The 57,671-nt window shown below is 55.2% G+C and carries 49 protein-coding genes, 2 pseudogenes and 1 CRISPR repeat array (1 of these 52 running past the window's edge); of the genes and pseudogenes, 11 read left to right on the plus strand and 40 right to left on the minus strand.

Going from position 1 to position 57,671, the window contains the following annotated elements; all coding sequences use genetic code 11:
* Positions 1 to 160: 160 nt before the first annotated feature.
* The 3 genes from pcrB to G3578_RS17695 all read right to left on the minus strand — a co-directional run bounded on the left by pcrB (position 161) and on the right by G3578_RS17695 (position 2,316).
* Positions 161 to 856, minus strand: coding sequence for a heptaprenylglyceryl phosphate synthase (pcrB, locus tag G3578_RS17685; protein ID WP_165214387.1), 696 nt, complete (start codon positions 854 to 856; stop codon positions 161 to 163).
* Positions 857 to 871: 15 nt separating this feature from the next.
* Positions 872 to 1,162: a YerC/YecD family TrpR-related protein gene (locus G3578_RS17690; protein WP_165214389.1), complete on the minus strand. Its 291-nt coding sequence runs from the start codon at positions 1,160 to 1,162 to the stop codon at positions 872 to 874.
* A 101-nt stretch (positions 1,163 to 1,263) separates the two neighbouring features.
* Entirely contained in the window at positions 1,264 to 2,316 is a 1,053-nt protein-coding gene (locus G3578_RS17695; RefSeq protein ID WP_165214391.1) for a DUF3048 domain-containing protein, read from the minus strand.
* Between the two features lie 174 nt (positions 2,317 to 2,490).
* Between G3578_RS17695 and G3578_RS17700 the strand changes: the two genes are divergently transcribed.
* The 3 genes from G3578_RS17700 to G3578_RS17710 all read left to right on the plus strand — a co-directional run bounded on the left by G3578_RS17700 (position 2,491) and on the right by G3578_RS17710 (position 6,500).
* On the plus strand, positions 2,491 to 3,207 hold the full coding sequence (locus G3578_RS17700; protein ID WP_165214393.1) for a response regulator transcription factor: 717 nt from the start codon (positions 2,491 to 2,493) through the stop codon (positions 3,205 to 3,207).
* Positions 3,204 to 4,610: a sensor histidine kinase gene (locus tag G3578_RS17705; RefSeq protein ID WP_165214395.1), complete on the plus strand. Its 1,407-nt coding sequence runs from the start codon at positions 3,204 to 3,206 to the stop codon at positions 4,608 to 4,610. Before G3578_RS17700 ends, G3578_RS17705 begins: the two co-directional genes overlap by 4 nt.
* Positions 4,611 to 5,366: 756 nt before the next feature.
* Positions 5,367 to 6,500, plus strand: coding sequence for a copper amine oxidase N-terminal domain-containing protein (locus G3578_RS17710; RefSeq protein ID WP_165214396.1), 1,134 nt, complete (start codon positions 5,367 to 5,369; stop codon positions 6,498 to 6,500).
* Positions 6,501 to 7,048: 548 nt separating this feature from the next.
* Positions 7,049 to 8,248: a CRISPR direct-repeat array (repeat unit 36 nt; unit sequence GTGCTAACCATCTACATTTCCACTAACGAAACGGAC).
* A 365-nt stretch (positions 8,249 to 8,613) separates the two neighbouring features.
* Here G3578_RS17710 and cas2 read toward each other — a convergent pair.
* The 5 genes and pseudogenes from cas2 to G3578_RS20990 form a co-directional block, all read right to left on the minus strand.
* Complete coding sequence (cas2, locus tag G3578_RS17715) at positions 8,614 to 8,907, minus strand: CRISPR-associated endonuclease Cas2 (protein ID WP_165214397.1); 294 nt, start codon at positions 8,905 to 8,907, stop codon at positions 8,614 to 8,616.
* 14 nt (positions 8,908 to 8,921) lie between these two features.
* Positions 8,922 to 10,586: a CRISPR-associated endonuclease Cas4g/Cas1g gene (cas4g/cas1g, locus tag G3578_RS17720; protein WP_165214398.1), complete on the minus strand. Its 1,665-nt coding sequence runs from the start codon at positions 10,584 to 10,586 to the stop codon at positions 8,922 to 8,924.
* Positions 10,587 to 10,623: 37 nt separating this feature from the next.
* Positions 10,624 to 13,896, minus strand: a complete 3,273-nt coding sequence (gene cas12b, locus G3578_RS17725; protein ID WP_165214399.1) for a type V CRISPR-associated protein Cas12b — start codon at positions 13,894 to 13,896, stop codon at positions 10,624 to 10,626.
* 580 nt (positions 13,897 to 14,476) lie between these two features.
* Positions 14,477 to 14,881, minus strand: a complete 405-nt coding sequence (locus tag G3578_RS20985) for an SRPBCC family protein (RefSeq protein ID WP_241254701.1) — start codon at positions 14,879 to 14,881, stop codon at positions 14,477 to 14,479.
* Positions 14,882 to 15,208, minus strand: a pseudogene (locus G3578_RS20990) (ArsR/SmtB family transcription factor); the annotation flags it as partial. It abuts the gene before it with no gap.
* Between the two features lie 312 nt (positions 15,209 to 15,520).
* On the opposite strand from G3578_RS20990, the gene G3578_RS17735 reads away from it, so the two are divergent.
* Positions 15,521 to 16,729, plus strand: coding sequence for a branched-chain amino acid ABC transporter substrate-binding protein (locus G3578_RS17735; RefSeq protein WP_165214401.1), 1,209 nt, complete (start codon positions 15,521 to 15,523; stop codon positions 16,727 to 16,729).
* A gap of 79 nt (positions 16,730 to 16,808) precedes the next feature.
* On the opposite strand, the gene G3578_RS17740 is transcribed toward G3578_RS17735, so the two are convergent.
* A complete protein-coding gene (locus G3578_RS17740; RefSeq protein WP_346774033.1) occupies positions 16,809 to 17,123 on the minus strand; it encodes an AzlD domain-containing protein in 315 nt (104 codons plus the stop codon).
* Complete coding sequence (locus G3578_RS17745; protein WP_165214402.1) at positions 17,113 to 17,790, minus strand: AzlC family ABC transporter permease; 678 nt, start codon at positions 17,788 to 17,790, stop codon at positions 17,113 to 17,115. The genes G3578_RS17740 and G3578_RS17745 overlap by 11 nt, the downstream gene beginning before the upstream one ends.
* A gap of 250 nt (positions 17,791 to 18,040) precedes the next feature.
* On the opposite strand from G3578_RS17745, the gene G3578_RS17750 reads away from it, so the two are divergent.
* Entirely contained in the window at positions 18,041 to 18,796 is a 756-nt protein-coding gene (locus G3578_RS17750) for an SH3 domain-containing protein (RefSeq protein ID WP_165214404.1), read from the plus strand.
* A gap of 162 nt (positions 18,797 to 18,958) precedes the next feature.
* On the opposite strand, the gene pdxR is transcribed toward G3578_RS17750, so the two are convergent.
* Positions 18,959 to 20,392, minus strand: a complete 1,434-nt coding sequence (gene pdxR, locus G3578_RS17755; RefSeq protein ID WP_165214406.1) for a MocR-like pyridoxine biosynthesis transcription factor PdxR — start codon at positions 20,390 to 20,392, stop codon at positions 18,959 to 18,961.
* 158 nt (positions 20,393 to 20,550) lie between these two features.
* Between pdxR and G3578_RS17760 the strand changes: the two genes are divergently transcribed.
* Positions 20,551 to 21,822, plus strand: coding sequence for an APC family permease (locus G3578_RS17760; protein WP_165214408.1), 1,272 nt, complete (start codon positions 20,551 to 20,553; stop codon positions 21,820 to 21,822).
* Between the two features lie 20 nt (positions 21,823 to 21,842).
* Here the strand turns inward: G3578_RS17760 and G3578_RS17765 are convergent, their stop codons facing one another.
* The 6 genes from G3578_RS17765 to G3578_RS17790 form a co-directional block, all read right to left on the minus strand.
* Positions 21,843 to 22,550, minus strand: coding sequence for an ABC transporter ATP-binding protein (locus tag G3578_RS17765; RefSeq protein ID WP_165214410.1), 708 nt, complete (start codon positions 22,548 to 22,550; stop codon positions 21,843 to 21,845).
* A 16-nt stretch (positions 22,551 to 22,566) separates the two neighbouring features.
* On the minus strand, positions 22,567 to 23,343 hold the full coding sequence (locus tag G3578_RS17770; RefSeq protein ID WP_165214412.1) for an ABC transporter ATP-binding protein: 777 nt from the start codon (positions 23,341 to 23,343) through the stop codon (positions 22,567 to 22,569).
* Between the two features lie 26 nt (positions 23,344 to 23,369).
* The gene (locus tag G3578_RS17775; RefSeq protein ID WP_165214414.1) at positions 23,370 to 24,635 is read right to left on the minus strand and encodes an ABC transporter permease subunit; all 1,266 of its coding nucleotides are present in this window, start codon (positions 24,633 to 24,635) and stop codon (positions 23,370 to 23,372) included.
* Between the two features lie 10 nt (positions 24,636 to 24,645).
* Positions 24,646 to 25,542, minus strand: a complete 897-nt coding sequence (locus G3578_RS17780) for an ABC transporter permease subunit (protein WP_241254704.1) — start codon at positions 25,540 to 25,542, stop codon at positions 24,646 to 24,648.
* 190 nt (positions 25,543 to 25,732) lie between these two features.
* On the minus strand, positions 25,733 to 26,977 hold the full coding sequence (locus tag G3578_RS17785) for a branched-chain amino acid ABC transporter substrate-binding protein (RefSeq protein ID WP_165214416.1): 1,245 nt from the start codon (positions 26,975 to 26,977) through the stop codon (positions 25,733 to 25,735).
* Between the two features lie 364 nt (positions 26,978 to 27,341).
* Positions 27,342 to 29,102 (minus strand): adenine deaminase C-terminal domain-containing protein, encoded by a 1,761-nt coding sequence (locus G3578_RS17790; protein WP_165214417.1) that lies wholly within the window; start codon positions 29,100 to 29,102, stop codon positions 27,342 to 27,344.
* 195 nt (positions 29,103 to 29,297) lie between these two features.
* Between G3578_RS17790 and G3578_RS17795 the strand changes: the two genes are divergently transcribed.
* Together G3578_RS17795 and G3578_RS21200 are read left to right on the plus strand one after the other, a co-directional pair.
* Positions 29,298 to 29,753 (plus strand): YgaP family membrane protein, encoded by a 456-nt coding sequence (locus G3578_RS17795; RefSeq protein ID WP_165214418.1) that lies wholly within the window; start codon positions 29,298 to 29,300, stop codon positions 29,751 to 29,753.
* A 14-nt stretch (positions 29,754 to 29,767) separates the two neighbouring features.
* On the plus strand, positions 29,768 to 29,902 hold the full coding sequence (locus G3578_RS21200) for an EYxxD motif small membrane protein (RefSeq protein WP_277603165.1): 135 nt from the start codon (positions 29,768 to 29,770) through the stop codon (positions 29,900 to 29,902).
* A gap of 88 nt (positions 29,903 to 29,990) precedes the next feature.
* Here G3578_RS21200 and purD read toward each other — a convergent pair whose 3' ends face one another.
* The 10 genes from purD to purC all read right to left on the minus strand — a co-directional run bounded on the left by purD (position 29,991) and on the right by purC (position 40,747).
* On the minus strand, positions 29,991 to 31,259 hold the full coding sequence (purD, locus tag G3578_RS17800; protein WP_165214420.1) for a phosphoribosylamine--glycine ligase: 1,269 nt from the start codon (positions 31,257 to 31,259) through the stop codon (positions 29,991 to 29,993).
* 403 nt (positions 31,260 to 31,662) lie between these two features.
* Positions 31,663 to 33,213 carry a bifunctional phosphoribosylaminoimidazolecarboxamide formyltransferase/IMP cyclohydrolase gene (gene purH, locus G3578_RS17805; protein WP_165214422.1) on the minus strand — a complete coding sequence of 517 codons (1,551 nt, stop codon included), beginning with the start codon at positions 33,211 to 33,213 and terminating at the stop codon, positions 31,663 to 31,665.
* Between the two features lie 156 nt (positions 33,214 to 33,369).
* The gene (locus tag G3578_RS17810; RefSeq protein ID WP_165214424.1) at positions 33,370 to 33,690 is read right to left on the minus strand and encodes a hypothetical protein; all 321 of its coding nucleotides are present in this window, start codon (positions 33,688 to 33,690) and stop codon (positions 33,370 to 33,372) included.
* Positions 33,691 to 33,794: 104 nt separating this feature from the next.
* Positions 33,795 to 34,406 carry a phosphoribosylglycinamide formyltransferase gene (gene purN / locus G3578_RS17815; RefSeq protein ID WP_165214427.1) on the minus strand — a complete coding sequence of 204 codons (612 nt, stop codon included), beginning with the start codon at positions 34,404 to 34,406 and terminating at the stop codon, positions 33,795 to 33,797.
* Positions 34,403 to 35,443: a phosphoribosylformylglycinamidine cyclo-ligase gene (gene purM, locus G3578_RS17820; RefSeq protein WP_165214430.1), complete on the minus strand. Its 1,041-nt coding sequence runs from the start codon at positions 35,441 to 35,443 to the stop codon at positions 34,403 to 34,405. Before purM ends, purN begins: the two co-directional genes overlap by 4 nt.
* A gap of 13 nt (positions 35,444 to 35,456) precedes the next feature.
* Entirely contained in the window at positions 35,457 to 36,881 is a 1,425-nt protein-coding gene (gene purF, locus G3578_RS17825) for an amidophosphoribosyltransferase (RefSeq protein WP_165214433.1), read from the minus strand.
* Positions 36,866 to 39,109, minus strand: a complete 2,244-nt coding sequence (gene purL / locus G3578_RS17830) for a phosphoribosylformylglycinamidine synthase subunit PurL (protein WP_165214436.1) — start codon at positions 39,107 to 39,109, stop codon at positions 36,866 to 36,868. The genes purF and purL overlap by 16 nt, the downstream gene beginning before the upstream one ends.
* Positions 39,090 to 39,782, minus strand: coding sequence for a phosphoribosylformylglycinamidine synthase subunit PurQ (purQ, locus tag G3578_RS17835; RefSeq protein WP_165214439.1), 693 nt, complete (start codon positions 39,780 to 39,782; stop codon positions 39,090 to 39,092). Before purQ ends, purL begins: the two co-directional genes overlap by 20 nt.
* A gap of 4 nt (positions 39,783 to 39,786) precedes the next feature.
* Positions 39,787 to 40,035 carry a phosphoribosylformylglycinamidine synthase subunit PurS gene (gene purS, locus G3578_RS17840; RefSeq protein WP_165214442.1) on the minus strand — a complete coding sequence of 83 codons (249 nt, stop codon included), beginning with the start codon at positions 40,033 to 40,035 and terminating at the stop codon, positions 39,787 to 39,789.
* Positions 40,028 to 40,747, minus strand: a complete 720-nt coding sequence (gene purC, locus G3578_RS17845) for a phosphoribosylaminoimidazolesuccinocarboxamide synthase (RefSeq protein ID WP_165214445.1) — start codon at positions 40,745 to 40,747, stop codon at positions 40,028 to 40,030. The genes purS and purC overlap by 8 nt, the downstream gene beginning before the upstream one ends.
* Before the next feature lie 248 nt (positions 40,748 to 40,995).
* On the opposite strand from purC, the gene G3578_RS17850 reads away from it, so the two are divergent.
* Complete coding sequence (locus tag G3578_RS17850; protein ID WP_165214448.1) at positions 40,996 to 42,255, plus strand: WG repeat-containing protein; 1,260 nt, start codon at positions 40,996 to 40,998, stop codon at positions 42,253 to 42,255.
* A gap of 136 nt (positions 42,256 to 42,391) precedes the next feature.
* Here the strand turns inward: G3578_RS17850 and G3578_RS17855 are convergent, their stop codons facing one another.
* Positions 42,392 to 43,267 (minus strand): DMT family transporter, encoded by an 876-nt coding sequence (locus tag G3578_RS17855; RefSeq protein WP_165214451.1) that lies wholly within the window; start codon positions 43,265 to 43,267, stop codon positions 42,392 to 42,394.
* 373 nt (positions 43,268 to 43,640) lie between these two features.
* Here G3578_RS17855 and G3578_RS17860 point away from each other — a divergent pair, with 373 nt between their 5' ends.
* The gene (locus tag G3578_RS17860; protein ID WP_165214454.1) at positions 43,641 to 44,840 is read left to right on the plus strand and encodes an iron-containing alcohol dehydrogenase; all 1,200 of its coding nucleotides are present in this window, start codon (positions 43,641 to 43,643) and stop codon (positions 44,838 to 44,840) included.
* Between the two features lie 58 nt (positions 44,841 to 44,898).
* Positions 44,899 to 46,014: an aminopeptidase gene (locus tag G3578_RS17865; RefSeq protein ID WP_165214457.1), complete on the plus strand. Its 1,116-nt coding sequence runs from the start codon at positions 44,899 to 44,901 to the stop codon at positions 46,012 to 46,014.
* A gap of 138 nt (positions 46,015 to 46,152) precedes the next feature.
* Here G3578_RS17865 and G3578_RS17870 read toward each other — a convergent pair.
* The 12 genes and pseudogenes from G3578_RS17870 to G3578_RS17925 form a co-directional block, all read right to left on the minus strand.
* Positions 46,153 to 46,621 (minus strand): annotated as a pseudogene (locus tag G3578_RS17870) (flavin reductase family protein).
* 136 nt (positions 46,622 to 46,757) lie between these two features.
* Entirely contained in the window at positions 46,758 to 48,068 is a 1,311-nt protein-coding gene (locus G3578_RS17875; protein ID WP_165214459.1) for a VWA domain-containing protein, read from the minus strand.
* Positions 48,069 to 48,115: 47 nt separating this feature from the next.
* Positions 48,116 to 48,784 (minus strand): TadE/TadG family type IV pilus assembly protein, encoded by a 669-nt coding sequence (locus G3578_RS17880; RefSeq protein WP_165214461.1) that lies wholly within the window; start codon positions 48,782 to 48,784, stop codon positions 48,116 to 48,118.
* Positions 48,785 to 49,192, minus strand: a complete 408-nt coding sequence (locus tag G3578_RS17885) for a TadE/TadG family type IV pilus assembly protein (RefSeq protein WP_165214464.1) — start codon at positions 49,190 to 49,192, stop codon at positions 48,785 to 48,787.
* Between the two features lie 58 nt (positions 49,193 to 49,250).
* Positions 49,251 to 50,105, minus strand: coding sequence for a hypothetical protein (locus G3578_RS17890; protein WP_165214466.1), 855 nt, complete (start codon positions 50,103 to 50,105; stop codon positions 49,251 to 49,253).
* 33 nt (positions 50,106 to 50,138) lie between these two features.
* Positions 50,139 to 51,389, minus strand: coding sequence for a hypothetical protein (locus tag G3578_RS17895; RefSeq protein ID WP_165214469.1), 1,251 nt, complete (start codon positions 51,387 to 51,389; stop codon positions 50,139 to 50,141).
* Positions 51,390 to 51,520: 131 nt separating this feature from the next.
* Positions 51,521 to 52,234, minus strand: a complete 714-nt coding sequence (locus G3578_RS17900) for a hypothetical protein (RefSeq protein WP_165214471.1) — start codon at positions 52,232 to 52,234, stop codon at positions 51,521 to 51,523.
* A 25-nt stretch (positions 52,235 to 52,259) separates the two neighbouring features.
* Positions 52,260 to 53,030, minus strand: coding sequence for a hypothetical protein (locus G3578_RS17905; RefSeq protein WP_165214474.1), 771 nt, complete (start codon positions 53,028 to 53,030; stop codon positions 52,260 to 52,262).
* Between the two features lie 72 nt (positions 53,031 to 53,102).
* Complete coding sequence (locus tag G3578_RS17910; protein ID WP_165214476.1) at positions 53,103 to 53,957, minus strand: hypothetical protein; 855 nt, start codon at positions 53,955 to 53,957, stop codon at positions 53,103 to 53,105.
* A 15-nt stretch (positions 53,958 to 53,972) separates the two neighbouring features.
* Positions 53,973 to 55,169 (minus strand): hypothetical protein, encoded by a 1,197-nt coding sequence (locus G3578_RS17915; protein ID WP_165214479.1) that lies wholly within the window; start codon positions 55,167 to 55,169, stop codon positions 53,973 to 53,975.
* A 30-nt stretch (positions 55,170 to 55,199) separates the two neighbouring features.
* Positions 55,200 to 56,615 (minus strand): vWA domain-containing protein, encoded by a 1,416-nt coding sequence (locus G3578_RS17920; RefSeq protein WP_165214481.1) that lies wholly within the window; start codon positions 56,613 to 56,615, stop codon positions 55,200 to 55,202.
* A 60-nt stretch (positions 56,616 to 56,675) separates the two neighbouring features.
* A protein-coding gene (locus G3578_RS17925) for a vWA domain-containing protein (RefSeq protein WP_165214484.1) crosses the window boundary here: on the minus strand, positions 56,676 to 57,671 show its 3' portion. 420 nt of this gene lie beyond the right edge of the window; only the last 996 of its 1,416 coding nucleotides appear in the window; its start codon lies beyond the right edge, outside the window; its stop codon occupies positions 56,676 to 56,678.

Consider the following 57,671-nt stretch of genomic DNA (forward strand, 5'->3'; position numbering starts at 1 on the left):
CTCCTGTGATAAGTTTGAGCGGTTGGCAGACCGGCTCCCATCTTATCACCGGGTTCAAAGGATGGCTACTCATAGCTGTAAGCTTTCCCGAACCCCCAGTCTAACTGGGGGTTTTCGTATACAAAAACGCAGCCGGCCTGTATGCCGCTGCGCGCTTTTGCTATCCTTGCAGCCGTCTTACCGCTTCCACCGTAGCAAGGGCTGCTGACAAATCCTCGTAAATCACGTTGCCGACCACGATGGTATCGGCAATGCTTGCCATCTCCTGCGCCTGCTCGGCGCTGCGGATGCCGCCGCCGTAAAAAAGACGGGCTTCCCCCGCTCCGGCTCTGCATGCCCGGACCATGTCCGGATCGCCGTACCTGCCGCTGTATTCCACATAGACGATCGGCAATCGGCAGACATGGGCGGCGACGTTCGCGTAAGCCTTGGCCTCTTCCCTGCTCGCGACCGGCCGTGCCTTGGTCACTTTGGCCGCTGCCGAATCCTCATTCAGGATGATATACCCTTCCGCAAATATCTCTTCCCAGCGAATATACGCACCATAAGCGGAGAGACCGGCTACATGCGGCGCAAAGATCCAGTCGGGATCGCCCGCATTCAGCACCAGCGGCAGGAAATAGGCATCAAAGCCGGGAACAACCGCCTGCAGATTGGAGACCTCCAGGACGGCGGGCACGGCATATCGGCGAAGGCGGGCCATCAACTCCAGTGTGTTGTCATAGGTAATGCCCTGTGTGCCGCCAACGATGACCGCATCGGTTCCCGATTCGCAGATGGCTTCCAGCTCGTCGTCCGTCAGATGTTTGTCGGGGTCCAGTTTGAATACATGGCGCCAGCCACCAATCTCAATCACGTAAGCTCCTCCACTCTACTTGCCGATCCGCTCCAACGCCATCGAATAGCCGTCGTTGCCGTAGTTCAGGCAGCGTTTCACCCGGGAAATGGTTGCCGTGCTCGCCCCGGTTTCCGCCTCGATCTGGTTGTAGGTATACCCTTTGCGCAGCATGCGGGCCACTTCCAGACGCTGCGCAAGCGACTGCATTTCATTGACCGTGCAGAGGTCGTCAAAGAACCGATAGCATTCCTCGATCGACTCCAGCGACAGGATCGCTTCGAACAGCTGTTCAATACCCTTGCCCTTCAGCTTCTCCAACTGCATAACATCACCCCACAGGCATGATGAGCTTTTTTCTCTTTAAAATTTTTCCGCATTAAAGCCCCACAACTATCTTATTGGATCTAAAACGGATTCACAAGGGGTTATTGGAATTTTACGGCGCTGGCAAGGCCCGGCGTGTCGGGAATGATGTTGATCCAGGTGTTCCCCGGCAGGAGCGGCAGTTCCTGGGTCAGGCCGGCGTCCGCATAGGCGCGGATCACGCCGTCGCTGCGTTTCCACTTGATTTTCCGCGCTTTTCCCTGCTGAAAGAGATAGCCGTCCCCAGGTCCCACCACATCCACATCTCTCCGCCCCTCCTTGTCCAGCACCCGGTGGCGGGCGGCGATGACAAGCAGGTTGGTCACGGACAGCTGTTTGTTGGTGGTCAGATCCATGTGCGGGTTGCCCTCGGTGAAGCGCAGGTAACGTTTCGTCTGGTCGTCGTACCGGTAGGAAACCTGATACAGCCGGTGGTAGGTCACATCGATGGTGCGGGCCGTCTCGCCCTGGCTGATCACCGCGTCGGCCGGCAGAAACGGCAGATGAGGATGCGTGGTGGTGACCCGCATCTTCTTATCCCGGATCGCCTGGGTGATTCGGGTCAGATCGGTATACAGATTATGCGGCATCTTGCGGAATTGGACGCGCCAAAAATAGGCGCCGTTGGCGATTTCGTTGATATTGCCGTAATCGCCGCGCGCCAGCGTCTCCAGCGCTTCGGGACTGCCGCCGGCATGAACAAGCACGGCGTCGAATCCCGCCCCGATCTTGATAAAATAGGGACGGATGCTTCGCACCGGACCGATCACTTCCGGCTGTTGGCTGTGGAAAATCGCCAGAAAACGGGTGATCTCCCCCTCGGCCAGCACTTCATATACGATGTCCGCCTTGTCCAGTCCGGATTGGGGTCTGGCGGACGGGTGGTTGTTGATCATCACCATGATCGGCCGGCCGTCCAGGCGCTCGTTTGTTCCCATGCCGGTGAAGGGAGCCGTATAGGCATAGACCGGCTCCGGCGCCGGCTGGGATTGTACCGGCTGATTGACCGGAATCTTGGGTTGGGCAGGCTTCGGCGGCTCGGCCTCCTGGCTGCAGGCAGTCAGGATCGCGCACAGCGCGCTGGCAAAAAGCGCCGGTTTCCAACGTGGGGCCATCGAACCGCTCCTTTCCGGATTCTCTCGGGTTTCTCACATGTTCGGCATCCGTCCGGGCGAATCCTGCTTACACAAGATTCCCACATTCCTGCTATGCCACTGCCACACATCGCGTTCGTTCCTGTGCTACAATGAAGGCACCGATACCTTCAGGAAGAAACGAGGGATGGGTGTATGAACCGACCTTATCTGATCTATCTGGTAGACGATGAAACCAATCTGCTGGAACTGCTGCAATCCTACCTGCAAAATGCAGGTTTTCATGTAAAAGCGTTTCAGAGCGGCGCAGAGGTGCTGCCGATGCTGGCGGAGGACAAGCCGCAGCCCCACCTCTGGGTGCTGGATATCATGCTGCCGGACATTGACGGCTACGAACTGCTGCGCCTGATCCGCAGCAAGTCCGACGTGCCGATCATCTTCATCTCCGCCCGCGATCAGGACATGGACAAAATCATCGGGTTGGAGCTGGGCAGCGACGACTACCTGGCCAAGCCGTTTCTGCCGCGCGAGCTGGTGATTCGCGCCCAGAAGCTCCTGCAGCGCACCTATGAAAAGAGCGTACCGGCGGCTGCCGCCTCCCAGCCCCATCCCCAGCAGTTTCAGGACTGGGTGGGCGTCGGCCCTTACCTGATTTCGGAAGCAGGGCGGATGGTGAAAGAGGGAGAGAGCCCCATCGAACTGACCACCAAGGAGTTTGACCTGATCCTGTTTCTCCTGCGCAATCAAGGGCGGGCCCTGCACCGGGAGCAGATCTTGTCCGCCATCTGGGGAGAGGATTATATCGGCTCCGACCGGGCCGTCGATGATCTGGTCAAACGGATCCGCAAAAAACTGCCGAAGTTCCCCCTGGAGACGGTATACGGCTTCGGCTACCGGATGACCGCGTCATGAACGGCTGGAAGCTGAAAAACCTGCCGCTCTCCCGGCAGATCCTGATCCTGTTCATGCTCCTTACCACCGTCCTGGGGGTAAGCGTCGGCATCCTTTATCCGCTGGCGGTGAAGCAGTCGCTCGTCAGCAGCACGTATACCTTGCTGGAAGAGGAGTTCAATACGCTGTCCGGCCACATTTCCTTTACGGAAAACCATGTGCTCCTTCCTTTTCCTTCCTCTGCCCCGTATTTTTTGCAGCTTCTCCTTTCCAATTACGCGTTCTCGTTTGATGTCCTCGTGTTTGACGCGGATGGAAACCTGCTGGGCAGACGGTTGACGGAGCCGCTTCCGAACCAGGCCTATGCCGAGCTTTTCCGCCTGTCAGCGGAATACCCCCGGAATCGCCTGCAGCACGGCTCGCTGGATTTCGGCAGGGAAACCTATCTGTTCGTGAGCAAGCGAATGGATTACCAGGGTTTCCCGTACTACCTGGTATTGTTTTCCAAAGAACGGGAAATCAATCAGATCAACTCGCTGTTAACCCGGCAGTTCATCCTGGTGTTTGTGGTGATTCTGGCCGTCAGTTGGCTGTTGGCGGTCTGGTTCAGCCGCTACCTCACCAATCCGCTGCGCAGGCTGGAAGAGTCGTGCCAGCGCATCGCCCGCCGTCAGTTCGATATTCCGCTCACCGTGGACAGGGAGGATGAAATCGGGCAGCTGGCCCGCTCGTTTGCCGCCATGAAAAACCAGCTGCAGGAATATGACGAATCCCAGCGGCACTTCGTCCAGAACATCTCCCACGAGCTGAAAACGCCGATCATGGCCATCCAGGGGTACGCCCATGGGCTGATGGAAGGGGTGTTCCAAGGGCCCCAGGCGGAAAAAGGGCTGCGCATCATCATGGAAGAAAGCAAACGGCTGGAAAAAGTGGTGGAGCAGCTCCTGTATCTGACCAAGATCGAATCCGTCTCGCAAATGCTGCAGCTCGGCCGCGTCGACCTGAGCGAACTGTTCCATTTCATTCAACAGCGCCTGTCCGTTTTGAACCCGGAGATTCAGTGGGACGTCACGCTCCCGCCCGTCCTGCCGATTACGGCCGATGGCGAACAGCTGAGCGTCGCCTTCCTCAATATTTTGGAAAACCAGCTGCGCTATGCCAAAAGCCGTTTGATCATCACGAGCAGCCAGACCGACAAGCAGGTGGAGATCCGCCTCTCCAACGATGGTCCCCCCATCGAGGAAGCGCTCCTGCCTTATCTCTTCCAGCGCTTCCGCAAAGGCAAATCAGGCAAGCACGGACTCGGCCTGGCCATCGCCCGCGCGGTATTCGAAGCGCACGGCGGCACGATTCAGGTTCGCAACGAGGCGATCGGCCCCATGTTTATCGTTACGCTGCCGATCAACCCGGAGAGCGAGTTGTAAAGGGAGAGCACGTCAAAAGCGCTCTCCCTTTTTGAATAACCTGTTTTCATATTCACGATCTGATTGTTTAATTGATCGTTGCCGTCTACTGAGACCGCTTGTTTGTCTTGCTCTTTTCGAACACATTTCATAATAAAAGTTGGTAAGATAAAAGCAAATATGAATTATACTCATATTTTTTGGTTCATCGAGTATCATATTTTCTATCCTTTTGCGTACAATAGATAAAGAGATCAGGGTGTTGCAGCACCCCGATCTCTAGTAACATAGACGTTCCCTTCAGGGGACGGCTCAATTGCAAACATTCAAGGACAGACTAACCGCCTAGTGCTTGCCCAAGCTCAGAGGCGGTTAGTTCTTTTTTTGGGTCAAGGCAGCAACACTGGTCCATTTTCTGGATGTAAAGCTGCATGATTATGTTGCCAATTCCTCCTGTTGGATCTCGGACATGGCGTAGGTCGGCGACACGCACCAGTACTCCAAGCGCGGTTTTGGCTTCTTCATGACCTTGAGGTTTCGCGGCGGCTTATAGGGCAGCCCCTTTCCCTTCTCAATGTCTGCCAGCATGTTGTCAAAAACTTCCGGGCGCCCAGTGGCCCCTTATCTCTATTTTTGAGTTTAGTAGAATCACACCTAAGTCATAAATAAGATAGGGAAACTTGCCTAATTCATTAAAGGATTTTTGTAAAATGGTGTTGAAATTTTTTTACAGATCTGCGTTTTACAGCCTACATATAGTCAGGAGTGATTAATATCATGAAAGCAATACGGTTAACGACAATATTCCTCATGATGATTTTTTTTATTTCGTTATTTTCATCCTCTGGGTATGCGGTCGGCCCAACCGATACAAAAGATCCGATAAAAGCAGGAATTAGTAATATCGTGTTCCATTTCGATGCATATGGCTCTCCTATAGCCCATGGGCTGGTGTACTTACAGAACACATCAAAATATGAAGTCCACAATATCCACGCAACCATTGACCTTTATAATAAAAAGGGACAGAAAATCAGTATCTCTCCAGTAAAATTTGAAGATGATGATTTGTTACCGGGTGCTAGTTTGACACCTGGTGACACCTCGAGTGGAGTGGGTATGAGTTTTGCCCTAGTACCCAGCATATCCAATCAAGTTGATCTAGAAGGTGCTTATGTAAAGCCCACCTATACGTTTGTAATCGGGAAAAAGGCAGCACCAGTCGCTAAGGTTAAGCCCCAAATTATCGCAGCATATTATAAAGGATCAACTTTTCATTTGGATACGATCATTGTAAATTACGGAGAAGCCACCGCTACTAATTTTCATTGGAAAGACTGGACCGGTTACGTTGTTTGGCCAGATGAAAGCCATCTGTTAGATCTTCCCCAAAAAAAGCATCCCAATATCAATCAATCGTTAGTACTTGGTCCCGGGCAGTATGTACGTGCATCCTTTGAAATCTCCAATGTTGATCCAAGTATCCCGATTCCGGACCCAAATGATCTTGGTATAGAACTGCCTCTTCAGTATGATAGCGTTGCACCGTTTCAGGATTCCCAATTTCTATTAATGGTTAATAATCAAAGAGTAAGTACACAGGCGCTGATTGAAAATGGAATAACTTATGTGCCCATACGAGCCCTATCTGAAGCACTAGGCGCCGAAATCTCCTGGGACGAACCATCACAAAGTGTAACGGTCACGAAGGACAAGTCTACATTGCGGTTATTTGTCGATAGTAATCGCTATTATCTAAATGACCAAATAATGACATCTCCCGGTAAAGCTAGACTTCAAAACAACACTACGTTCATGGTTCCACTTCGCATCGTAGCCGAAGCTTTTCATTGCATGGTACATTACGAACAAAATTGGGAAAAAGAGTTGATCATTATCATTTCAAAGTAATTAACAATCTTTTTACAACATCCATGTGTACAAAACGGCTGCCAAAGATCTTGGCAGCTTTTTTGTACAAACAATTTAACTAGAGATAATCTTCATTGTAAATTTGATGATTTGAAGCGGTGCATGTTTACATTTGTTGAACAACACTAGTGCAGCTTCAGAATGATATTCATGCACATCTGCTGATTATACGAGTATTGAGGAAAACAGGGTTTTACCTATTACACAATTGTGTTAAATCACATCATAGATGGTCATCTGTATGACTTGACCGTCAGCTTCCCGAACAAACCCTTTTTCTACCCAAGAGATTGGGACACACTCCCTGTACATCTCCCAAACGGGGGTCCCTGCTTTCCGATTAGGGTGAAGGCTCTCGGTCAGCTCTGTCCAAACCCAGTAGGTCTTCGCCATTTTCCACATTGCGTATCCCCCCTACTGCCTGTATGGACAATCTTTTTTTGTTTCTTGTGCCGGCGGTGTCCATGCATCTTTCAGCGCCAAGTGCAGCCTGTTGTTTTGCCAGTCCTTTCTCTCGCAACCGGTACAAGCTAACCATCTGCATTTCCACTAACGAAACGGACGAATCAAGAAACGAAAAAATCTTTCCTTGCGAATCCGTGCTAACCATCTACATTTCCATTAACGAAACGGACGACAAAGTGCTCGCCACGGTCGAATACCACGCCGAGTGCTAACCATCTACATTTCCACTAACGAAACGGACGGTATTTCGACAGTACGGCCATTTATGTGTTCGGAAGGTGCTAACCATCTACATTTCCACTAACGAAACGGACGCACATCGACGCCGCCAACTCCCTGCTACGCGTCTTCGTGCTAACCATCTACATTTCCACTAACGAAACGGACGCTGGAGGCCTGGGAACGAAAGGAGACCTTCAGATGGTGCTAACCATCTACATTTCCACTAACGAAACGGACCCTGCTCTTCCGTCATCACATACCCTTCCTTTTCCGAGGTGCTAACCATCTACATTTCCACTAACGAAACGGACTCAGCCAGCAGACGAGGGCTGCGGCCAAGAAGATCAAGTGCTAACCATCTACATTTCCACTAACGAAACGGACGATGGATGCCCGCGTGTTGGATGTCTCGAACGATCCGTGCTAACCATCTACATTTCCACTAACGAAACGGACGGGGGAGGGAACCGACATGAGCAAGCGGCGTATACGGTGCTAACCATCTACATTTCCACTAACGAAACGGACACACGCAGAAGCCTAGAGCCGCAACGGTTTAACACGTGCTAACCATCTACATTTCCACTAACGAAACGGACACCGGGAACATTCCGGATCGTCACCGTCAAAAAAAGCCACCGTGCTAACCATCTACATTTCCACTAACGAAACGGACGGGATCAGAGCAACACCGATCAAGATGCCCAAGATAGGTGCTAACCATCTACATTTCCACTAACGAAACGGACACGCCATGAACAAGTCGGACAAAACCTCCCCCTACAAGTGCTAACCATCTACATTTCCACTAACGAAACGGACACTTTCGGTTTCCGATAAATGGATGGGAATTTAGTAGTGCTAACCATCTACATTTCCACTAACGAAACGGACGTAGCTACTTCTCCAGTGAGAGATACCAACCGGTCTGTGCTAACCATCTACATTTCCACTAACGAAACGGACCCCTTTGTCTGCCGACGCTGGATTCGCGACAAGATATTGTGCTAACCATCTACATTTCCACTAACGAAACGGACCGCTGCTCGCTCAATCCCGTGAGGCTGTTGAATTTTGAAGCCCTTTTTCGAGAAAGGACAACATCGTATTGTTTATTATGCCTTTTTGCATCGGGATCGCCTCCATCATGATCGAATCCTGCTTAGAGCCACAAAGGGTTCGAGCACCTCCCAGGCTTTTTGACCGGAGGAGGTGCTCGACAGCCGCCGGGAGGTCCGCAACTCCCTGACTTTGCAGGTTAGTGGAAATATAGATAGCCGTTGTGACTGAGTGACGTGTTAGGTCACCGTAGCACATGACACAACTGCACTGGTCAGCCTGTAGCTAACCACCTTCATTATATCTAGTTTTTCCAACCACTTTCAACTTTATCTTGAAATATTTGTTAATAGATCAGCTTGGTGAGATCTCTCGGCAGATATTCTCTTCCCACCGTTGAAATCCGTTTGGCCAATTGATCGCGGGTAACGGGTCCAATATGTACAAACATGACTTGATCCTCGAGATGGTGAATGATCTCGTCCAGCTTTACCTTCAACTCGGCTTCCTGCAGATCCGTCAGTTGGCAGATGAAAACGGAATATTGAACATGCTCCCCGTAGCCTTTCATCACCTTGTAGACCTTGCGCCATCGCTTGGGTTGGGTTATATCGTAACTCACCAGCACGTATTGTCTCATCCCCCTCCTCCTTTCTACCGGGTGGTGAGGGGACGATACTCGGGCAGTTCCCCTTCGAGATGACGGGCGAGCAGTCGCGCCTCCAGGTCCAGCGTTCGGCGATAGCTGATCTTGTAATCAAAGCTGGGGTGAGTCAACTCGTCATGCAGCCGACGTTCATACGCAGCAAAAAATGTATGCCGCCCCTGCTTCTTTAACTGGCAGCTGTCCTGTCCCCAATAGAAATCGTCAATCTCAATCTCTCCCGTATTCAGTACCCGCAAGACCACGCTGTCCGCGATGAGGGGACGAAACGGCTCCATCAGATCCAGGGCCAGAGATGGTCTGCCGGGCTCGATGCGGTGAAAAAAGCCAAACAATGGGTCCAACCCCACTCGCACGCACGCGGCGATCATATCCCGGACGAGCAAGGTATACCCCAGGGAAAGAAGAGCATTCACCGGGTCTTTGGGCGGTCTGCGGTTCCGCCCTTGCATGACAAGCTGTCCATCAAATTGGGGTTGTTTTAACATGGCAGGAAAGGATTCCATGTACAGCCTGCCCGCTCTTCCCTCGTATCCCCGTAAACTCTCCAGACTATCTGCTTCCAGGGCGCGGTCTCGCAGGTCTTTTAACTCTTTCAGCACCTGGCGGGAGACGGAGCCGTTACGCCGCAGCAGGGTTCGTTGGTTGGCAATCTTGGCGTGGATAACCCAACGGGCGAGACGAAGAGCTACGTCCGGATGCTGGAAGCGAATGAATTGCTTTTGCCGCAAGTGAATGTTTTTCGTGGTGAGCGGGGTCGTGACGCCGATCAATGTGCCATGCGTGCTGAGATAACTGATGGAGACCCCGCACGCCATCAAGGTATGGATAAGCTGGGTGGAGCATTGTACATGGCCCATCAGCGAGATATGTACGATGTCCTTGATCGGTACCTGATCGTATCGGTCGTCCTTGTAGGAAATCGTCAGGCTTTCCCCCTCCTTGCCAAGCCTGGCCCCAGGCTCTGCCACATAGAGGACTCCTCCATCCGCCCGACTGGGTACAATTTTTCGGATGTTTGTGCTGACACCGAGCAAATAATTGGTCTCGTCCGGGAGACAGACATAATTCATGGAGCAGCGAAAGCACTTGTTGGAATCTTTCAGAGGTCTGGGCATCTCCCCCTGCTCGATTTCCCGGGCCCGGTGAATGCAAGCTTTGGTCGCTTCGATCAGGGAATCGGTGAAGTCCACTTTGACCCGTTTGCGATTGCCCCGATAATAGAGATAGCCGTAATCGGATGCATACCCGTTCGCCCGCAGCAGCAATCCCTGCGCACACAGCTGGATCTGGTCGTTCGGCCATGCGGTCCCGATTAGTTCATACGCTCCCACATGAAAGGATGGCGAGCCTTCAGGAGCAGAGGCGTGCTTTCCTTCCACGGGAGCCCACATCCCGTTTTCCAGGGTAACGGTGTCCAGTTTGCCGACCAGTTGGAGGGTATCATCCCCCAGATACAGACTGAGCGGAGCCGCTCCCCACATCTCCTCGGGAGCCATGTCTCCCTTGCGGCGGCGTTCCTCTGCCCGTCGATGCTGGGCGGCCCCTTCGATCGTATCCGGATTCTCTTCAAATAACCCCTGGACATGCATGATATGAAACAGGCGCTCACAATACTGAACTTCATTCAACATGCGAACCGGAATCGGCGGCATAGATGGCGAGAACCTCCCTTGTTCCCACCTGCCGACGTTACTGAAGTTGCTCTCGCAGCTTTTTCTCAATGCGTCTCTTTACCCAGAACCAGAATTCTTTCTGGGGAAGCCATCGGTCGGACGACCAGAAAAAACCGCTCGGGTCCCGAAACAAGGTTTTGTACCCTTCCTGGCTGTCTTCCAACTCTTCCATCTCGTCGGTCAACGATTCGTCGAATACCCCTTCTTCGGCCGGGTCAGCAGGTGTGGTTTTACCTTTCATTTTGGCAGAATGTTCCCACACATATACCTCACTCGTATCTGTCTGATTGATTTTTGCAAAATACCCTTTGCCAAACAGCTTCTTCATCTTGTCATAAGCGGGGATCAGGCCGCTTGTCGTCACCTTGCAAGGAACGCGAAAGATTTCCGTGTTCTGCTGCCAGAAGCGTTTCTGCAGATTTTGCGCAGCGTTTATGTCGGCATGTATCACGGCCAGCCTGGAACCGGATCGATCCGCCAACGTAACGAACAGCTCGCCGCCTGACCACGGCACAATCTGTCCGGGTTTCAGACTGCCTGTCTGATCTTCCCGAATAAAGCCATCCTTGATAAGCTGCTTGACCACGTAGGAATTCGGCTGCAGGTCCTCTTCCTTCAGCGCGTGACAGCGGATGCCCGGAGCCCCCGTCTTGGCGTGAAAGCGGGACGTATAGGCGGAGTACACGTCTCCAACCTGGATCCCGAACAGCTCCCCCTGGAGATAAACCAGCCGGGGGATGCTCCGATGGGCCCATTTCATCAACCGGTTGTTTTCCCGTCGGGGTCGATCGAGCGCGAAGCGGTAGCGACTCAGATCTTCGAACAGGATCATCTGGCAGGCCGGATACGCTTCCTTCCATTGTTTTTCAGCCTCATCGTACTTATACCCCAGAGCGGTCATGACGAGCAGATTGGCCATCTGCTTGAGACGATCATCCTTCACGTTCTGGATATGCTGCAGCTGCTGCGGAGCAAACGTTTCCTCCTTATCCAACCGGTTGGGTTCGCCGGGTACCCGGCTGTGCTTGCTCCAGGCGATCAGCAGTTTTCGCGTCTCTTCCAACTCCTCGATATTCCACATGGACATGCCGGCGAGCCCTTTCCGATCGATTCTTAGCGATTTTCGCCAATGGCGCACGGCTTGTCCAATGACCGGCTCCAGCGTTCGGTGAGCGGCAACCAAAGCCTGCTGCCACCTCTCCGCAGGCTCGTGGATATAGTCAAACAGTTTTTCCAACTCTGTCTGCCACAGCTTCTGGTCCAGTTCTTGTTTCGTCTGCAAGGTTGCCAGCAGTTCATCCAGCTTGGCTCTCCTTTGCTCAGCCGTTCCCCGGGTGTGCAGACGCAGCACATCAGCCAACAGGCGTATCTGATAACGGACGAGAGAGCGGGCATGAGCCCGTATTTTCCGCTGTTGTTCTATCTCGTCGGAAATCTTCTCACCCGGTAGTCTTAGCAGCAGACTGCGGCGATGGACAGCGTACAAGCCGGTTACCGCAATCGGGTAGAACAGCTTTGTTTCCTGCTCGGCCGGTTTTTGCCGCATCACTTCAAAAATGCTGACAGCCGCCGCAGAGCGCTGCCCCAAATCAACGCTCATCACCCGCATTCCCGCTTCGATCGTGTTCACTCCCGTCCCGACTGCCAGCGGGCTGTTTTGTATCCATGAAATCAGCTCGGCCGGCTTGTAGCCGGTGACCTTGGGCCAGTCCTTCGTGTTTACTTGCAAAACTTGCCCGATAGGCGTCTGCAGCCGGCCGTTTCTCATTGCCAAAAACGGCTCTATGTCGACCACCACGTTGAGATAGACCGGCCCTGTTTCTCCGTCTGCCAGTCGATTGGAGGCTTTGCGCAAATGTCTCCGGTCAAACTGAATCTTCGCCCCTCCCAACACCCCGGTGAGTTCGATGCCGGAGCTGTAATCGCGATACCTGACCTTTTGTTTTTTGTCAGCATATCCGTCCAGCCTGATTTGTCTCTTTAACTGTTGGGAGGCCCCGATCGCGACGGTGACATTCTCCCGCTCTACCCACGTTTCATTTTCCGGCCAGAGAAGACGGCTGAAGGTGACCTGGTACTGTTTTCCGTTCTGGCTGATTTCGTAGTCGTGAATATTGCCTCCCCGGGCGTCAAAACGAATCCACAGCGGATGCTCGACAGGATCGGGCAGGGTAAAGGTGGCGTCATGTCTAGCTCGCTGCAGCTTTTTCCTGACCCCATTATAGTCCGAATAGTGAAACAACCGATTGGGGTACCCTCTCCAAATATGGTGATGTTCCGGTTGGGACAAAAATTGGTACACCTTGGGATCGCCAAAGGCGCCGGGCAGCGATGTCTGCACATCCGCGACCACCTGCCAGAACTGTTCCTGTGCCGCGTGTTCCGGCAGCTGGCTCCATTTCTCATACACCTGCTTCCATCCTCTGATCTGCCTGCGCGTAATCAGGTATTCGCTCTTGGCAGCAAACGATTCTTCCGCCAGTTCCACCTCCCGCTGTTTCTCGAACGACTGCAGAGCTTCCAGCCACGCTCCGCCATCGGCGAGATATTTGGCGTACAGCTCGTCTCTCTGCGCTTGCAGCTTCTGGTATTCTTCCGCCACCCGCCGGTTCCATGACTCCCAGGAAAGCATGCGCTCCAGCGCTTGTTGGAACATGTCCCTGTCGAAGGTACGGACAAATTGCCGCTTTTGCTTGGGCAGCCACTGAATCCCCTTCTGCTCGTCGGTAAACAACGGGAACAACGGTCGCAATCCAAACGCTTCCAGATCATTCAGAATGGACGCAGTGGGATCTGCCGCCTTTTTGGCCCGATCCTTTTCTCTCTCCGCCTCCCAATCGGGGTGCCCTTCTTCTCTCATCTTCATCCAGCGCGGTTTTCTGCCTGATTTGGCCGTTCCTTTTCCTCCCTCGCTGTTGGGATCGACCAGCGGACTTAGAAACTTGCGGCTTAACATCTGGGCATCCCCTTTTTCACCGATCGCGGAGGGAACCAGCAGTTCATACAGCCGTCGGGACAGGTTCAGAATCTCATCATCGGTACCAGCATCCCCGGTCCAGTTGTTTCGTTTTTGCTGTGCACGCAGGGAATGAAGTAGTTCAAGACGCACGACCTCCCTGCTTTTCCCTGCGTATGGTTCCTGGCGCATCAGCGCGAGCTTGTTCATGTAATAGGCGATTCCCTGGTTGACGATTTCGTGCGTCTTCCAGAGCCCCCGTCGCAGTTGGAGCATATGTTCCGCGTCACCGCTGCGGGTAACCAGTTTTACTTTGAAGCTTCTTACAGGCATAGGGTTGTCCTCCAAATCCTTATTTTTTGAACTATGCGTGGTGGAATTTGTGGAATATTTATAAGAAACAGTACATAGATTGGAAATTGAAAAGATTTCTTCGGGCGGGGGATGAAGTGTCCATGAGTGACCTCATCATAATTTTGATCTTGATTATCGTTTTAATTATCGTCCTGAAAATTCCTACAGCTTGACTACAGGTCAGGCCTTTTCGCATGTGAGTGCCATGTATCGACTAATACTCGATGCGGCCATGCGGGTGATGATCATCACCGGCACTTTGAACATCATGCGTGGTGGGCAGTTACCCAAATTTTAACATGTCCAGCATGTAAAAACATCACAGACAGGAAACCCCTTACATCAGTTCCCTTACTTTTTTAAAGTCTCAGAGCGGTTAAAACGCTCTTTTTTTTGTACACAAAGTCCGTCCTGTCATGCGCGATGGTTCCCGCTCGCTTTCTAAGTAGCCCTTTACGAAGGGCTTCTTAATTTTTTCACTAAAAACACAGACCCCCAACAAGATTAGCCTTGTCGGGGATCTATGACATCATCCTTGGTTTAACGTATAAAATTCGTGTTACAGTTCTACCAACACTTTTTCGAGCTGGTTAAGCATTTTCTCCCAACCATATCTCGCTCCGTTGATCGCTTGACCTTCCTCTTTGAATCCGGTTTGTTCGAGATGCAGATGGGTGGTTCCGTCCGGAGCTTTTTTCAAAGTCCATGTAACCGTAGTGCTTTCCGAACCGCTTACCCAAGTATAAGATAACTTATGAGGTTCATCCACTTCGAGTACTTCGCAATCTACAATTCCATTCCACCATTGTGTCGGCTCGGTCCGAAACTGAAATTTATGTCCAACGACCGGTTTAAAATCATTATCCATGATCCATTTCGCAAGAGTAGTCGAATCTGTTAAGGCAAACCACACCTGCTCGATTGAACTCGTAAAATAAAAATCTAGTGAAACGACCGGCTTCATTTTTTGTTCCTCCTGTAATAAATGATTTAAAAGGAGCATTTTATCTTTCCAGAATTTCTCGTAAAAAGATACCCAATCTTGAATTTCTCTCAACGGAGCGGCATTCAGCCGATACCGCGTTTCCCTGCCGACTCTTCGGCTCGTTACGAGACCGGCATCTTTAAGGATCGCCAAATGCTTGGAAACCGCTGTACGGCCCATTTGAAACTGAACCGTTAACTCATGGAGAGGCAATTCTTCCACATCTGCCAACAGACGAAGCAGTTTGCGCCGAGTTGGATCGGCAACGGCGTCATAAACATCCCGCATTTGACTTTTCTCGTTCAAAATCCCTCCCCCCTAATCATCATCGCCTAAAATGTTACCGATTAATCTCCATCGCTAAAACGACACCAACTGGTGTCCAAATCATCATAGGACACCAGTTGGTGTCCTGTCAAGTTTTCCTTGTCACTTTACTCCAGCCCAGCGCAAAGCTGCGGGCCTTTTCTTTATATGTCAATCAATTCGCAACATTAATAATTCGCCAAATTGTATATATATTCCACATTGGATATACTTTCTGTTGACGAAACCGCTTACAATTGCTATGTTTATGAGAAGAAAGAAAAATCAACATACATCGGGGGTTGCATAAATATGCAAAAAACTGGCAAGTTTATTAGTTTGCTGATCTCCGCAATCATGATGGGCTCCGTAGTGGCTGGATGCGGCGGCGGTACTGGCAGCAGTGCCGACAGCAGTTCATCCGGCAATGCAGGCGGCGGCTCCAATGTCATCAAGATTGCCACCCAAAGCCCTCTCTCCGGCCCGCAGTCGCTGGAAGGGGAAGGCATCAAGCTGGGAGCCGAACTGGCGGTCAAAGATCGCGCAGAAGATTTCAAAAAGCTTGGCTTTGACCTGCAGCTCTACCCGCAAGACGATCAGGCCGATCCGAAAATCGGCGTAGCCAACGCGGAAATGCTTATCTCTGATCCCGATGTACTGGCGGTGATCGGCCATTACAATACCGGCGTCGCCATTCCGTCCTCCGTCAAATACGAAGAAGCGCAGCTTGCCATGGTATCGCCTGCCAATACCGGCGTCCAGCTGACGGAAGAAGGAAAGAAAACAGTTAACCGCCTGGTAGCGCGCAACGACCAAATCGCTCCGGCTGCTGCCAAATATGCGAAAGATCAGCTGGGGATCAAGTCGGTCTTCATCATCCATGACAAGACCTCCTATGGACAAGGTCTGGCGGATGAGGTGCGCAAAGCGTTCAAGGATCTCGGCGTGCAAGAGCTGGGATACGAGGGCGTAACTGCAGGCGAGAAGGATTACAGCTCGATTGTAAACGTCGTGGTTGCGAAAAAACCGGATCTGATCTTCTTCGGCGGCATGTACGCGGAAGCCGGGATCATCGCAAAACAAGCAAAAGAAAAAGGCTTCACCGGCAAACTGATGGGCGGTGAGGGCCTCGAATCGACCGATATGTATAAAATTGCAGGCGACGCGGCTGAAGGCATCATCTATGCGACCGTCGTCGGCGACATCCGTTCCCAGGAAGAAGGGAAGAAGTGGGTGGAGCGTTATAAATCCACGTTCGGCAAAGACCCGGGCGCCTTCTCCGCATTCGCTTACGATGCGGCCCTCGTGGCGCTGAACGGCATCGAAAAAGCCATCAAGGAAAACGGCAACAAGAAGCCGTCCCGTGAGCAGGCGGCGGCTGCCATCCGCGGCACCACCGATTTCAAAGGGGAGTTTACGCAAGTCTCCTTCGACGAGAAAGGCGACAACAAGTACTCGCAAGTATATATCTATCGTTACGGAAAAGAGAAAGCCGAACTGGTCGGCGAGGCTGGCAAGTAACGAGCAGAGCTAGAAGCACCTATCCGCGTGATAGGTGCTTCTTTCGTTGGACAGGTTGGACGCGCAAAGATCGCATGCCCTATCCGACACTCCGGTAGAGCACAACCGCCGCAACTCCCGCCAGCAGGGAAAGCACGATCTGCCGCTTCCAGAGTCCGACGGCAAGGGAGACTACCCCCGCCACCAGATATTCGGCATTCCAGCTCCCCTCCCGCATGTGAAAGAGCAGCGGCGGCAGGGTCAGGGAACTGAACACTCCCACCGGCACCATCCGAAGGCCCCGCCGCAGCCAGTCCGGCATGGTCATGCGGGAGCTGATCAACAGCATCGGAAAGCGCGTCAAATAGGTAATCACCGCCATCAGCCCGATGATCACCAGCACATTACCGTTCACGAGCCACCACCCCCATCGCGACAGCCGTAAAGGTTCCCACAATCACCGCAGCAGCCGTGCCGTGCAGCCAATAGCCCAGGCAGGCGGCAGCCCCGGAGCAGGCCGCCGCCAGGACGTGAAACCGGGAAAGCAGATTAACCGCCAGAAAGCCGAGAAACGTCCCCACAAACGCAAAATCAAGCCCGTACTGCTCCGGATGAGTGATCAGCGACCCAAATACGGCCCCGCTGAATGTACTGATATTCCAGATCGCATAATCCACCAACCCGGCCCCGAAGAAATACGACAGACTGGCACCTCTCCCGCCAGCCAGATAGGTGGCTTTCAAGGCGTAGGTCTCATCATTGAGCAGGCCCGCCATGACGGCCAGCTTCCAGGGCGATACGCCGCGAAACGATGGTCCCAGCGACATGCCGTACAGCATCTGCCGGGCATTCAGCAGGGCGGTAGAAACAAGGATCGGCCACCCGACCACCCCCTGGGCGATAAACCCCACCGCCGCAAATTGGGAAGAACCGGCATTTACCAGCAGCGACAGCAGCATCGCTTCCGCCACGCCAAGACCCGCCTGACGGGCCAGGATGCCGAACACCATGCCGTCAATGATGCCCGCCGCCGCCACCGGTACGATCTGCCGCATTCCCTGGCGAAACAATCCCCACTGCACCGATTCCTTCCCTCCCCGAATGGCATGTCCATTACTCTACCCATCCAGATTCCACCTGTCAATGGTTTTTGCGCTGCCAGGGCCAGCCCCGCTGAAACGCCATCTGGCTTCGCCGCGTCTTATCGGCAGGGAAAAGTCGATTCTCCAACAGTACGACCGCTTACCGATTGCGCGGCATCGCCATCCATCGGCCGGATGATACTGACCCGCGAACATCCCTTGGGGAGACAGAGAAGGGGAGGAATGAAGCATGACCATCAAATGGGGAGCTCCGCTGCTGCTTGCCCTGGCTTTATACGGATGCGGCACCGGGGCTGCCGGCACCGCCCAACCGGCCGGACAGCCCGAAACAAGCAGCCAGCAGACAAAGATCGGCAAAAGCTACCCGCTGAAAGGCAGCGTCAGCGTTGTCAGCAGGCCGGAAGCGTATTCCGCCGAAGAACCCGTCTTTACGGCGGATGCGGGAGGCTCCTATACCGTTACCGCCGTCCAGGCGCCTTTTGTGCAGATCTCTGACGCCGGTCGAACCGGATGGATTCCTGCCTGGTACCTGGCGCACAACGAAGAAAAGGTTACAGCGCTTCCACCTGAAAAGATGCTTGTGAAAGAACCTGCAGCCTTTTTTCGGTTCCCCGCCCACGATGCCCCAGCGGGATACGTGCTGGAGCCGGGTACGGTCGTGAGGGTGACCGGCGCATTCGGGGACTGGGTTCAAGCAGACATTACCATGTATGCCGAGCCCATGGTCGGAGAGAAATGGATCGCAAAAGAGCACTTGACCGCCTACGATCCCGCCTTGGCCAGGGAAGGGCGGCTGCGCCGGGACGCTGTCCGGTATGATGAGAACGGCGCTCCCGTTAACGAGAGCCATCGCGATTTTCCCGTCCGGATCATTGGCGAAAGAGCGGAGATGTACCAGATTATCGCGCCGGGCGGCATTTCCGGCTATATCAAGAAAAGCGATTTTGTTCCCGATCCGTTCGAAGAACCTCCTAACGAAAACTAAACATACGGCAGCCGCCTGCAGTTCTCCGGCCACTGGAAAAGGGGGATCGTCATCGCCGACAGCGGCCACATCCAATCAATCGCGCAGACGATCCGCTTTGCCAACAGATAACCGGATCGCATGGGGCAGGCGGAAAGGATCGTCCCGGGAAAAACCGGCGGGTCATTCTCGTCGGTTTTCCCGCAAATAAGGCTTCCAGCACGCATGCAGCCGCTCGATTCCCCGCCAGATCTCTTCGACGGACAGGCCGCCAAACCCCAACTGAAAAGAAGGTACAAGCCCCTGCGGCCTGTTCATCCACTTTCGGGTCGTGCTGTATACTTTGATCCCCGCTTCCTCCGCGATCTTCTCCAGTTCTTCCGCGCTCTTTTCGCTTTGCACCTCCAGCATGACCGAGAGCCCCGCATCCTGCCCCATCACGCGAACGTTGTCCTGAAAGATCGCTTTGACCGCCTGCAGCAGGGCGGCATGCTTTTTTTGATAAATCACCCGCATCTTGCGGATGTGCCGCTCCCATTCGCCGCTTTGCATGAACAGCTCTAGCGTTTTCTGGTGCAGCCGCGACACCGTTTGATCGAAGTGGCAGCACTGCTCCCGGTACCGCTCCAGCAGCGCCTGCGGCAGGACCAGATAGCTGACGCGAATCGCAGGCAGCAGCGCCTTCGAGAATGTCCCCAGATAGATCACGCTGCCTCTTGCATCCAATCCTTGCAGGGACGGAATCGGTTTGCCGCGATAGCGAAATTCGCTGTCATAGTCGTCTTCCAAAATCACCCCCCCGACTTCATCCGCCCACTGCAGCAGCTTCATGCGCTTGGCTACCGGCATGACGGTGCCGGAGGGGTCCTGATGGGATGGCGTGATGTAGACCACCCTGGCCCCGCTTTCCCGCAGGGCTTGTATATTTAGGCCGTCTTCCTCCAGCGGAATGGGTTTCATCGTGAAGCCAAGCTTCGCAAAAACAGCCCGGACGTCCTGATATCCCGGCTCCTCCATGGCCACCGCCCTGCCGTCCATCCCGAGCAGTTGGCAGATCAGCAGGATGGCGATCTGGGTTCCGGCGGCAATCACCACTTGTTCCGGCGTACAGCGTACCCCCCGGGACTGCCGGAGGTAATGGGCGATCTGGGTGCGCAGGCCATACTCGCCCTGCCGATCCCCATAATGAAGCAGTTCCTTGGCTTCCGGGCGGATGCACTGATTGGACAACCGGCGCCAGACCGCGAACGGAAAGTGTTCCGCATCGATCCGGGCCATATGGAAATCGTAGCTGACAGGTTTCTCGGCGCCAGGAAGCCTTGATACCGCCGCGGCTGGCGGCACGGCCTGGTCGCCCGACAAGCCCCCCTCGATCTCCACGACATAAAAACCGCTTCTGTCCCTGCTCTCGACATACCCCTCGGCAAGCAGTTGGTGGTAGGCCATCTCCACCGTCGTCTTGCTGATCTGCAGGTGGGCGGACAAGCGGCGGACGGACGGGAGCTTTGTGCCGGCCGCGATCCGGTTCGCCTGGATCTCTTCCCGAAAATGATGATACAGCTGCATGTAAAGAGGCACAGCGCTCTCTCCGTGCAGGCGCGGCAAAATATCCAGCATGCTCCTCCCTCCTGACCCGATCGAAAAATCGAATACTGACCCTTTTGAAAAGGTCAGTGTTTTTGTAATCTTCATAATAGCAGAGCAAGAAACGGAAAGAAAGACAACAGCCATCTTGATAGATTGGTAAACAAACAGAGCGAACAGGAGAATGTGTCATGGAGATGAAATCGATCAATCTGCCGCAGGCCTGTGCCTTGTATATTGCCGCCATTCTTGGTTCCGGCGTCCTCTTCATGTCGGGGACAACCGCCCATGTTGCGGGCCCGGCCTCCTTGCTTGCATGGGCCGTCATCATCCTGCTGAGTTTTCCGCTGGCCTATGCGTTCGCGGCGATGTCACGCCTCCATCCCGATGCCGGCGGTGCGGCCACCTTCGTCAAAATGGCCTTCGGGCCGCATGCCGGCGCGCTGGTGGGCTGGTTCTATTATTTCGCGGCAGCCGTCGGACAAATGATCGTCTCCCTGACAGGCGCCTACTATGTAAGCACGGCCTTCCATCTGTCCAAAGCGGGCACGCTCAGCGTGGCGCTGTTTATCATCGCGGCTGGCGGCGCCGCCAATGCTTACGGCCTGCGGTTGAGCGGAAAGATTTCGCTTGTGTTGAGCAGTCTGCTTATCAGCCTGCTGCTCACCGTCATTCTGCTGTCGCTTCCCCGCATCGCATGGAGCCACTTTAGCCCGTTCTTTCCGCATGGCATGTATCCCATCGGCACCGCCATGGCGATGATCTTATGGTCGTTCTTTGGATGGGAAGCCATCTGCAGTCTCGCGGACCGTTTCAAACGGCCGGAAACCGATCTGGTGAGAAGCTCGATGATCAGCGCTGTCATCATTGGCTTGATCTTTTTGCTGCTCAGCTTCGTTACCATCGGGACGAAGACATACGGCAGCACCGACAGCAATCTTTCCCCTGTCGGCATGATGATGTATCAGGCATGGGGCATCGGCGCCCAGGCGGCGACCGCCTGCCTGGCCTTTCTGATCTGCCTGAGCACGGTGAATGCCTATGTGGCGAGCACCGGACAGTTGGGCTTTGCCTTGAGCAGAGACGGCGCTCTCCCCCATTGGCTGTCACAGCTTCATCCGGTCAGGCAGACACCCGTCCGGTCCATCGGCCTGTTCGTGACCGCCTCGACATTGGGAATCGTCGCGAGCGTAGCGTATGACATCCCGTTTGACACCCTGCTTTTCATTCCCAATTCCCTGGGGTTGACCGTTTATCTGCTGTCCATGGCAGCCGGGTTGAAATTGTTCCAGCGCCGTTCCCTACCCTGGTGGGCTTCCCTGGTGTCGCTTTGCCTCTGTCTGGTCAGCCTCCCGTTTTTCGGGCTGTATGTGTTCGTTCCCGTGTTGATAAGCGCCGCTTACTTTCTCTATCGATTCCGCCAGAAACAGTGGGCCCTCCAAAAGAAAACCGATGGACCGTAACGTCCATCGGTTTGTCTTCCTTATGCCAGATAGGCTTCCCGCACCTGCGGGTTGGCCAGCAGGTTTTCCGCCTTGTCCTGCAGGATGATCTCCCCGGTCTGGATCACATAGCCGCGGCTGGCTACGGTGAGCGCCTGGTTGGCGTTCTGCTCGACCAGGAGAATGGTCATGCCTTCCCGGTTCAATTCGGTAATGATCTCAAAGATCTGTTCCACCAGAATCGGGGCCAGCCCCATGGAGGGCTCGTCCAGCATGAGAATCTTCGGCTTCATCATCAGTCCGCGTGCAATCGCCAGCATCTGCTGCTCACCGCCGGACATGGTACCGCCTTTTTGATTGATCCGTTCCTTCAAGCGGGGGAAATAGTGGAATGCCCGCTCGATGCCTTCCTCAATCTGTTTCTTGTCAGTGACCGAAAAGGCACCCATCTCCAGGTTTTCCCGCACCGTCAGCTTGGGGAAGATGCGGCGTCCTTCCGGCACATGCGCAATTCCCAGCTGGGCGATCTCATGGGTGCGCATATTGGTAATATCGGTGCCGTTGAAAAAGACTTTCCCTTCGCGCGCCCGCGTCTGTCCGCAGATCGTCTTGAGGGTGGTCGATTTCCCGGCCCCGTTTGACCCGATCAGGGTAACGACTTCTCCCTGCTCGACTTCGATGGACAGCCCCTTCAGCGCATGAATCCCGCCGTAATAGGTGTGAATGTTTTGCAGTTCTAACAGCGCCATAGTACTCTCCTCCCTCTTACGACGCTTCCGTCGCGCTTTTGCCGAGGTACGCCTCGATCACCGTCGGATTGTTGCGGATCTCTTCCGGCGTTCCCTCCGCGATCTTGCGTCCGTAATCGAGCACGTGGATATATTCGCTCAAGCCCATGACCAGCTTCATATCGTGTTCAATCAAGATGATGGTCAAATCCAGCTCACGTTTCAAGCGGCGGATAAAGTCCGTCATTTCAACCGTTTCGCGCGGGTTCATCCCGGCGGCCGGTTCATCCAGCAGGATGATCTGCGGATTGGTCGCCAGCGCACGCGCGATCTCCAATCGGCGCTGCAGCCCGTACGGCAGGCTGCCGGCCGCTTCATTGGCAATCTCCTCAATGCCCACATACTGCAGCAGCTTGTAGGCTTCCACACGCGCCCGCTCTTCTTCTTCACGCACTTTTTTCGAATTGAACAGGATGCCCAGCAGACCGGCGGACAAGCGGCTGTGCAGGCCGACCATGACGTTTTCCAGCGCAGTCATCTCTTTGAACAGCCGGATGTTCTGGAATGTCCGGGTAATGCCGCGTTCCGCGATCTGATCGGGACGCAAGCCCTTGATGCTTTGGCCGTTCAGCAGGATATCGCCTTCATCCGGTTCGTAAAAGCCGGTGATCATGTTGAAGAAGGTTGTTTTTCCCGCACCGTTCGGGCCGATTACCGCGGTAATGGTGCCTTTCTCGATTTTTACCGTCACGTCCTGATTGGCGACCAGACCGCCAAAGCGCTTCGTCAAGCCGTTAGCTTCCAACAATGCCATTTCTTCGTTCCCTCCTTCTTGCAGGTCTATTTGCCCGTCAGTCTGGCTAGAATACCCAGCTTTTCATTCGCATGGGGACTGTTTTTGATCGCGTCGATGTCGTTCTTCTTCCGCTTGGCCGGAATAAGCCCGTTCGGACGATAAAGGGCAACCAGAATCAGCAGAATCCCGAAGACGAAGCGTTGGAATTTGGAAGGATCCAACTGGTTCGGCAGGTTGATGATACCGGCCGACTGCAGGGAATGCAGGAAGTTGGAGAATTCCTTCAGCAGTTGTACCTGCAGAACCGTGATAAATGCGGCCCCCAGCACCACGCCCGGGATGCTGCCGCTGCCGCCGAGAATTACCATGACGAGAATACCGATGGATTCCATCAGGGTAAACGAGGTGGGGTCAACGAAGGTCTGCTTGGCGGCAAAGATAACCCCGACCACCCCCGCAAAGGAGGCGCCGATAGCGAAGGCCGTCAGCTTGGTTTTCAGCAGCGAGATCCCCATCGATTGGGCAGCCAGCTCGTCCTCTCTGATGGCGATCCAGGCTCGACCCAGGCGGGAATGTTCAAACCGGATGTTGGCCAGCACGATGAACGCAATGACCAAAAGGACGATGAAATAGAAGTAAAACGGCGTATTCATCTTGATGCCGAACAGTTCCGGAGAGGCGATGGGGGTCAACCCCTGCGGTCCGTTCGTAATGTTGATCGGCTTGTCCAGGTTGTTGAAAATGATGCGGATAATCTCCCCGAAGCCGAGCGTTACGATAGCCAGATAGTCCCCTTTCACCCGCAGCACGGGCAAACCGAGCAGAATCCCGAAGATCGCCGCCACAACCAGACCGACGATCAAAAACGGCCAGAACCATTCGCCGGAGAGCGGAAACAGGTTGCCGGGAATGAATTCATTCGCCTGGGACGTCGCAAAAATCGCATAGGCATACGCCCCCGCCGCGAAGAACGCCACATATCCAAGGTCAAGCAGACCCGCGAAGCCCACGACGATGTTCAGACCGAGCGCCATGGCTACGTAAATGCCTACCTGGGACGCAACCTCCATGTAATAGCGGTTGTCCCCGGCGATCCCGGGTATGATCACCAGCAGCACCAAGGCTCCCAGGATCAGCTTGATCGTTTTGGAGGTGTTCGTATAGTAGATCCCGATAATCGAGAAGAGCACACCGATAAACGCCAGGACGGATTTCTCCAGAAAGAACAGCGCCGCCGAAAAGCCGGCAATCCACACAATGGTTAAGAGAAGCGGAATCCCTTTGAATGACGCCAACCGTTTATTTGCCACTTGCTCTCACCTACACTTTCTCTTTTACTGCTTCGCCAAACAGTCCTTCCGGTTTGAACAGAAGCACAAGAATCAAGATACTGAAGGCAAACACGTCCTTGTACTCGGCACCAAACGCACCGCCGGTCAGCGGTCCCATGTAGGCGCCCGCCAGCGATTCCAGCAGGCCGAGAATGATGCCGCCCACCATCGCGCCGCGCAGATTGCCGATCCCGCCCAGAACGGCGGCTGTAAAGGCTTTCAGCCCGAGGATGAAGCCGATATACGGATCGATCGTTCCGTAGTTTTGCGCAAACAATACGCCCGTGGCTCCCCCGAGGCTGGAGCCGATCAGGAAGGTCAGCATGATTACTTTGTCAACGTTTATAGTCATCAGCGACGCGGTGGTCTGATCCTGTGCCACCGCACGCATGGCGATTCCCCATTTGGTTTTGTTCACGAAAAGCGTCAAGGCTACCATCATGATGATGGCGATCACGATCACGATGAGGGCTTTTTGCGGAATAGAGGCAAATCCCAAATTAATCGAATTGTTAAAGAGAATCGGACTGTTCAGGTAAAACTCATTACGCGCAACCGCTTCCGTAAAACGGACAAGGTCTTGCAGCAGGAAGGAGACACCGATCGCCGAAATCAGCGGCACCAGACGCGGGGCGTTGCGCAGCGGGCGGTACGCAATCCGCTCGATCCCCACGCCAAGCGCACCGGTGACAAGCATGCCAATCACCAGCATCAATACAAGCGCGATGTAGGGATTCATCCCTTTCAAGGATCCCATCGCATCCGCAATCAGCAGAACTTCCGTTCCGACGAATGCGCCGACCATGAAGATTTCACCGTGGGCAAAGTTGATAAATTCCAGAATACCGTATACCATCGTGTAACCCAAAGCCACGACCGCATACATAAAGCCAAGCGTGAGTCCGTCTACCAGTACTTGTGGTAAAATACTCAGCAGCACGTTTCAGATCCCTCTTTTCTGTTTTTTTTCTTAGTGGCGATTCTGTTTTACCCAAAAGCAAGGGGCGCACACCTGCGTGCCGCCCCTGCGCTGTCGGTTGGGCTGTGATGATTGACTCATGGTGTAATAGTGTGACTTATTCTGCTTTGCCGACAAAAGTAGATCTGTCTTTGCCTTTTTCGTACTTGTAGATGAATACGTCCGCGCTGATGTTGTCACCTTTGTCGTCAAAGGTAACCTTGGTGAATTGACCTTGGAAATCCTTGGTCTTGTGCACGGCTTCCAGCACCTGCTCACGGGTCGGCTTTTTGCCGCCGTTTGCCTTGATGGCTTCGAGCACCCCGTTCAGGATTACGTTCATCGAATCATAGCCGTAGACGGAATAGGTTTCAAGCGGCTTGTTGGTCGCTTTCTTGTATTCTTCCGCCCACTTCTTGCCCTCTTCGGTTTGGGTGACGTCACCGGCAACGGAGGTAAAGACCACCCCGTCAACAGCATCGCCTGCAATTTTAATCATATCAGAAGAGTCCAGCCCGTCGCCACCCATAAAATATCCCTTATATCCTTTTTCACGGGCCTGCTTGACCAGGATGCCGCCCTCCGGATACAAACCGCCGAAGAAAATGATGTCGGGGCTCTTCGCAACCGCCTGGTTCAGCACGGCGCTGTAATCTTTTTCTCCCTGCGTGATTCCTTCATAGCCGAGCACCTGTACGCCATCCTTTTCGAACTGCGCTTTCACCTGGTCGGCCAGCCCTTGACCATACGCTGTTTTATCATGAATCAGAAACGCTGTTTTCACGCCGAGCGAGTTCTTCGCATAGATGGCAGCTTTCGGACCTTGGGCGTCGTCGCGCGCGCAGATGCGGTGAACGGTTTTCTTGCCTTCTTCGGTCAGCTTGACCGCCGTGTTGGCCGGTGACACCATGACCAGCTTCCCTTCTTCGTACTTCACTGAAGACGGGATGGCCACACCGGAGTTGAGGTGGCCGACTACGCCGAGGACATCAGGATTGGAGATGAGCATTTCCGCATTGGCAACCCCGATTTTCGGGTCAGCCTGGTCATCCTGCGGGAACAGCTGGAGATCGAAGCCCAGTTTCTTGAACTCTTCCTTACGCAGGTTCAGCGCGTATTCCGCACCGGTCTTGATCGCATCGCCCAAGGAGGATTGGTTCCCGGAAAGCGGGGTCTGCGTCGCGATGAGGATCTTGCCGCCGTCGGTCGCTCCGCCGGAAGCGCTGCCTTGCTGGGTGTTGCCGCTTGGCTGGCTGCTGCCGCCTGCTGCGCCGCCGGAATCCTTGGTTCCGGCGCAACCTGCAAGGGAAACGCTCGCTACCAATGCAACGGACAGTAAGCTGAGTGGAGTTCTCTTTTTCATCCTGAATTGAATCCCCCTTTTGATTCTTTTGATTCTGTGTACCGACCAATCAATCCGCCTCTTTGGTCCGTTACATTGCGCGTGAGGGTTTCTTACATGAGTTCAGCAAAGGCAGATGCGGCCTGGTTCTTTTTTATTGTAGAATAAATAAGAAAATTTACAAGAGAAAAAAATATTTTTATCGATATTTTCGAATGGAACAATCAATGCTTTTGATAAAAGTAGAATTGAAATCAATCAAGTATATCAATCGTTTTCTTCGCTAAAGCATTTTGTTTATCCATTATATTTTCAGGATGGGCAAAGAGAATCTCCACCAGCGAAAAAACTTGCACAAAATTCCACAATCTGGTTTATCAACCACTTATTCCAGCCGCGTGGAAGGAACGAGTATGCGCCCCTGCTTCACGTCATACAACCCCGCTGTTGTCAGTCTCACAAACGGCAGATGGGTCGCCGTAAAAAAGAGGAGCGAGTAGATCGGATCGATATGGGAATACCCATGGCTGCGCATCAACCTGTCGAAGGCTTCGGCCTTGTCGATCAGTTCCGCCATCGGGAGATCCGTCATCCTGCCGCCTAGGGGCAGCGCGCATTCATACACAATGTTCCCCTGCCGGATCATCACCACGCCGCCGCCGATCTCTCCCACGCGCCTGAGCGCTTCCGCCATGGTCTTCGGGTCGCGGCCGATCACCAGACAGCCGGCGGACGCGGTGTAGGTGCTGGCCAGCGCTTCTATTCCGCTGCCGAATCCGCGGACGAGGGCACGGGTGAGCGTGTTGCTCGCCGGATCGAGCAGCGCGATCACCGCCAGTTCCGGATCATCCGCGAGAGAGACCGCTCCCCGCTCGTCTTTTGGAAGCGCTTCCCACGACAGCCGCGTGATCACGGCATTGACCATCTGCAGCACGGGAGCCGCTTCTTCCTGGATGCGCATCTCAAACCATTCCGTGTTGATGTCATCTCCCCATCGCTTCACGGCAGGGAAGCGGTAGCGCTCCCAGGGAAACGCAGGAGAAGGGGAGAGCAGCCTGCCTTCCTCCGCGACGCGCCGTCCGTTTGCAATGACAAGCTGCGGGGTCGGATCAGCCGGATCGGCAAGGAGCAGCATATCCGCGATTCGGCCGGGCGCTATGCCGCCGATCTCCCCGTCCAGCCCATAATAGACGGCCGGATTCAATGTGGCCAGCACATACGCGTCGATCGCCGGCATTCCCGCTTCGATGGCAACCCGCAGCGTGTAATCCATGAAACCGTGCCGCATCATCGGGGGCGTGGAGCCGTCCGAGGTCAGCATGAGCCGGGACTGCCAGGGAATGCCCAGCCGCTTCAACCCCGCCACAAGCTCCGGCAGATCGGGCCGGATGGAAGAGTGGCGCAGCGTCGCGTACAGCCCCAGACGGAGGCGGTGGAGGACATCTTCGGCGGTGATGCTTTCGTGGCAGGCGGTGATCCCGGCTGCCGCCGCGATGTTCAGGGTGTCAACCGAAGCCCCCGGATGATGGCCTTCCATCCGTTTCCCGATGTCACCCGTCCGCTTCAGTCCGTCCAGGATGATCTCGTCTTCTGTGAGGACTCCGCCCCAATCGGTCAGTTCGCCCCCCTGAATAACCAGCGGATGGGCGAGCAATCGCTCGATGCCTTCCTTTCTGAACGCTTCCTGGTCCCGTTTGCGGCTCTGGGAGTCCAGGCGGGCCCAGAAAAACTGTTTGACCGGATGGGATGACAGCGCTTCCATGAGCTCTTCCATTTCGGCAAGCGGCAGCAGAGAGGCGAGCACCAGCGTATCGGAGACAAGGGTTGTCGTGCCTGTCTGCAGGGCGAAATCGCTTAAAGCGGACGGGGTGTACCATTGGAAGGGATGCGCATGCGGCTCGATGTAACCGGGGACAAGCCAGCGGCCGGATGCGTCGATCACCTGGGTGTCATCGTCGACAAGCGGCTCGCTTTCGCCGACATAGGCAATGCGCTCGCCGGCTGTCACGACATGCACCTGCTGCCATTCCCTGGTGTACACGTTCAGCACATGCCCCCCTTTCAGCCACATGGTGGCGGGGGCCTGTCTTCTGGCGGTCCGAATCAATTGCAGATGAGCTTCTTTGGACAAAGGGCGTACGCGCAAGGGAATGCCACTCCTTTCCGTTCTCTTCCTTCTGAGCAACCGCTCAGTTTCAGTGTGATACCTTCACTATACGCCGGAATCCCGCTCTTGAAAAGCGGTCGATGCGCTTTGCAGGATTTTCCTCGTCTTATTTCTCTCCTGCCGCGCACACTAGAACCAGCGATATGCAGGTACAACCAAAGGAGGAGACAGGACATGCGCAAAAACGTCGGCACAATCGATGCCACCGTCCGGATTACGCTGGGATTTCTGGGCCTCGCCTACGGCATTGGCCGGATGAGCCGCCGTCCATACCGCGCCCCGTGGCTCTTGATGGCGCTGTCCGCCATGAAGATCGCCGAAGGGATGACCCGTTTTTGCCCGATGTTGTATGCCATGAGAGCCAACACCCTCAAGGGAAACGGAATGAAAGGCGTCTGGGGACAGATCAGGGAAGCGGGCAAATTCGTCGCCGGAGCCACCGGCACCAGACGGACGGCGGGTCACGAAAGCAACAGCGCGGCTCAGCCAACATCCCCGTCCGACCTGCAGCTTGAGCATGCCATCAAGGATTATGTGACGGAACAAACGGGCAGTACCCCGCCGGGAGCCGGCCAGCCCTCCGCTGAAACATCCAGCATGGATGAACGAAGCTATTCCCACTCTTCTTAGGAGGTGGTTGCGCCATGACCGTGGGACCTCCGCTTTACGAATGGATACAGCACAACCTGTTTGTATTCGTTTTCATTATCGGCGCCATTGCAGCCGTCGGTTACTTTCTGTATCAAGCGGGCAGCAAAAAAGGAAGATACCGCCAGTAGCGGATCTTCCTCTTCGCATGCAGACAAAGTCCGTCCTATCATGGAGGAATGGTTCCCGCTCGCTCTACCTCTACGTTTGATCAATTTTTTACTTCCGCTGCAGCGCTTTGCCTGCGATATCCGTCCGGTAATGGGCCCCTTCGAACCGGATGGCGGCCACGCCTTCATAAGCGGCGTCCCGCGCTTCCGTCAGCGTCCGCCCCAGGCCGGTGACCCCCAGCACGCGGCCTCCGTTGGTGACGATGCCCGCCTCCGTCCGTTTCGTGCCGGCGTGAAAGACCACCCGATTCTGCTGCGTTTGGTCAAGCCCTTCGATCAGGGCCCCTTTGGGATAATCCCCCGGGTAGCCCGGCGCTGCCATCACGACGCAGACGGCGCTGCCTGTTTTCCATGTGACATCGATGGCGGAGAGCTCCCCGTTGATGGTGGCGAGGATAATCTCCAGCAGATCCGTCTCCAGCAGCGGCAGGATCACCTGGGTTTCCGGATCGCCGAAACGGGCGTTAAACTCCACCACCTTCGGCCCTTCCGCCGTCAGCATCAGGCCGGTGTAGAGCACCCCTTTGAAGGGAATGCCTTCCTGCACCATCCCCTTGGCCATCGGCTTGACAATCGTTTCCACGATGCTCTCCACCAGCTCCGGCGATACCTGCGGAACCGGGGCATAGGTGCCCATCCCGCCGGTGTTGGGCCCTTTATCGCCATCGAAAACCTGCTTGTGATCCTGGGAGGTGATCATCGGCTTCACGGTTTCACCGTCAACGAACGAGAGCAGCGTCAGCTCTTCCCCGCTCATGAACTCTTCGATCACGACCCGGGAGCCCGCCTGTCCGAAAGCGCCTTCCTGCATGATCTGGAACAGCGCCTCTTCCGCCTCCGCCAGGGTATGCGCCACCACGACGCCTTTTCCTGCCGCCAGACCGTCGGCTTTGACGACGATGGGCGCTCCCTGTTCCCGCACGTAGGCCAGGGCCGATTGGTAATCAAGAAACGATTCGTAACGGGCTGTTGGAATCCCGTATTTGGTCATCAATTTTTTGGCAAACGATTTGCTGCCTTCGATTTTGGCCGCTTCGGACGTCGGGCCAAAGATGGGAAGGCTGCGCTGCTCAAAAAATTCCACGATCCCGCCGAAAAGCGGATCTTCCGGCCCGACGATCGTCAGGTCAATCCCCTCATCCTTGACAAACTGGGCAAGCGCGGCAAAATCGTTGACAGAGATCGGGACATTGCGGGCGAATTCTGCCGTGCCGCCATTGCCGGGCGCACAGTATATCTTGTTCACTTTCGGGCTTTGCGCAAGCTTCCAGGCGATGGCATGCTCCCGGCCGCCGCCGCCGACCACCAACACGTTCATATGGGTACCCTCCTTGAAAAGTCCCGCCACTTCAGCCGATAGGGTCTCCTGCTGCTCGCACGCGGAGACCGGCTTCTTTCTGGCAAGCATGCCAACAATCGGGAATGGGGGATTCCCCCTTCCAGCATGTAGACAAAATCCAGCCGTCAAGGATGATGGTTCCCGCTCGCTCTCTTGACGCCCAGCGAAGAAGTTGGCCGTGTCCGCTCCGAAACGCGACGCGGGCAGGGGGCTCAACATCTGGGCGTCTCAGGGATGTGAGACTCACGCCCCCTGTGACCCCGCGTCTTCGTTTCTCCGCTGAGGCGGTCGTCAAAGGAGCTCGCTTGGCCCCATCACTCCATGACACTTACAGAAGTTAGTCATCAATCTGAAAGGGGATTCCCCTCTTCCCCCGCTGCGCTTAGTGCTTAAAATGGCGCACGCCAGTAAATACCATGGCAATGCCATGACGGTTGCACGCATCGATGGACTCTTGATCGCGAATCGAGCCGCCCGGCTGGATGATGGTCGCAATTCCCGCTTGGGCCGCGGCTTCCACCGTATCCGGCATGGGGAAGAACGCATCGGAAGCAAGAACGGCTCCCCGCGCCTTGTCTCCCGCCTGCTCGATGGCGATGCGGGCGGCCCCCACGCGGTTCATTTGACCGGCACCGACGCCGATCGTCATGTTATCCCGCGCCAGCACGATGGCGTTGGATTTCACATGTTTAACCACCTTCCAGGCAAACAGCAGCTGCTCAAGCTCTTCTTTGCTCGGGCTGCGCTCAGTCACCACCGTAAGCTCTTCCGGAACCAGCTGCTTCTCGTCGTATTCCTGCACCAGGGCGCCGCCGGCAACCGGGGCGATCCGCAGATTGGCCTGTTTCGGCTGGCCCGCAAGCGCGCCCACTTCGAGGCGAAGGAGGCGGAGATTCTTCTTCTCCTGCAGGATGGCCAGCGCCTCCGGTGTAAAATCAGGTGCCAGGACGATTTCCAGGAAGATCTCCTTCAGCAGCAGTGCGGTCTCTTTGTCAATCGGCCGGTTGGCTGCAACGATGCCGCCGAAGATGGAGACGGGATCCGCCTCATAGGCCTTGCGGCAGGCTTCCGCGATGGTTGCCCCGATGCCGACGCCGCACGGATTGGTATGCTTGACGGCTACGACGGCCGGTACATCGAATTCGCGCACGATCGCAAGCGCCGCATCCGCATCGTTGATATTGTTGTAAGACAATTCCTTGCCATGGAGCTGTTCCGCCGTGGCGATGCTGCCGCCCGCCGCCAGGGGCTGCCGGTAGAAAGCGGCCTGCTGGTGCGGGTTCTCTCCATACCGCAGATCCTGCACCTTCTCATAGGTGACGGTATAGCTCTCCGGCATGAATTCACCGGTGTGGGCGCTTAAATATTGGGAAATCAGGGCATCATAAGCGGCGGTGTGGCGGAACGCCTTGGCTGCCAGCCGGCTGCGTGTCGCAAGCGTGGTATCGCCGGATGCCTTCAGCTCGCCGAGAACCGTCTCGTAATCGGCCGCATCCACAACCACCGTAACAAACGCGTGGTTTTTGGCAGCCGAACGCAGCATCGACGGGCCGCCGATGTCGATGTTTTCAATGGCGTCCGCAAACGCCACATCGGGCTTCGCTATCGTCTGCTTAAAAGGATAAAGGTTTACGACAACCAAATCAATCGGCTCAATCTCCTGTTCGGCCAGCTGCTGCTGGTGGTGCGGATTGGTGCGGACCGCCAACAGGCCGCCGTGTATCGCCGGATGCAGTGTTTTTACCCGACCGTCCAGAATTTCCGGGAAGCCGGTCACTTCCGAGATGCCGGTCACCGGAATGCCTTCCGCCTTCAACAGGGAAGCGGTGCCGCCGGTGGAAATGATCTCAATCCCCAGCTCGGCCAGTTGACGGGCAAACGGGACCAACCCTGTCTTGTCGGAAACACTGATCAGCGCTTTTTTGATAGTCACGAATGAAACCTCCTGACTTAGTTTCATTTTGGCAGAAAAACACGAACATTATATTGTAATTTAAACATAATTGTACGTAAAATTCAAGGTTGATGCCTGAAAAAAAAGAGCCGTCATGCCTGCGCATGTTCGGCTGTTTGGCGGTTTCTTCCATTGTTATTTTTTCCGGCTCTTCTTTCCGGTCGCCCTTCGTTTTTTCGACGAGCTTTTCTTCGTTTCATCCGCCAGTTCCTGGATCGCTTGGGCTGCCTGCCGCTGGTCGTAACCGTCCTCCGCCAGCTTCCCCCTTACCTTTTCCTTTATCTCTTCCGGCAGTTCAAGCCCCATCTCCTGCAGTTCCGTCAATACGGCTTCCACATTGTTCCCGTTCAATTCGGGCAGCTTCTGCGCAAGCCGCATCAGATCGGCCATGCTCCATTCGCGCCCCGTCTTTTGCTTCAGCTTCTCCAGCAAGTCTTGGACAAAATTCCCGTTCAATGCCAGCCCCCCTCCGTTCAAGCTCCTTTATGATATGTCGGGAGCCGACGAAAGGTTTTGCCTACGAGAACAGCACCCAGCCGCCCTCGCATGCGCAGCTGGGTCTATGGTTCCGTGATCGTCACGAGCCGCCCGTCCATCGCGACGCGCTGATCCACCAGCGCCTGGATCACCTGAACGAGCAGGCGGTGTTCCACCTCGTGGATGCGGGCGGCCAGGGTCTCGGCGGTGTCAGCCGGCTCCACGCGAACGGGGTGCTGGGCGATAATAGGGCCGGTATCCATGCCGGCGTCGACGAAGTGGACGGTCACCCCCGTCACCTTCACCCCGTAGGCCAGCGCCTGCCCGATGGCATCTTTCCCCGGAAACGCCGGCAGGAGGGAGGGATGCAGGTTGATGATGCGTCCTTCATAGTGGTGCAGGAGAACCGGACCGACCAGCCGCATGTAGCCCGCCAGTACGATCAGCTCGACGCCCAGTGCCTGCAGCCGCCCGACGATTTCCGTCTCGTACGCCGCCTTGTCCGGATACGTTTTCGGATCAAACAGCAGGACGGGCACGCCAAACCGCTCCGCACGCTCCAGCACATACGCTCCGGGCTTGTCGCAGACGAGCAGCGCCACTTGGGCACCGGTGAGACGCCCTTCCTGCAGGGCCCGCATCACCGCTTCGAAGTTGGAACCGCTCCCGGAGGCAAAAACGGCCAGCCGTTTCACAGCGCCACCCCATTGTAGACCACGCTTTTCTCTCCGGCGGCGATGCGGCCGATCACATACGCCGCTTCCCCCATCTCCTTCAGCGCGCGGACGATGCCATCCGCGTCCTGTTCACGCACTGCCAGCACCATGCCGATGCCCATGTTAAAGGTGCGGAACATGTCCGCCTTGCCGATGCGGCCCCGTTCCTCCACCAATGTGAAAACAGGCAGGATCGGCCAGGAGCCGAAGTCAATCTCCGCCTGCGTTCCGTCCGGCAGCACGCGCGGAATGTTTTCCGTAAAGCCGCCCCCCGTGATATGGGCCATCGCTTTGATCTCATATTGCTTCAGAAGCGCCAACACCGGTTTGACATAGATCCGGGTGGGGGTGAGCAGCTCTTCGCCCAGCGTTTTGCCGAGAATCTCGACATGCTGGTCGAGGCTCATGCCCTGATCGGCCAGCAGCACCTTGCGCACCAGGGAGAAGCCGTTGCTGTGGACGCCGCTCGAGGCGATGCCGATCAGCACGTCGCCGGGTACGACAGCGCGGCCGTCGATCAGCCTGCTTTCGTCCACCACGCCCACGGTAAAGCCGGCGATATCGTACTCGCCCTCCGCATACATCCCCGGCATCTCCGCCGTTTCTCCGCCGATCAGCGCACAGCCCGCCTGCGCGCAACCATCCGCGATTCCCTTGACGATCGCTTCGATTTTGGCCGGGATCACCTTGTCGCAGGCGAGATAGTCGAGGAAAAAGAGCGGTTCCGCTCCCTGCACCACCACGTCATTGACGCACATGGCGACCGCGTCGATCCCGATGGTGTCGTGCTTGTCCATGGCAAACGCGATCTTCAGCTTGGTCCCGACCCCATCCGTACCGGAGACCAGCACGGGTTTTTCGTATTTGCTCGTATCCAGCCGGAACAGCGCGCCGAAGCCGCCCAGATCGGTCAGCACCTCCGGGCGGAACGTGCGCTTGACATGCTTTTTCATCCGTTCCACGGCTTCATTGCCCGCCGCGATGTCCACACCGGCTTGTTTGTAAGCATCACTCATGGTTTCTTCCCTCTCAATCGCATTTATCTGCGGGCAGCGCCGCCTCGAATTCGATCTCTGTCGGATACTGGCCGGTAAAGCACGCCAGACAATGGCCCCGGTTGGGCGCGCCCTCGTCTGCGCGGCCGATCGCCGACAGCATCCCTTCCACGGACAGGAACGACAGCGTATCGGCCCCGATAAACCGCCGGATCTCTTCCACCGATTGGGAGGAGGCGATCAGTTCATCCCGCGTCGAGGTATCGATGCCGTAGAAGCACGGATTCATCACCGGGGGGGAGCTGATGCGCACATGCACTTCCGTCGCCCCCGCTTCCCGCAGCATGCGCACGATGCGGCCGCTGGTGGTGCCGCGCACGATGGAATCGTCGATCATGACGACCCGCTTGCCTTCCACCACCTTGCGCACCGCGGAGAGCTTCATGTAGACGCCCCGTTCCCGCATCTCCTGGGTCGGCTGGATAAATGTGCGTCCGACGTACCGGTTTTTAATCAGGCCCAACTCGTACGGGATGCCGGTCGCTTCCGCAAAGCCGATCGCCGCCGAAATGCTGGAATCGGGCACCCCCGTAACCACATCGGCTTCGATCGGGGCTTCGAGGGCCAGCTGCTTGCCCAGGCGTTTGCGGGCCATGTGCACGTTGATCCCGTCGATGTCGCTGTCAGGACGGGCAAAGTAGATGTATTCAAAGGTACAGATCGATTTTTGCGTCTTGGCGGCGAACGTGCTGGTGTGCACTCCGCTGTCATCCACCACGATCAGCTCGCCGGGCTGCACGTCGCGCCAGAACTCCGCCCCGATGATGTCGAAGGCGCAGGTCTCGGAAGCCACCACGATCCCCTTGCCGATCCGGCCCAGGGAAAGCGGGCGCAGTCCGTTGGGGTCCAGCGCAATCACCAGCTGCCGTTCGTTCATGACCAGGAGGGCATACGCTCCCTTGATATGCTGCAGCGCTTCCCTGACCGCTTCCGGCAGCTCCCTGCTTTTCGCCCGGGCGATCAGGTGGGCGATCACTTCGGTATCGCTGGTGGTCTGAAAGATGGAGCCTTTCGCTTCCAGCTCCCGGCGCAGCGCCATGGCGTTCACCAGATTGCCGTTGTGCGCCACCGCCATGGCGCCGTGCGCATAGCGGAAAAAGAGCGGCTGCGCATTTTCGATCTTGCTTGCGCCGGCCGTGGTGTAGCGCGTATGGCCGATGGCGATGTGGCCGCGAAACTTCTCCAGATCCCCTTTGCCGAACGCTTCGGAAACCAGACCCATCCCCCGGTGCTTGTACCACTTCTCCCCATCAGAGGCGCACATCCCCGCGCTTTCCTGCCCGCGATGCTGCAGGGCGTGCAGCCCCAGATAGGTCAGCTGCGGCGCTTCCGGATGGTCGTAGATGCCGAAGACGCCGCACTCTTCGTTTAACTTGTCCCAGATTATCCGATCAAACATGGAATCGCATCCTTCCAGGCTGCATGCAGCTCATGAAGCGGCGCGTTCACCGCTTCCCTGCCGTTGATGGTCACCACCAGGCGATCGCCGCCCGTTTTGCCGATCTTTTGTACCGGTACGTCCAGCTCTTTTGCCAGGCCTCGGATTGCATCCACATGTTCAGGCGATGCGCTGATCAGGACACGCGATTGCGATTCACTGAACAGCGCCACATCCGCGCGCAGTTCCGTGTTGATGCCGATGGTCGCGCCGATGCCCTTCCCGAAACAGCTTTCCGCGACGGCCACACCCAGGCCGCCCTCGGACAGGTCGTGGGCGGACTTCACCCATCCCCGGCGAATGGCCGTCAGCACCAGCTGCTGCAGTGCCGCTTCCCTCGCGAGATCAAGCTGCGGCGGACGGCCGGAGATGCCGCCGGTTACAAGCTTCTGATACTCGCTGCCGCCCAGCTCCGCATGGGTGTCGCCCAGCAGCAGGATCATGTCGCCCGCTTCCTTGAAGTCCTGGGTGGTAATATGGTCAACGTCGGTGATCAGGCCAACCATGCCGACGGTCGGCGTCGGGTAGATCGCATCGCCGCTCCGCTCGTTGTAGAAGGAGACGTTGCCCCCGATGACCGGCGTATGCAGCGCCAGACACGCCTTGCTCATGCCATCCACCGCTTTTTCAAACTGCCAGAACACTTCCGGCTTGTCCGGGCTGCCGAAGTTGAGGCAGTCCGTGATGGCGAGCGGTTCCGCCCCGGAGCAGACCACGTTGCGCGCCGCTTCCGCCACCGCGATCGCGCCGCCCACTTCCGGATCGAGATAGACGTAGCGGCCGTTGCAGTCTGTGCTCATCGCCAGGGCCTTGCGGGTGCCGCGAATCATCACGACCGCGGCGTCAGAGCCCGGTGTTACCGCAGTGGAGGCGCGAACAATATGGTCGTATTGCTCATAGACCCACGCCTTGCTGGCGATGGTGGGCTGGGACAGGATCTCTTTCAGCGTGCTGGTCAGATCGGCCGGTTCCGCGATCTGTGCCAGCGGGTCCACCGCCGCGTTCGCTTCATAGTATGCCGGAATCCTGGACGGTTTATGGTAGACCGGCGCTTCTTCCGCCAGGCTGTCCACCGGCACCTCCGCCACCACTTCGCCCTTGTGGAGCAGGCGCAGCAGCCCATCGTCCGTCACGCGGCCCACGATGGCAGCGTGCAGCCCCCATTTGTCAAAAATGGCGATGGCTTCCGCTTCGCGCCCTTTCTCCACCACCAGCAGCATGCGCTCCTGCGATTCGGACAGCATCATCTCGTAGGCGGACATGCCCGCCTCCCGCTGCGGCACAAGGTCGAGGTTCAGCTCAATCCCGTTCCCCGCCTTGGACGCCATCTCGGCGCTGGAGCAGGTGAGGCCCGCCGCGCCCATATCCTGAATGCCGACGACGCAGCCTGTGTCGATCAGTTCCAGGCACGCTTCCAGCAGCAGTTTTTCCATGAACGGATCGCCCACCTGCACGGCCGGGCGCTTTTTCTCCGATTCCTCGCTCAATTCTTCGGAGGCAAAGGTCGCCCCGTGAATCCCGTCGCGCCCGGTGCTGGCCCCTACGTAAATGACGGGGTTGCCGATGCCGCTCGCCACGCCTTTTTGAATCTTGTCGTGGTCGATCAGGCCGACGCACATGGCATTCACCAGCGGATTGCCCTCGTAGGTCGGATCGAAGTTGACCTCGCCGCCTACGGTCGGGATGCCGATACAGTTGCCGTAGCCCGCGATCCCCGCCACCACATGCTCGAACAGATATTTGACGCGCGGTTTGGTCAGCTCGCCGAAGCGGAGCGAGTTCAGCAGGGCAATCGGCCGCGCGCCCATGGAAAACACGTCGCGGATAATGCCGCCGACGCCCGTGGCCGCCCCTTGATAAGGTTCGATGGCCGACGGGTGGTTGTGGCTTTCGATCTTGAACACCACCGCCTGCTTGTCGCCGATGTCGACAATGCCCGCCCCCTCGCCGGGCCCCTGCAGGACGCGCGGTCCTTCGGTCGGGAAACGGCGCAGCACGGGCTTGGAGTTTTTGTAGGAGCAGTGCTCGGACCACATGACGCTGTAAAGCCCCGTTTCTGTCCAGTTGGGCTGGCGGCCCAGGAGTTCCACGACACGGGCATACTCTTCGTCCGTCAATCCGATTTCCGCGTAGAGACGTTGTTCGGCGATTTGCGCCGGAGTCGGTTCTTTATGCCTGAGCTGTGACACCGTTCTTTTCCCTCCATGTGTGAAGAATCGAAGTAAAGACGCGCTTGCCGTCGTCCGAGGTCATCCATGTGTGCACGGCCCGCTCGGGGTGTGGCATCATCCCCAGCACGTTTCCGCGTTCGTTGCAGATTCCGGCGATATCATCGATCGACCCGTTCGGATTCTCTCCCTCATAGCGGAACACGATCTGATTGTTCGCCTTCAGCTTCGCCAGGGTGGCCTCATCGCAGTAGTAGTTGCCTTCGCCGTGGGCGATCGGGATGTCGATCACCTCGCCCGCCGCGTAATCGCGGGTAAACGGCGTTTCATTGTTCACCACCCGCAGCCTGGAGAGCTTGCAGCGATATTTCAGCGTCTTGTTGCGCAGCATGGCTCCCGGCAGAAGCCCGGCTTCCAGGAGAATCTGGAAACCGTTGCAGACGCCCATCACAAGCTTGCCTTCCGCGGCCGCCTTGACAACCTGCTCCATCACCGGGGAAAAACGGGCCACCGCGCCGCAGCGCAGGTAATCCCCATAGGAGAAGCCTCCCGGCAGCAGAATCACATCGTAGCCCGAAAGGTCGGTCGTGCTGTGCCACACATAATCAACAGGTACAGCCATGATGTCTTCCACGGCGTACCGCATGTCGACGTCCGCATTGGAACCCGGAAAAACGATTACTCCCACTTTCATCGCCTTACCCCTCCACGATCTCGAAGCGGTAGTCTTCGATGACGGTATTGGCCAGCAGCTTTTCGCACATCTCCTTGACGCGCTCTTCCGCCTGGCTGCGGTCGGCGGTATCGAGGGCAACCTCCATGTATTTGCCGATGCGCACCTCGTTTACCTCATCGTAGCCGAGCGTGTGCAGCGCTTCCTTGACGGCATTGCCTTGCGGGTCCAGCACGCTTTCGCGCAGGGTGACAAAAACGATCGCTTTATACATGATTCTCTCCTCCTATACGTCGCAGCATTTCGCGGTATGCTTCTTCCACATGGCCCAGATCGCGGCGGAAACGGTCCTTGTCCAGTTTTTCCCCGGTCCGGGCATCCCAGAAACGGCAGGTATCCGGCGAGATCTCGTCAGCCAGCAGGATCTCTCCATCCGGCGTATGGCCGAATTCCAGCTTGAAATCGATCAGATTGACGTCCCGTTTGGCCAAATAGGCTTGCAGCACCTGATTGATCCGCAGACCCAGCTCTTCCAGCTTCGCCAGGTCGGCATCACTTGCAATCCCCAGAACCTTGATGTGAGAGTGGTTCACCAGCGGATCGCCCAGCGCGTCGTCCTTGTAGTAAAACTCCACGACCGGCTGCGGCAGCGCGGTTCCTTCCGCCCAGCCCAACCGTTTGGCCAGCGAACCGGCGGCGACATTGCGCACCACCACCTCAAGCGGGATGATCTTCACCTGCCGGACCGCCTGTTCCCGCGGAGAGAGAAGCTTGACGAAGTGATTGTCGATGCCGTTCTCTTTCAGCAGTTCGAAGAAAATGGCCGTAATCCGGTTGTTCAGTTCCCCTTTGCCGACGATGGTTCCCTTCTTCTCTCCGTTGAACGCCGTAGCATCATCCTTGTACTCCACCCAGTAGATTCCCGGTTCCGAAGTACGAAAGATCTTTTTCGCCTTTCCTTCGTAGAGCTGTTCCAGCTTTTCCACCACAAACGACTCCTCTCTGCGCAATAAGGTCCATGGATCGCCGTATTTTACGAACATTACATCCTAATTAAAACATAAATATACGCTTATTACAACGAATGAATCTGGAATTCATCTCGACAAATGTTCGGTTTTTTATTCGTTTCCCAATATTTACGAAAAATTTATGGCCCATCTTAGAAACATTTGGAACGATCATGCGTCAAATGTGGTAATTTCACCCTCATTTTTGGAAGGAAGGAATCATCATGAAGAAAGTTCTTACCCTCATCCTTTTCGCTGCCCTGCTCTCCTCTGCGATCGGGGTCGCAAGTGCCCACGATCTGGCAGCACCGATGCTGACGTCGGCTGAAAACGCACCGTCCGGGCAGGTCCTGCTCCCGATTCAGCAAGGAGACAAGTACGGTTTTATTAATCGAGACGGGAAAGTGGTGATCAGCCCGCAGTATGACGAGGTTGGCCCGTTTCTTGAAGGGTTGGCGCGGGTTGTCAAGGATGGAAAGGACGGCAGAAAATACGGCTTCATCGATCTGAACGGGAAGGAAGTCATTCCCCTTGCTTTTTCGTATGCCAACGATTTCTCCGAAGGCCTGGCTGCCGTCGAGATCGGCAACCATTATGGCTATATCAACCATGAAGGCAAGGTGGTGATCGCCCCTCAATTTCACAGTGCCGGCAGCTTTTCGGAAGGACTGGCATGGGTCGTTACGGAGAGCGATACCGGTATACTCGCCTACAGCTACATCGATCCGACCGGCAAAACCGTGATCGCCTCCCCTCTCTTCCAAGCCGTGGAGGATTTTCACGACGGGGTCGCACAGGTGGAGTTGAAAAATCCGATTTTCGATACCCCTGCCTATATCGATCGCACCGGCAGGATTCTGTGGAAAGCGAAGCCGGAAGAGGTTTATGTCTATCAACCGGAGCCGCAGGATATTCCGAAGATGAAGCAAGCGTTCTCTCCTGTCGAGGGTGCGCAAAATCTGGAGAGTCTCCTCAAGGATCTGGAGGCAAAGGCAAAAGCCTTCGAAGGCGGGCATGTAAAGGTGCTGATCAACCAGGTGTCGGCTGACCAGTACCTGGATCAGCTTGGGCTTTCGCAGGAGGAACGAAAACAGGCGGATCTGAAAACGTTCGCCCACGACTTCACCATCGTCCTGTCTAACGGGAAAGACGTGATCGGGACATGGAAAGGCAGCCTTTTCTATCTGGTGAAAAAGGGGGAGACCAAGGCGTTTTTGCTGGAAACCGGCCATCACGAATCCGTCGAACTTGGCGATGAGGAGAAGACGCCCACCGCCGAAGAAAAGGCGCTGCAGGATCTTGCAAGCAAATTAAACGACTTCCTGTACGCCACGTACGCGCCAAAAATGAAAGAGGCCCTGCATCTGCCAACCGGGGATGGGGAAGTATGGGCCTACACCAACGGCACCCTGTATCTGCGATATGCGGATGGGTGCGGGGCCAGCATGCAACAGTACCGTTTCAGACCTACATCCAGTGAATGATGAGCCTCCCATGCGCGGACGCCTTGCGTTCCGGCGAGTTCTCAACGGAAAAAGCCGCCTGTTCCCACAGGAACCAAGCGGCTTTTTCCATTCATGTCAGAAAGCATATGGGGCCCCGCCCGGCGCAGGCGGGTTTTTACCGGGCGGTCCCCACAATCAACACACCGGCCGCGATCAGCAATCCCCCCAGAAAAAAGGGGAGCGTGAGGCTTTCGCCGAGCAGCAGCCAGCCCAGGAACGACCCAACCACCGGCTGCAGGAACAGGAAAAACGCCCCCGTTCCCGCATCCATCAACGCCATCCCTTTATTCCACAGGAAAAAGGCGGCGGCGGTGGAGACCAGCCCCAGGTACAGCACGCCCCAGAGAATGTAGGGATTCGTCCAAACAGTCGGACTAACCGCAGCGACGGACAGTTCCCACAGCATGGCGGGCAGGGTAAACAGGACCGCCCACAGCAGGGCATACGTCGTGATGGTCAGCGGCGGATAACGATCGGCTCCTCGCTTCGCCAACACCGACAACAGCGCCCACGTGGCAGCGGCCACCACCAGAAACAGGCTGCCAGCGAGACTGCTCTCTCCCTGCGCATCCCGGCCGATCACGATCACGATCCCGATGAACGCGACGACAAGCGCCACCAGCTTGCGCACCGTCAGCGCTTCCTTCAGCCACAAGCGGGCGAACAGCAGCACGAAGACCGGCGTCGTCGCGGTGATCAGCGAGCCGGTGTGGGCGTCCGACAGCTTCGTTCCGATAAATTGCGTCCCCACCGACAGAAAATAGCCGACGAACCCAATTCCCGCAAACAGCCGCCAGTCGCCCTTCTCCACCCTGTGCCGTTTCGTGGCGATCATCGTGACGCCAAGCACCAGCACGGCGATCGCATAGCGCAGCCACAACAGCGTAAACGGCGGGAGATAGTCGAGCACATACTTGCTTGCCACATACATCCCGCCCCAAATGCTCGCCGCCAGAGACAGGCAGAGCATCCCCCAAATCGTTCGAGTCATGGTTCATTCCTCCGTCCTTTTCAGTTAGGGTGGATCCCCCCGGACGGAGCATGAAGCATCGTTCATCCCCGCCCCGGGTCAGGAACGAACGGCGGGAACATCGTTTTCAAACAAGGTACGGCGCATGTCCGGCACTCCTTTTTGCGAAAATTTTTATCATTATAACCTGCCTGCGCGGCCCTTGGCGAGTCTTTCCCTCGTTATCATTCTTGATCTGCCCTGCGGCAGCCAAATGATGGGGACCTTTCGCCGCTTTCCCTTCACGATATGATAAACTAAGCAATGTAGCGAAACGATATCATGCAAGAAAAAAATCCCCATTCAGCGCGCCTGCACGGCGCGAAAAAACAGGAAAAGAGGGCGAGTGTAACATATGCTACCATTCGACGTACTTTTTCCCACCAGAGTGATCTTCGGTGTCGGCGAGCTTGCCCGCCTCGGCGGGGAAGCGAAGAAACTGGGAAAAAAAGCGCTGCTGGTCACCGGCGGTAAATCATCGAAAGCAACCGGTTTGCTTGAGCGGGTATGCGCCTTGCTGGAAGCGGAGGCGCTGCCCTATGTATTGTTCGACCGCGTGGAACCGAATCCTCGCACCACCACCGTGGATGCGGGGGCGGCCGTTGCGCGCGAGCAGGGCTGCGATCACATCATTGCACTAGGCGGCGGCTCCGTGATGGATGCGGCCAAGGCGATGGCGGTGGCCGCTCATGCGGGCCGTCCGATCTATGATTACATGCGCGGCAATCCGGCAGGCTTGTGGAAGGAGCTGCAGCCGATTCAGGAAGCGCTTCCGATCCTCGCCGTCCCCACCGTGGCCGCCACCGGATCGGAAGCCAACGGCATCAGCGTATTGACCCACTGGGAGACCCACGAAAAATCGTCAATCAACGGACCGGGGTTGTTTCCGCGAACGGCCATTCTTGACCCGTCGCTTACCTACACCGTACCGGCGCACGTTACGGCAGAGGCCTGCGCCGATATTTTCTCCCATCTGTTCGAAGCGTATCTGATCAGCGAGGACGGCACCCATGTCCAGGACGGCTTCACGGAAACACTCATTCGTCTGGTGGTCCAATACTCCACGGTGGCCATGGAACGGCCGGCTGACGAGGAGGCCCGCTCCACCCTGCTCTGGGCCAGCACGCTCGCAATCAGCCCGTTTACTCTGGCGGGACGCGGCGCCGGCTATCCCCTGCATGGGGCGGAGCATCCGCTGAGCGGGTTCTTTGACATTCCCCACGGACGCGGTTTGGCGATCCTGACCGTCCCGTACTTCCGGCAGGTGATCGCCCCGGACAGGCCGGAACGGCTGGCCCGGATGGGACGGGCATGCTTTGGCGTCACGGAGCTGGATGACCGCGCAGCGGCGGAAGCCACGATTGAAGCCGTCCGCGCCTGGTTTACGCGCATGGGCATCACCCAGCGGCTCTCCGATTTCGGCATCGGCCGCGACCAGCTGCCGCAACTGGCCGAAGAAGCCGTTCGCATCGGCGGACGCGGCGCCGACCATCTGAGCAGCAGCCGGGCGCTCTATCCAAACGATATCCTTGCACTCTATCAAGCTTGCTATTAAACTTGACTTAACGTTCAAAAAAATTCTATCACCACAATCCTATGAATGAGGTGACGTCATGAAAGACCCTCGTATTGACCAGTTGGCCCGCAACCTGATCCGCTATTCCGTCGAACTGAAAAAAGGCGAAAAGGTGCTGATCGAAAACTTCGACGTGCAGGTGCCGCTCGTCCGCGCCCTGGTACGGGAAGCGTATGCCGTCGGTGCCTATCCGGTGGTCATGATCAAGGACATGGAAATCCAGCGCGCGCTCCTGCAAGGCACCAGCGAGGAGCATATGGAGCTTATCGCCAAGCACGAACTCGCCCTCATGCAGGATATGGACGCCTATATCGCGGTCCGCTCCTACGCCAACATCAATGAGCTGGCGGATGTGCCGGAAGAGCAGTTGGGCTATTATTCCCGCGTCTACTACAACAAAGTCCACTTTGGCGAACGCATTCCGAACAAACGCTGGGTCGTGCTCCGTTACCCGAACAAATCGATGGCCCAGTTGTCCAACATGAGCCTGGAAGCTTTCGAAGACTTCTATTTCTCCGTCTGCAACCTGGATTACGAAAAAATGTCCAAAGCGATGGACCCGCTCGCCGAGCTGATGGAACGCACCGACCGGGTTCGCATTGTGGGGCCGAAAACAGACCTGCGCTTCTCCATCAAGGGGATTCCCGCCATCAAATGCGCCGGCAAACGGAATATTCCGGATGGTGAAGTGTACACCGCTCCTGTCCGCGATTCCGTGGAAGGCACGATCTTCTTCAATGCGCCGACCATCTATCATGGCACCACCTTCACCGATGTGCAGCTGACGTTCTCCCAGGGAAAAATCGTCGAGGCCACCAGCAGCAACACGAAGGCGCTGAACGATATCCTCGATACCGATGAAGGCGCCCGCTACATCGGCGAGTTTGCCATCGGCTTCAACCCGCACATCCTGAATCCGATGCTCGACATCCTGTTCGACGAGAAAATTGCCGGCAGCTTCCATTTCACGCCGGGCAACGCCTACGACATCGCCGATAACGGCAACCGTTCCTCCATCCACTGGGATATGGTGCAGATCCAGCGTCCGGAATGGGGTGGCGGCGAAATCTGGTTTGATGATGTGCTGATCCGCAAAGACGGCCGCTTCGTGCTGCCGGAGCTGGAAGGACTCAATCCGGAAAACCTGGCGTAAAATAACCCCGCCGACTTTAGCGAACGCTCTACTCACCCGGCGCAAGCCAATGCTTTTCCGATCGGGGGCCCTCGCCTTACCAGGCGGGGGCCCCATCTTCTGCCATGCGTTTTTCTTTCCTCTTGTTCCTTCGCTGCGTCAGGTTTCCGCCCGGAATGTTTTTCCCAACTCCTCCCCCAGGCCGAAATAGTGACGGAAATTGTAAATCAGCGGACTCCATTTTGCCGGATCGATGCGGCTTTCATCCAGGATGATCTCCCGGTGTGCCCAGACGTTGACCGCTTCCACTTCCACGATGGCAAAGGGAACTGCGGATTCCGAGAGGCGGATCTGCTGAACGGTTGCCTCGATTTGCAGCGGACATTCCGCGGGACGGCCCCGGAATGTTGACCACGCATTCAGGATGGCGCTGCAGATTTTCCAATGCTTTCCCCTGCAGGCCCATCCCCAGGACGATCCGGTTCCCCAGCGCCCAGGAGGAAGAGAGCGGGCTGATGTTGCTCGTGCCGTCTTCGTTCCACGTGGTGAGCAGGATCACCGGTGTGCCGTAATACAGGATTTTGGGCTGGACAAGTTGGGCCTGGTGCTGCACGTACTCCGTTTTCATTGGCGCATCCTCCTTCGGCATCATTGCTCGCGTCGTCACCATTGTACGCGATGGTTGGTTCGATGCGCGCCGAAGTGTGGATGAACGGCAGGACGCTGCTGCTGATACACGCACCTCGCATCCTGACTGTCCCCTGCTAATTTCCCGCGTATTTCTGCTCGATCTCCTCTCTCATGGCTTGATAGGACTTCTCTGTCTGATTCAGCAGAAAGCGGGTTAATTCTTCCTTGGATCGGGTCACGAACGCTTCTCTGGCTTCTCGCTGCCGCTCAAAATACGTCTTGGCCTGATTCCCGATTTTGCCGGTGGCGGCCAGGTACTCGATCGCCGCTCCCAGATTCAAGCTTTCCCGCCAGTTCTTTTCATACCAGTCGCGGTCGTACTGGTCGATCCATTTATGCCGGTCGATCCGGACCGCTTCCGCTTCCGTCAGGGCGTCCCGCTTCCACTTTTCCCATTTTTCCGCGATCTCCCGGGCCCTTTCCAGCTCCTGCCTGAACTGCTCCTGGTTGGTGACGTTGGCGTACAGCCCTTCCGATGCCTTGGCGATTTCCTTTAATTGTTTCTGCCCCTCCGCATTCACGTCGAACCCGATCACATTCAAAAGCGGCATCACCTGCGACTGGGAGAGCTCTTTGGCTACAGCGACCGGATCGCCGTCACACGTCTCGATCCCGTCGCTCACCAGATAAATGATATTGGTATTCTGGTCCGCGCTGAATGCCGCCAGATCCTCCTTTGCCAGCTCCAGGGAACGGGCGATCGAGGTCCAGCCGGTCGGCTCAAATTGGCGCAGCGCTTCGTCCAGCTTCCCCGCATCGTAGGATTGCAGCGGATAAACCAATTGGCTGCTGCTGCAGGAGAGCTGCTTGTCCTGCTCCGCGTTGCTGCCTTTATGCCCGTAGACACGCAGGGAGACCCGCGCCCCCTCGGGCAGGTGGGCGGCAAATTCCTTGATCGCTTCCTTCGCCAGCTGCATCTTGGTCTTCTCGCCGATCTTTCCGCTCATGCTCCCGCTGGCGTCCAGCACGATCTCCACGTTGAAGTGCTCCCGGAATTGCAGGCGGACATCTTCAATGTCAGGACTGCCAAAGGAGGCCACCCGCCAGCGATCCACCACCATCCGGGGGCTGAGATAATCTTCGGCAAACAGCATGGCCAGCTTCGCCCAATAGGCCCGCAGCACCGCTTCGTCCATGCCGTCCACCAGGTTGGGCAGCCTCTCCAGAATCTTGATAATCTCCTGCCGATACGGATACTGGGCCAGGTAAAACTGCGTGCCAGCAAGCGGCCCCGGCTCCGCGGCGATCAGGCTCTGCGTCGTCTGCGGCATCTCTGGCTCCGGGGGCGGCGAACCGATGCCTGAAACGCGCAGGGAACAGCCGCAGAGAAAGAGAATCACCACACTATGCAGCAGGATCAGCGGTCCTCGATGATTGATACCCATTCCGTATTGCCTCCTTCAACGGTACCTTCGTGGGGGCAGCTGCCCGGTCACAACGGGATCGTGTGCGAACTCCATCCGACCACTTCGTCCAGAAAGCCGATCCGCCTGCTCTGCCCCGTCTGGTACACCTGAGCGGAATCACGAGGGATGAAATCAAACCCGAGGGGTTCGGTGGTAAACCTGACGGAAGTGTTTACTTCGATCCGGTCGTCCCTGTTGAACAGCTGGATGGAGGAGCCCTCCAGCGTCGCATGGTTCTCTTCCAATATGGTGGAGACCACATCGACGATCTGCCCCTGCGCACGGGATAATCCATCCCGGACATATCCCTGCAATTCCGCATTTCCGGGCAGCCAGGCGCTCAGCACATGGTCAATGGCGGTATAGCGGATTTCCACGCTTGCCCAATCAGGATGGTTTTTCTTAAGTTCCCTCTCCTCCCGCTCGAGATCAGGCGTGATGAACACCGGATCCAACAGGCGGGCGGGGGAGGTGTCGTAGCGAATTATCGCATCCTCCATCGCTTCGTAAATGTCTTTGGTCGCAGCCAGGCTGGCCTGCTGCGCGCAGTTGGCCGCCTGCTCCTTGGCTACAAAGACAGTGGAGAAATTAAACAGCGCGGTAAACAGCACCAGGAGGATAAAGGTGAAAATCGACAGCACAAAAATCAACATGTTGCCCCGCTCATCCGACAACCGCCTGATCATCTGCTTCATTTACCGAATCACCCGGCTTGTCATTGCCCGTTGAAAGGAGATCACCCTGTCTTCCGGCTTCATGTTGTCCCTGATCATATCGGGGAGGAAGACCAGATCGACCGTGACACTCACTTCGGCTGTAAAATAGCTGCCCACCTCGGCAATATTCCCCGAGGCGAACCCGATGCCCCCTCCCGCCGCGGCCACGACGTTTTCGGCCGCATCCATCGCGGCCTGCGTATCGCGCGTCACCGCATATACTTTGGCCGCTTCATTGGCAGCCGCCTGGGCCGTGATGACGGCATACACCCCGACGAGAAACTGCCAGCAGATCAGCATGATGAAAAAGACCAAGGGCAGTATGCCGAGGAATTCGATGGTGACCGAACCGTTTTCGTCGTTTGGAAACCGTGCTTTTCCCGCCATGGCGGAATTCAGCTCCCCTCTTGGATCAAATATCGCTTCCCCCTCCCCTTTATCCGGTTTAAGGGTTCCGTACGAAAGGTATCACTTCTTCTTGAAAAAACTTTTCGTTTCGCTGTTTGTAGACTTCTTTAAAATGCTGTACCGATTGGAAAGCCGTGGGCACGCCCGTTGTCCACGTTTCAAAACTTTTTATGGATTGATCCATGATGTTTGTATATTTCGGGCGATTATACTTGGTTAGCAATTTGACTAATTTTTTTTGGTTTTTTGCACGTTCTTTGTCAAGAACAATGTCCGCCTTGTCAAAGAACGCAACGATCCGACCCACTGCGTCTCTTATGGATGCCTGTATGCGCAAGCGATCATACAGGATATAATCCGTTTCATAAAGCAGCTCGAGCAGCTCGGCTTCATCCTCTGGCGTTACATAATTCCTCTTGATAAACTGATTGATTTTGACCATTCCATCCTCGTAAATCGCTCTCAAGAGAGCCTGACTTTTCACGACGGTATCACAAACCTCCAACAATTGTTGGATATCCTGGCGAATCAGACTGTCCATATGCGATTCCAAATACGGAAGCAAATCCAAGAGTAAATCCCGCTTCTGTTCATACATCCAGACCGGCTTTTCTTTATCGATTGCAAGATTCCTCGTGAATCGGATGGCTGCATGATTATGGGGAAGCACTACGCGCAGTACAGGGATCGATTCGGCACGGGAAACCACCTCTCCATCCGGCCGCAGCACCAGAAACCCTCCTGCCTCGGCCCATTCCCATCTCCGATACTGTACCACGTAGTAATATTGTTCGTTTATTTTGGCAGCATGGTTAAATAATTCGGGTTTTTCCAAAAAGCGTCTGTATTTTTCGATCTGCGCTCGAACTTGTTCGGTTGGTATCACTTTCATGTTTGAAAAAACCTCTTTTCTTTCCTAAATCTCTTATGCAAAAATGGATTTTACCCAACCGACAGCTTTGCTTACACCATTTCGAATGCCTCGGGTAATCGCGCCTCCCGCGAGTTTGTCGCTGTATTTGACAAGCTTGCTTACTACCCACAGCCCAGCCCCAACAGCAAAGATCACAGCTCCTGCAGCCTGTGCTCCAGGTATGACAGACACGATAACCCCCAAATCCATGAGTGAACTGCCGGCACTCCCCACCCCTTCAACAAACTTTTCGTTCTGCTCCGATTCGCTCAGCCTGGGATTATTAAATGCTTGATCAAAGTTGTCCCATGTATCATATCCGTCAAAAAGGAGACTGATGCCTGCCGCTCCAACGTTTAACCCTTTCACAATGCCTGGCATTCTGATCGTTTCTAAACCATTGCCTAAAAAGGGTTGATTAAAATTCATTCTGGCAAAATTGGAATTGGGATTTTGCTGCAGAATAAATTTGTAACTGTCCCACGCGGCCTTTGCATCAAATCCAGTGACTCCCAGACCAGCGTATGTTTCATAGTCAGTATCTTTAAAAACGGTCTCCATTGTCTTGAGACCCAATCCTGCAAAAAACAAGCCCTTTCCTTTCAGCAAGGCCTTATAGTCTACCTCTCCGGAGTCAATGAGACTCGCCGTATACCCCAGTGTTCCGCCCACCACTTCCTTGAAGGACAATTTAAATGCATCGTAGGCAAATTGATCATACTGTTTCGGGGGCTCCAGATTTGGCTGCAGATTACCTGGTTCGGTGCTCCCCGGACGTATCTCACCCGGCTTTACATCACCGGGCTGCATATCACCTGGCCGCACATCGCCGGGCTGCATGTCGCCCGGCCCCAAATCCCCGGGCTGCATGTCGCCCGGCCCCAAATCCCCGGGCTGCATGTCGCCCGGCCCCAAATCCCCGGGCCGCATGTCGCCCGGTCCCAAATCTCCGGGCTGCATGTCGCCCGGCCCCAAATCTCCGGGCCGCATGTCGCCCGGCCCCAAATCTCCGGGCCGCATGTCGCCTGGTTGATATTGAGACGTATCCCAATGTAAATCTCCAGGTTGCAGCTTGCCCGGCTGCATGTTCCCCGGAGCCATATTTCCAGGCGCCATGTTACCTGGGGCCATATTTCCGGGGGCCATGTTCCCCGGTTGAAGCCCTTCCGCTGCAGCGATGGCAGCATAAGGGAACACGTTCATCAACAGAATCAGAAACGCAAATATTCCGGCAAATGCGGAACTTCTGAACAACCTCCTCATCTTTCTAACCGCCCCTCTTCATTTTCTTCCTGATCAGACCAGAGCAGAGGAATTCGATGGTAACCAAACCGTCCTCGCCTTTTGCAAACCGTGCTTTTCCCGCCATGGCGGATTTCAGCTCCCATCTTGGATCAAATGCCTTCTGCCAGTTCTCCTGCACTTTCCATGATCGATGTCTCGTTGTTCCACTTCCGGGTATACATCGTAAACAGAACCGCGAGAAACGGGTAGACGATCACGTTCAGTAGCAGCTCCGTGAAAAAAACGGCCCCGAAGCTTGTGGTGATAGTGGTAACGGAAAAGAAGCCGAGCAGGCTGATCGCCCACTCCACCACGCTTGCAAGCATCACCAAACCCAGAATCTGCATAAAATGTTTCTTCCCCAGGGTGAAGGCAGATCTCCAGCACTGCCAGGCGGAGCGCCTTTTGATCCCCACGAGGAATGGCGTCAGATAAAACAGGATCAAGATGACCAATCCGGGTAAGAGGAAGAGAAGCATCCCTGCGGTAACCGCCAGGCTGTACACGATGCCGAAAGCAAACACGGAAAAGCCGTATTCAGCCAAGGTGTGAAATGCTCGACGGATCGGACGATCTTCTCCGTCCATTTCGCTTTGAACAAACTGGGCGAACGGGATCTGGATCACCATCATGAAGAGCAGGAGCAAAAAGAGATGGAAAAAGCCGGAGACGATTGTAACGCCGGTAATCGTGGTGATGAGATTGAGGTAGTTCATGATGAAGTTGTGCACGAGTAAAAACGGAAATACAACAATGGCGGAAATGAGCAGCAGCGATTCGATGTTACGCGCGTAAAAACGGATGCTTTCTTTCAGCGGATGCATCGCTTCTCCCTCCCGTGTTTCTGGATTAGGGGTTGCGCAATTTGGGTACGATATTTTTCTCAAATTCGATTTCATTATTCTTTTGGTAGATTTCCTTCAGGTGTTGTGCAGAATGAAACTCGGTTCTTTTCCCGTCTATGTCACTTTCAAAGCTTTCGATTGATTTCTCTGTAATCTCTTTCAACTTATGACGGTTGTATGTGCCTAGCAATTGAATCAGTTTCTTTCTTTTTTGCTCAAGTTCTCTATTAGAAGTGCTATCAGTATGACGAAAGAAATCGAGCAGGTTGGTTAAGTCCTCCTCCACGAAGTAGCCACGGGCAAGCATTTGATGATGCTTTTCAATCCCCCTATCATAAATCTTGCGCAGCTGGTCTTGACTATTTACCATGTGTACACAAACATCTATCAACGCTTGCGCTTTCTGACGAGTGATTTCGTTCATGCGATTTTCGTAGCAGGGGAGCAGGCCTTGAAGAAAATCCCGTATTTGCTCAAAGACCGTCACAGGCTTCTCTTTATCAATCGCGAACTTTCCCAGGAACATATGCACCGACGTATTATGCGCCAATAACAACTTCAGCACCGGAATTGCATCCGCACGCGGCACCAAGTCTCCATTTGGGCTCATAATGATATATCCGACCGACCTGTTTCGGATCAGACTCCAGTAAAGAACCCCATAGTAAAATTGGTTATTTAACTGCACCGCATGATTCGCGAGGACCGGTTTTTCCAAGAAGCGCTTGTATTTGTCCATCTGCGCTTTCACTGATGCGGTTAGTTCTACTTTCACAAGATAAATCCCCCGTTATGCAAATATGGATTTCCCCAACCGACTGTTTGAAATCTCTCACCTGTCCGTTGTCTAGGGGTTTCGTAATAAGGGCATGTTGACTTTCTGAAAATTGATTTCGTCTTGCCGGTCAAATGCATCGATCAGTTCGTCAACGGAATGGAAAACAGCATGCTTATCAGGTGTGTAGGTTTCGTATGTCCGGATGGAGTCTTCCGCCATTTTCCTTAGCTTCCCCCGCGTATACGTTTGGAGAAGTTTATTCAATCTTTTCCGCTTTTTATGAAGCTCAACGTCCAGGGCGACGTCCTGCCGCGCAAACAATTCAGCCAAACGGTCCACCGAATCCCATGTCGCTGCTTGTTTGCGCAATCCCTGATAGTTGATAAAGTTCACTTCATTCAGCAAGTTAGATAAGGTTTGGTAATCTTCAGGAGTGAGATAGCCTCTGGCCAACATCTGATTAATGTTTTGTGACCCTTTCTCATAAATGACGCTGATCCTCTCTCGGCTTCCCGCCATGTAGCGGCACATATCGATCATCTTCTCCATGTCCTGCTTGAGGGTATTGTCCATCCGATCGTCGTAATAGGGCCGCAAAGCTTGAAGATATTCCAGCTTCTCCTTGTACATCCCGACTGGCTTGTTCTTTTCCATCGCAACCTCCCTTCTCCATTTGTGTGCACCTACGTTATATCCCTCGAACAGCTTCAACACGGGGGCCGCTTCATTACGCGGGACCAACTCACCGTCCGGCCGCATGATCAGGTACCCGACCACCTCGTTCCTCCCCCATTTCCAATACTGCACTTTGTAGTAAAATCGGTCGTTCATCTTCGCTGCAAAAGGAAACATGACGGCCTTTTCCAAAAACCGTTTGAATTTTTGAATCTGCGTGCGAACTGGCCCGGATTGAACTACTTTCATCGAAAAGATCCTCCGTTACGCAAATATGGATTTTACCCAGCCAACAGCTGCAGTGACCCCATTTTTTATCTTGTCATAGTATTTCACGATCCGGCTTGCTCCCCACAGAATGGCACCCGCAACGAACAAAACGGTTCCAACAGCTTGCACGAATGGTATGGGTATAACGGACGCAATAACGCCGGCATCCATCATCGCGCTTCCGAGATTCCCAACGCCATCGACAAACTTTTCCTTCCGCTCTTCTTCACTTTTACTTAAATCTTGTGCCTGCTTAAAATTGTCAAAGGTATCATACATGTCGAATCCGAAACTGATGGCCGCCGCTCCGACATTTAGTCCCTTGGCAATGCCGGGTAATCCCATTTCTTTTATATGGGGAAGGGATTGGATTTTATCCCCAAATTTGGTAATAGCATTTGAATTCATGACAAATTTGTAGTTCTCATAAAGTGACCATCCATCCAAGGAATCAATACCGAGACCCGTAATCTCTTTCATAAAGGGCGTATCTTTGAACACCAGATCCATCCCTTTTACAAAAAAACCACCTAAAAGCAACCCCTTGCCTTTCAAAGCCGTTTTCAAATCGACTTCACCAAGTTCTATCAGACCTGCGGTGTAGCCCAGTGTTCCGCCCATGATATCTTTGACCGAATACTTTATGCCTTCGTAAGCCGATCGACCATTCTGTTTCGGTGGCTGCAAATTCCCGGGATGCAGATCTCCTGGCTGCAGATTACCTAGCTCGGTGCTACCCGGACGTATCTCACCCGGCTTAACATCACCGGGCTGCATGTTGCCGGGACGCAAATTTCCAGGTTGCAAGCGGCCTGGCTGCAAATCACCGGGTCTCAAAATTCCCGGCTGCATGTCGCCAGGCCGCATATCTTCTGGACGCAAATCGCCGGGACTCAAATCCCCGGGCTGCATACTGCCTGGCTGATATTGAGACGTATCCCAATGTAAATCTCCAGGCTGCAGTTTGCCCGGCTGCATGTTCCCGGGGGCCATATTTCCAGGTGCCATGTTACCTGGGGCCATATTTCCGGGGGCCATGTTCCCCGGTTGAAGCCCTTCCGCTGCAGCGATGGCAGCATAAGGGAACACGTTCATCAAAAGAATCAGAAACGCAAATATTCCGGCAACTGCGGAACTTCTGAACAACCTCCTCATCTTTTTACCGCCCCTCTTCATTTCCATATCCAACACGGAGCCGTTCTTCCCTTTTCCCACAGTCGTTTAATTGCCCGTCATATGCTCGCCGTACTTTTTATTGATCTCGTCAATGGCTTCCTTATAGCTTTTTTCCGTTAGAGAAAACAATAAGTTCTGAAGTTCTGCTGCTCTTATACCGGCTAAATTGTTTTGCTGCAGCATGATGTTGATGAGAGCGTTCCTTGTGTCACTCGATATGATGCCCCGGTTGCCTAGGGAATGAATGAAATTGGAAATATTATCCATTTCCTCCCCCGCTGCTATTATCCAATCCGAATAGAAATTGAATGTATCTACCAGTCGTCTGTCCAGCTTCTTCGACACAGCAATTGTTGCTTGATGCTGCCATTCCCACCATTTCTTGGCGATATCCTGTGCCTGCTGAAACTCTTTTTTCAGCTCATCCTGATTGCGGATCAACAAATAGCGGCCGCCAGCGGCCTGAGCTACTTCCTTCAACTGTCGCTGCCCCTCCCCGTCCACGCCAAAGCCGATGACATTGACGATGGGCGCTATGTTGGATTGGGCCAACTGCTTCGCTGCCTCAACGGGGTTGCCGTCGCACGTTTCGATGCCGTCACTAACCAGATAGATCATATTGTTGTTTTTGTCCCCGGGTAGCCCGGTAAAATCCTTCAGCGCTTCCTGCAGCGAATAGGCGATCGGGGTATATCCCGTCGGCTGGAATCGGGACAGCGCATTTTGCAGCTTCTGGGCATCATAGGGCTGCATGCCGTATACCAATTCGCTGCTCCCGCAGGAGAGCGCCTTGTCGGACTCTTTCCCGCTCCCTTTGTGGCCGTAAACCCGCAGGGCGACATGCGCTTCTTTGGGCAAGGATGCGGCAAACTCCCTGATCGCCTCTTTCGCGGCCTCCATCCTCGTCTTGCCATCCATTTTCTCCGCCATGCTCCCGCTCGCATCCAGAATGATCTCCACATTGTACCGCTCTTTAAACTGATAACGGGGATCTTCGATGTTCGGATCGCCAAAAGAAGCCATCTTGATCTCGTCCATCAATTGCTGGGGATCCGGATAATCCTCGGCAAACAACCCCAACAAGGCAAGGTAATACAAGTCAAGGATTTCCTGATCCGGCTGTTCGATCTTGGGGAACTGCTCCAAAATGGGCAGCATTTCCTTCTCATGATCGTAATATTTTAGATTCGCAAAACGTCCGGGCGGTAATGCGGCAAACTCTTCCGCCGTTTCCGGCCTCTTTGTGACCCCTGGGGGAATCCACGCCTTCAGCGCCTTGATCTTTTCCTCCCTGGACGGTTCCTGTGCTGCCGGAGCCTGGGTGGGTGCTGCAGGTGTTTGAACGGCTTCGGCCGGCTTTTCTCCTGCCTGCTCCCTGGAGGGTTCTTTCTCCTCGTTGGAGCAAGCATTTAGCACAATCAGCAGGAGAAAAGCCAGCAAAAGCGTCTGGATAATCTTCATCGGTTCGTACCCCCGTCATGTTCGGACTGTTCTTGGCATGATACCAGATGCCATCATCGTTTAATTGCCCGTCACATGCTCGCCATACTTTTGATTGATCTCGTCAATGGCTTCCTTATAGCTCTTTTCCGCCAAAGAACTCAAAAAGCTCTCTAGTTCTTCTCCTCTTTTATAGGCCAAATCGGACTGCTTCTCCATGATGTCATTAAGAGCTTTCTCTGCGTCGCTCGATAGGATGTCCCGGTTGCCCAAGGAACGAATGAAAAAGACAAGGTTATACCTTTCTTGCCTCGCTGCAGTTTTCCAATCAAAGTGGTAAGCGTGTATATTTTTCAATCGTCTGTTTCGGGTCATCGTCTCAACATATGATGCATGCCGACGCCATTGCGACCATTTGTTGGCGATTTCTCTTGCCTGCCGAAACTCTTTTTGCAGCTCATCCTGATTGTGGATCAATAAATAGCGGCCGCCAGCAGCCTGAGCCACCTCCTTCAACTGTCGCTGCCCCTCCCCGTCCACGCCAAAGCCGATGACATTGACGATGGGCGCTATGTTGGATTGGGCCAACTGCTTCGCTGCCTCAACGGGGTTGCCGTCGCACGTTTCGATGCCGTCACTAACCAGATAGATCATATTGTTGTTTTTGTCCCCGGGTAGGCCGGTAAAATCTTTCAGCGCTTCCTGCAGCGAATAGGCGATCGGGGTATAGCCCGTCGGCTGGAACCGGGACAGCGCATTTTGCAGCTTCTGGGCATCATAGGGCTGCATGCCGTATACCAATTCGCTGCTCCCGCAGGAAAGGGCCTTGTCGGACTCCTTGCCGCTGCCTTTGTGGCCGTATACCCGCAGGGCGACATGCGCTTCTTTTGGCAAGGATGCGGCAAACTCCCTGATCGCTTCTTTCGCAGCCTCCATCCTTGTCTTGCCATCCATTTGTTCCGCCATGCTCCCGCTCGCGTCCAGAATGATCTCCACATTGTACTGTTCTTTAAACTGATAACGGGGATCTTCGATGTCCGGGTCGCCAAAAGAAGCCAGCTTGATCTCGTCAATCAA

The organism is Brevibacillus sp. SYP-B805 (genome assembly GCF_011059135.1).
Lineage (GTDB): Bacteria > Bacillota > Bacilli > Brevibacillales > Brevibacillaceae > Brevibacillus_F.

Excerpts from the sequence above, each read along its gene's own strand:
- G3578_RS17710 (WP_165214396.1), top strand. The coding sequence starts at position 5,367 with ATGAAAGCAATACGGTTAACGACAATATTCCTCATGATGATTTTTTTT.
- G3578_RS17880 (WP_165214461.1), bottom strand. The coding sequence starts at position 48,784 with ATGAAGCAGATGATCAGGCGGTTGTCGGATGAGCGGGGCAACATGTTG.
- G3578_RS17910 (WP_165214476.1), bottom strand. The coding sequence starts at position 53,957 with ATGAAAGTAGTTCAATCCGGGCCAGTTCGCACGCAGATTCAAAAATTC.
- cas2 (WP_165214397.1), bottom strand. The coding sequence starts at position 8,907 with ATGAGACAATACGTGCTGGTGAGTTACGATATAACCCAACCCAAGCGA.
- purM (WP_165214430.1), bottom strand. The coding sequence starts at position 35,443 with ATGAGTGATGCTTACAAACAAGCCGGTGTGGACATCGCGGCGGGCAAT.
- G3578_RS17920 (WP_165214481.1), bottom strand. The coding sequence starts at position 56,615 with ATGAAGATTATCCAGACGCTTTTGCTGGCTTTTCTCCTGCTGATTGTG.
- G3578_RS17705 (WP_165214395.1), top strand. The coding sequence starts at position 3,204 with ATGAACGGCTGGAAGCTGAAAAACCTGCCGCTCTCCCGGCAGATCCTG.
- G3578_RS17690 (WP_165214389.1), bottom strand. The coding sequence starts at position 1,162 with ATGCAGTTGGAGAAGCTGAAGGGCAAGGGTATTGAACAGCTGTTCGAA.
- G3578_RS17780 (WP_241254704.1), bottom strand. The coding sequence starts at position 25,542 with ATGTATGCGGTCGTGGCTTTGGGTTACACGATGGTATACGGTATTCTG.
- purD (WP_165214420.1), bottom strand. The coding sequence starts at position 31,259 with ATGAACGTGTTGGTGGTCGGCGGCGGCGGCCGGGAGCATGCCATCGCC.
- G3578_RS17750 (WP_165214404.1), top strand. The coding sequence starts at position 18,041 with ATGACCATCAAATGGGGAGCTCCGCTGCTGCTTGCCCTGGCTTTATAC.
- G3578_RS17765 (WP_165214410.1), bottom strand. The coding sequence starts at position 22,550 with ATGGCGCTGTTAGAACTGCAAAACATTCACACCTATTACGGCGGGATT.
- cas4g/cas1g (WP_165214398.1), bottom strand. The coding sequence starts at position 10,586 with ATGCCGCCGATTCCGGTTCGCATGTTGAATGAAGTTCAGTATTGTGAG.
- G3578_RS17885 (WP_165214464.1), bottom strand. The coding sequence starts at position 49,192 with ATGGCGGGAAAAGCACGGTTTCCAAACGACGAAAACGGTTCGGTCACC.
- G3578_RS17795 (WP_165214418.1), top strand. The coding sequence starts at position 29,298 with ATGCGCAAAAACGTCGGCACAATCGATGCCACCGTCCGGATTACGCTG.
- purQ (WP_165214439.1), bottom strand. The coding sequence starts at position 39,782 with ATGAAAGTGGGAGTAATCGTTTTTCCGGGTTCCAATGCGGACGTCGAC.
- G3578_RS17850 (WP_165214448.1), top strand. The coding sequence starts at position 40,996 with ATGAAGAAAGTTCTTACCCTCATCCTTTTCGCTGCCCTGCTCTCCTCT.
- G3578_RS21200 (WP_277603165.1), top strand. The coding sequence starts at position 29,768 with ATGACCGTGGGACCTCCGCTTTACGAATGGATACAGCACAACCTGTTT.
- G3578_RS17700 (WP_165214393.1), top strand. The coding sequence starts at position 2,491 with ATGAACCGACCTTATCTGATCTATCTGGTAGACGATGAAACCAATCTG.
- G3578_RS17860 (WP_165214454.1), top strand. The coding sequence starts at position 43,641 with ATGCTACCATTCGACGTACTTTTTCCCACCAGAGTGATCTTCGGTGTC.
- G3578_RS17695 (WP_165214391.1), bottom strand. The coding sequence starts at position 2,316 with ATGGCCCCACGTTGGAAACCGGCGCTTTTTGCCAGCGCGCTGTGCGCG.
- G3578_RS17895 (WP_165214469.1), bottom strand. The coding sequence starts at position 51,389 with ATGAGGAGGTTGTTCAGAAGTTCCGCATTTGCCGGAATATTTGCGTTT.
- G3578_RS17890 (WP_165214466.1), bottom strand. The coding sequence starts at position 50,105 with ATGAAAGTGATACCAACCGAACAAGTTCGAGCGCAGATCGAAAAATAC.
- purF (WP_165214433.1), bottom strand. The coding sequence starts at position 36,881 with ATGTTTGATCGGATAATCTGGGACAAGTTAAACGAAGAGTGCGGCGTC.
- purS (WP_165214442.1), bottom strand. The coding sequence starts at position 40,035 with ATGTATAAAGCGATCGTTTTTGTCACCCTGCGCGAAAGCGTGCTGGAC.
- pdxR (WP_165214406.1), bottom strand. The coding sequence starts at position 20,392 with ATGCTGGATATTTTGCCGCGCCTGCACGGAGAGAGCGCTGTGCCTCTT.
- G3578_RS17785 (WP_165214416.1), bottom strand. The coding sequence starts at position 26,977 with ATGAAAAAGAGAACTCCACTCAGCTTACTGTCCGTTGCATTGGTAGCG.
- G3578_RS17855 (WP_165214451.1), bottom strand. The coding sequence starts at position 43,267 with ATGACTCGAACGATTTGGGGGATGCTCTGCCTGTCTCTGGCGGCGAGC.
- G3578_RS17900 (WP_165214471.1), bottom strand. The coding sequence starts at position 52,234 with ATGCATCCGCTGAAAGAAAGCATCCGTTTTTACGCGCGTAACATCGAA.
- G3578_RS17865 (WP_165214457.1), top strand. The coding sequence starts at position 44,899 with ATGAAAGACCCTCGTATTGACCAGTTGGCCCGCAACCTGATCCGCTAT.
- G3578_RS17875 (WP_165214459.1), bottom strand. The coding sequence starts at position 48,068 with ATGGGTATCAATCATCGAGGACCGCTGATCCTGCTGCATAGTGTGGTG.
- cas12b (WP_165214399.1), bottom strand. The coding sequence starts at position 13,896 with ATGCCTGTAAGAAGCTTCAAAGTAAAACTGGTTACCCGCAGCGGTGAC.
- G3578_RS17735 (WP_165214401.1), top strand. The coding sequence starts at position 15,521 with ATGCAAAAAACTGGCAAGTTTATTAGTTTGCTGATCTCCGCAATCATG.
- G3578_RS17770 (WP_165214412.1), bottom strand. The coding sequence starts at position 23,343 with ATGGCATTGTTGGAAGCTAACGGCTTGACGAAGCGCTTTGGCGGTCTG.
- G3578_RS17760 (WP_165214408.1), top strand. The coding sequence starts at position 20,551 with ATGGAGATGAAATCGATCAATCTGCCGCAGGCCTGTGCCTTGTATATT.
- G3578_RS20985 (WP_241254701.1), bottom strand. The coding sequence starts at position 14,881 with ATGAAGCCGGTCGTTTCACTAGATTTTTATTTTACGAGTTCAATCGAG.